This window comes from Variovorax sp. GW458-11-26-14-LB1 (assembly GCF_059423965.1).
The window spans coordinates 57,672-113,582 of the sequence record NZ_JBWKYW010000002.1; the positions used below are offsets into that span (position 1 = coordinate 57,672).

A 55,911-nucleotide genomic window follows, 5' to 3' on the forward strand; every position below is an offset into this window, starting at 1 on the left:
CACGTACTTGATGGGCAGCGGCGTGACTTCGCGGATGCGGCGGATCACGTCCTGCGCCATCGCGGGCGTGGCCTGGGTGTCGACCACCATCACGGCCTCGTCGCCGATGAAGACGCCGGTGTTGGGGTCGCCCTCGGCGGTGTAGGCGTAGGCGTTCTCCGAGAGGCGGGTGAACGAGACCTTCTTTTCTTCGAGGTCGGCCTGGCTAGCGAATTTCTTGGTGGTCATGGGTGGTCCTTTGAAGTGGGAGGGAAAGTCAGTGCGTGCCGAGATAGGCGGACTTCACCTTGGGGTTGTCGAGCAGCTCGCGGCCGGAGCCTTCGAGCGTGATGCAGCCGGTTTCGAGCACGTAGGCGCGGTCGGCCACGCCCAGCGCCTGCTTGGCCATCTGCTCCACCAACAGGATCGTGAGACCCGAGCTGCGCAGCTGGCGGATGGCGTCGAAGATGTCCTTGATGATGAGCGGCGCCAGGCCCAGCGAGGGCTCGTCGAGCAGCAGCAGGCGCGGCTCGCTCATGAGCGCGCGGGCAATCGCGAGCATCTGCTGCTCGCCGCCCGACAGCGTGCCGGACAGTTGATGCGCGCGTTCTTTCAATCGCGGGAAGCGCGCGAACTCGCGTTCGATGGCGCGCTCCACAAAGGCCTTGTCGTTGCGGCGCGAGTAGGCGCCCAGCATCAGGTTCTCGCGCACGGTCTGGTCGGGGAACACGCCGCGCCCTTCGGGCGACAGCGCCACGCCCAGGCCCACGCGCTGGTGCGCGGGCACGTGCGTGCAGTCCTTGCCGTCGATGAGCACGCGGCCTTCGGCCACGGGCTCCAGCCCGACGATGCTCTTGAGCAGCGTGCTCTTGCCGGCGCCGTTGGCGCCGATGATGGTGACGACCTCGCCCGCGCGCACTTCCAGGCTCACGCCCTTGACGGCCTCGATGGCACCGTACGAGACCTTCACCGATTCGATTTTCAACATGATGGTTTCGGTCCTCTGGCTCAGGCGGGCACTGCTTCGGGTTCTTCGTCGTCCACGCCCAGGTAGGCCTCGACCACGCGCGGGTTCGACTGCACCTCGGCCGGCTTGCCTTCGGCGATCTTCACGCCGTAGTCGAGCACGATCACGTGGTCGGAGATCGACATCACCAGGTCCATGTGGTGCTCCACCATCAGGATGGACACGCCGCACTTGCCGATGCGCACCAGCAGTTCGCCGAGCTCGGCGGTCTCCTGCGGGTTGAGGCCGGCGGCGGGCTCGTCGAGCAGCAACAGCTGCGGCTCGGTGGCCAGCGCGCGTGCCAGTTCCACACGGCGCTGCAGGCCGTAGGGCAGGCTGCCGGCGGGCCAGTGCGCCAGGTGGCCCAGGCCCACGAGGTCGAGCAGCTGCAGCGCGCGCTCGCGCGTGGCGCGCTCCTGCTTGCCGGCCGTGGGCCAGGCCACGAGCGACGACAGGAAGCCGTTGCTCATCCGGCTGTGCCGCCCGAGCATCACGTTGTCGAGCACCGAGAGGTCGGCGAACAGGCGCAGGTTCTGGAAGGTGCGGCCCATGCCCAGGCAGCAGATGGTGTGCGCCGGCTGACCCACGATGTTGTGGCCCAGGAAGCGGATCACGCCCGCGTCGGGTTCGACCACGCCGGTGAGCATGTTGATCATGGTGCTCTTGCCGGCGCCGTTCGGGCCGATGAGCGCATGGATATGGCCGCGCTGCAGGCGGAACGACACGTCCTGCGCCGGCTTCACGCCGCCGTACGACTTGGTCACGCCCTGCACCACCAGCAGCTCGCCTTCGCCGCCGGGACCGATCTGGCCCGGCACGCCGTTGCCGGCCGCCCCTTCGCCGCGGTGGCGCGACTTCAGGAACCACTTGTTGAACAGGCCCACCACGCCGCCCGGCATCACGTACAGCGCGAACAGCAGCAGGAAGCCGTACAGGAAGTGCTGCGCCGAGGGCCAGCGCGCGAGCAGCGCGTCGGTCGCCGTGAGCAGCACCGCGCCCACGATGGGTCCGTACATCGAGCCCGCGCCGCCGAACAGCACCAGGAGCAGGATGAAGATCGACAGGTGGAAGGTGATGAAGTCGGAGTTGATGTACTGGTTCTGCTGCGCCACGAGCGCGCCCGCGATGCCGCAGGTGACGGCCGCGACCACGAAGGCCATGACCTTGGCGCGGTACACGCGCACGCCCACCGACGACGAGGCGATCTCGTCCGCCTGCAGCGACAGCAGCGCACGGCCGAAGCGGCCCTGCAGCAGGTTGCGCAGCAACAGGTGCAGCGCGGCGCTGAGCACGATGCCCAGGATCACCCATTGCACGCTGCTCAGCGGCTGGCCGTTCCATGTCAGCGGGCGGATGCCGTAGATGCCTTGCGCGCCGCCGAACACGTCGGTCCATTCGCCCACGAGCTTCTCGACCACGATGCCGAAGGCCAGCGTGACCATCGCGAGGTAGGGGCCCTTCACGCGCAGCGAAGGCAGCGCGATGAGCACACCGCACACGCCGGAGACAACCGCCGCGATCACCAGCGCGAGCCACGGGCTCAGCTCGGTGCGCGAGGTGATGAGCGCGACCGCATACGCGCCGGCCGCGAACAGGCCGGCCTGGCCCAGCGATTTCTGGCCTGCGTAGCCGACCAGCACGTTCATGCCGGCGGCGCACAGGTAGTAGACGCACATCATGAAAGCGATGCGCAGGTAGTAGTCGTTGCCGGACAGCGAGACGAGGCCGCACAGCACGGCCGCCACCAGCACCACGGCGGCGGGATGGGCGAGGCGCTTCATACCTTCTCCACCGTCGAGCGGCCGAACAGGCCCGTGGGCCGGAAGGCCAGCACCAGGATCACGAGCGCGAACACCGCGACCTCGCGCCACTGCGCCTGCCACAGGTTCACCATCGACTCGAGCACGCCCAGCAGGAAGCCGCCGATGACGCAGCCGCGCGGGTTGCTCAGGCCGCCGATCATGGCGCCCGAAAAACCCTTGAGCCCCACGGTCAGCCCCATGAAGAGCGAGGCCTGCGCGATGGGCGCGAGCAGAAAGCCCGACAGCCCCGCCAGCGCCGAGCTGACGACGAAGGCGCCGATCATCATGGCGTTGGTGTTGATGCCCATGAGGCTGGCCACGTTGCCGTTCTGCGCCACGGCGCGCATGGCCTTGCCGATCATGGTGCGGTTCATCACGCGGTCGAAGCCGATCATCACGACCACGGCCACGCCCAGCGTCAGCAGTTCCTGCGGGCGCACGCCCACGCCGAACATGCGGATCACGGTGTCGCCCACGGGCGCAGGCACCACCACGGGCTTCGGGCCCCAGATGGCCAGGCCCACGCTCTGCAGGATGACGCCGAAGCCCAGCGTGCTCATGACCCAGGCCATGCCCGGGCGGCCGGCGAACGGGCGCACGCCGAGCACGTAGAGCAGCCAGCCCAACAGGCCCATCACGCCGAGCGCAGCGACCAGCGCGAACAGCTGCGCGCCCGCGCCGGGCACGGCGTCGCCGAAGGTGGTGGAACTGAGCGGCTTGCCCAGCACGAGGAACAGCGCGCTCATGCCGATGAACGCGCCGGCCGAGACGAACTCGCCGTGCGAGAAGTTCAGCGTCTTGGTCGTCGTGAACGTGATGCTGAATCCCAGCGCCACCAGCGCATAGGCACCGCCGACGGCGAGCCCGCTGATGAGCGCCTGCAGGAGCGCTTCAACCATGGTGTGTATCTCCGTTGCGGAACGGGGCGGCGCCCCGTTCCTTTTGTGTCTCAGACGTTTATTGCTTGAAGTCGGCCGGCTTGAGCGCACCGATCAGCGCGTCGCTGTAGGGCAGCAGCTTGCCGTCCTTCCAGCGGATCCAGACCAGGTCCTTGGCCGTCAGGGCTTCGTGGTTGGTCTTGCTGAAGGGCTTCTCGTAGGTCTTGAGCACGCCCTGCACCGGCGTCTTCAGGTCTTCGAGCGCGGCGCGCACGGCGGCGCCGTCGGTGCTGTTGGCCTGCTTCATGGCCTGGGCCAGCAGCAGCACCGAGTCATAGCCATGCAGCGCGAACGAGAACGAGCCCGGTGCCTTCAGCTTGCTGCCGATGCGGTCGAACAGCTTCTGCTGCACGGGCGTGCGCGTCTCGCTCACGGTGCGCATGAAGATCGGCTTCTCGGCCAGCGCCTTGCCGGCCGCGTCATAGAAGGTGATGTTGTCGGCCGCCCACGAGGTGAGCGTCAGCGGGAAGTAGTTGATCTTCTCCATGCTGCGCACCAGCTGCGCGATGGGCGTGCCCTGCGCCCACACCACCACGGTGTCGACGTTGGCGGCCTTCATCTTGGACAGCTGCGAGGTCATGTCGGTGTCGCCGACGCCGAAGCGCTCGGTGGCCGCGATCTTGATGTCCTGCAGCTTGGCGATTTCTTCCATGTCCTTCAGGCCGCCCTGGCCATAGCCGGTGGTCTCTGCCATGAGGCCCACGACCTTGGAGCCGGCCGTGTTGCGCTTCACGTAGGCCATGAGCGCGGCGACCTGCTCGCGGTCGACCATCGAGACGCGGAACATGTAGTTGTCGGCGCCGGCGCTCATCGGCTTGGTGATGTCGGTGCCCGAGCCCACGTTGCCCAGCACCGGAATCTTCTTCTGGTTGGCGATGTGCTTCCAGGCCATGGCGTTGCCCGAGTTGGTGGGGCCGAACACGGCGACGACCTTCTCGTTGTCGACCAGGTCGCTCATGTTCTGGATCGACTTCGGCGGCGCCGAGACGTCGTCGCGCGTGACCAGCGTGAACTTCCGTCCGAGCGCGCCGCCGGCGGCGTTCAGGTCGGCAATGGCTGCTTCCATGCCCAGCACCGCGGCCTGGCCGCTCTGCGCCGAAGGCGAGGCCGAGAGGTCGCCGTTGTAGCCGAGCTTGATGTCTTGCGCGTAGGCGCCTGCCGAGAACGCAGCGAAGGCGGCGGTCGCGAGCAGGGTCTTGTACAGACGGATCGTTTTCATTCTTTGTCTCCTAAGGGTTGACGGACGGGGAACGGGAAATCGAAAAGGAAGGGGCGTGGCTCAGACGGCGAGGAAGCCGCCGTCCACCGGCAGCGTGATGCCGGTGACGTAGCGCGACATGTCGCTGGCCAGGAAGATCACCGGGCCCACCAGGTCTTCGGTCTGGCCGACGCGGCCCAGCGGGATGCGCGTCATGAACGACTCGAGGCGCTGCGGGTTCTCGCGCGTGGCGGCGGTCATGGGCGTCTCGATCACGCCGGGGGCCAGTGCGTTCACGCGCACGCCGGCCGGCGCGAGCTCCTGCGCCAGCGACTGCGTGAGCATCTTGATGGCGCCCTTCGAGGGCGAGTAGCCCAGGCTCGCGGCCTGCCCCGCGTAGGCGGCGATGGAGGCGATGTTGATGATCGAGCCCTTCGTCTGCTTGAGCACGGGGATGAAGGCCAGCGTGGTGTTGAAGGTGCCGTGCACGTTCACGTCGATGGTCTTCTTCCAGTTGGCCGCGGCGTTCGGGCTGCTGGTGGTCTCGCGGATGATGATGCCGGCGTTGTTCACCAGCAGGTCGACGTGGCCGACCTCTTGCGCCACGCGCGCGGCCAGCGCCTGGCAGGCCTCGGGCGCGGTGACGTCGAGCACGAACGACCAGGCCTCGCCGCCTTCGTTGCGCACCAGCTGCGCGGTCTCGGCCACGGTGGCTTCGTTCATGTCGGTGACGACGACGCGCGCGCCCGCCTGGGCCAGGCCGAGCGCGAGCGCACGGCCGTTGCCCTGGCCGGCACCGGTGATCAGCGCGAGGCGGCCTTCGAGCAGGCGCGGTGCGACGTGAGGAGGAAAGGGCATGGTCGGCTCCTTGGGTTGACTATCGGAACGGGGTCAGGCGCCGCGCGGCACGGCCACGGCTTCGCGCTGTTCGACGTGCAGGGGCGCGGCGGCTTCGGCCTGCGCGACCTGCAGGCCCGCGACATAGCCGAAGGTGAGCGCCGGGCCGAGCGTGATGCCCGCGCCGGGGTAGTTGCCGCCCATCACGCTGGCCGCGTCGTTGCCGACGGCGTACAGGCCCTTGATCGGCTGGCGGTCGGCGTCGAGCACGCGCGTCTTCTCGTCGGTGACGAGGCCGGCGAAGGTGCCGATGTCGCCGATGACCAGCTTGATGGCGTAGTACGGGCCGTGCTCCAGCGGCGCGACGCAGGGGTTGGGCGTGACGTTGGCGTCGCCCTGGTAGCGGTTGTAGGCCTTGCTGCCCTTGCCGAAGGCGGGGTCGTCGCCGGTGCGCGCGCCCTGGTTGAACTCCTGCACGGTGGCTTCCAGCACGGCGGGGGCGATGCCGATTTCTTTCGCCAGCTCGCCGATGCTCGCGCCGCGCTTGAGGTAGCCGGTCTTCAGGTGGCGACCGATGGGCAGCGGCGCAGGCGCGACGCAGCCCAGGCCGTAGTCGCGCAGCGCCTTGTGGTCGCACAGCAGCCAGGCCGTGACCTCGGGCTCGCCTTCGCAGGCCTTGACCATCGCCTGCACGAAGTCGTGGTACGAGTTGCCTTCGTTGGCGAAGCGCTTGCCCTTGGGCGTGACCGCGATCACGCCGGGCTTGGCGCGGTCGATGAAGTGCGGCATGACACCCTTGCTGCCGTCGGGCCGCGTGGTGACCGAGGCCGGCACCCAGGCCGCGGCGTGCGGAATGGTGCCGTCGACGCGGCCGCCCACCGCTTCAGCCAGGCGCAGGCCGTCGCCGGTGTTCGTGGAAGGCGACGGCGAGTAGTGTTCCTTGCCGGTGGGTGCGTGCGGGAACAGCTGCTTGCGGCGCTCCACGTCGTAGGGGAAACCGCCGCAGGCCAGCACCACGCCGCGCTTGGCGGTGATGCGCACCGTCTTGCCTTCGTGCTGCACCACGGCGCCCGAGACGCCGTCGTACTCGACCACGAGTTTCTTCACGGGCGACGAGAGCCACACGGGAATGTCCAGGTCCATCGCGGCCTTGGCCAGGCGGCCGGCCAGCGCGTTGCCGTTGGTCAGCGTCATGCCGCGGCCGTGGCGCACCACGTCCAGGAAGTGGCGGGTCAGGCGCTTGGTCACGTACCAGAACGAGGTCGGCGACTTGAAGGCCCGCATGAAGTGTTTGATCTCGGGGCCCGAGCCCAACATCATCCCGAACACCGTGAGCTCGGGCAGCGGCGGCGCCAGGTGCTTGATGCGCGCACCGAGCTCGCGGCCGTCGAACGGGCGCGTGACCATCGAACGCCCGCCGGGCTGGCCGCCGGGCGCTTCGGCGTGGTAGTCGGGGAAGACGGCCGGCATGTCGAACTGCACGCAGGTCTGGCGCGTGAAGAAGTCGATGGCCTTCGGGCCCATGTCGAGGAAGGCGCCCACGCGCGCCGCGTCAAAGTGCGTCGTGGTCTCGTGCTTCATGTAGTCGAGCGCCGCGCCGGGCGGCTCATGGATGCCCTGCTCCGTGGCCAGGCGCGTGCCCGGAATCCACAGCCAGCCGCCCGAGCGCGCGGTGGTGCCGCCGAAGCGCGGCTCTTTCTCGACCACCAGCACCTTCAAACCCTGCGACGCCGCCGTGACGGCGGTGGCCATGCCCGATGCGCCGCTGCCGACGACGAGGACATCGCATTCCCACGTGTTCTGTTCCATCTCTGCCTCTGTTCGCTCTCGTGTTGTGTGTACGACTTAAGTTGCGGCGGAGTGTAGGCAGCGATGTTGATATGGTCAAGTCGTTTAGTTACTATCAGATGATCAGTCATCGTCGATTGAACACGACAATATCAGTAGAAACCCTGATGGCTATACTCGCTCCCACTCTCAACCCCCACGCCGGGCGCCCCATGGAAAAGCCAAGACGTGGCATTCAATCCGTCGAAATCGGAACGCAATTGCTGGTCGCGCTCGGCCGGCACGTGGCGCCCATGGCGCTGCGCGATCTCGGCAAGGCCGCCGGCGTGCCGGTCGGCAAGGCGCACCCCTACCTGGTGAGTTTTCTGAAGGTCGGCTTCGTGGTGCAGGACGGCACCGGCCGCTACGAGCTGGGCCCGCTGGCCTTGCAGCTGGGCCTGGCCAAGCTGCAGCGGCTCGACCCGATCAAGGAAGCCTCGCCCCTCATCGAAGCGCTCGCGTCGGAGACCGAACAGAGCATCGCGGTCGCGGTCTGGGGCAACTTCGGGCCGACCGTGGTGCGGCTGGAAGAACCGATCCACCCGCTGCACGTGAACCTGCGCACCGGCACCGTGATGTCGCTGGCCTACACGGCCACGGGCCGGCTGTTCGCGGCCTACCTGCCGCCGAAGGTGGTGGAAAAGATGATGCTCGAAGACCTGGCGCGCACGCGCCCGGCCGACGGGCGCGGCGCCAGCGAAGAGCTGTCGAAGTCGCAGATCGAGGCGCTGCTGGTCGAGACGCGGTTGCACGGCATCTCGCGCACGCTGGGCCAGCCGATTCCGGGCATCGACGCCTTCTGCGCGCCGGTGTTCGACTCGACCAACAACCTGGTGCTGGGCATCACGGCCATGGGCCCCGAGGCCACCTTCGACAGCGACTGGAACGGCCGCGTGGCCGTGCCGCTGAAGGCCTGCGCACTCGAAATCTCGCGCCGCCTGGGCTTCGTGCCCACCGACGAAGCGGGCTGAACCGCCGGCCCGTGCCGTGTAGGCAGGCGCTCACGCGCTTGGTTTGCCTTATCCCGCACGCGCGGGCCGCAGACGCGGCCACCGTAGAGGCCTACCTACCTCACGGAGACCGGTCATGAAAAGCATCATCCTTTGGCTCTGCGGCGTCCCGCTGATCGTGATCATCGGGCTGAAGGTGTTCGGCATTCTCTGACCGGCCACGCGCCACGGCGAACGATCCCGCTTCCTCCTCACGGCGCTTCTTGCGTCGTTACAGCGCCCCTCCCGGGGCGCTTTTTTTGCGGATAGATCCGGTCAGTGCCGCTCAGTGGGTATCGCGGCGCAGCTGCTGCACGTCTTCATGCAGCGAATGCGCCCAGCTGCGGCGTTCGCGGCTGTACGAAGGCTGCGGCTCGCCGAAGCGCACGATGGCCAGCAGCGGCGGCGCGCGCAGCGTGTTCCACACCGAAGCCAGCAGGCTGTCATCGTCGATGTAGCGCGGCGCCTGGCTGGTCTCGCCGGTGGCGGCGTCGGCAAAGCGCAGCGCGGCCGGAATCACCGGCGCACCCGAGGAAATCGCGGCCTGCAACAGGTTGGCGTGGAACGGCAGCAGCCCGCGCCCGTCGCTCGTGGTGCCTTCGGGGAACACGCCGATCAGGTCGCCGCCGCGCAGCGCCTCGGTCATGTGGTGCACCACGCGCATGGCGTCGCGCCGGCGTTCGCGCTCGATGTAGAGCGTGCCCGAGCCGGTGGAGAGCGTGCCGATCACCGGCCACTGCTTGACGTCCGACTTCGACACGAAGCGCACATGGCGCGCCGCATGGATGGCGGTGATGTCGAGCCACGAGAGGTGGTTGCAGATGAGCAGCGCCGGCCCGTGCGCAGGCGGCTCGCCCTGCACGCGCAGCGTGACGCCCATGATCTGCAGCATGCGCGCCGACCAGGCCTGCACGCGCGCGTTGCGCTCGTCCTGCGGCAGGCGGGGGAAGGTGAAGCGGATCGTCCACCAGCCCGACAGCGCATGCGAGGCCGCATGCAGCAGGCGCCAGCCGGCCTTCAACGAGTGCAGCATCTGGACGCGGGCCCTCTTCTTCTTTTTGACGGCGTGCGGTGTGGCGGGCGACTGTCGCTCAGCCGTGCACGACGCGACCGGCCACCAGCGTGTGGCGCGCGCGCCCTTGCATCGGGTAGCTGGAGAACGGCGTGTGCTTGCCCTGGCTGCGCAGCGCCTCGGGCACCACCTGCCATTCGAGCGACGGATCGGCGATGCACAGGTCGGCCACGCCGCCCTCGGCGATGCGGCCGATGCCGCTGGCCGCGTCGGCCGCGTTCAGCAGGCGCGCCGGCGCCGAGGTGACCACCTCGATGGCGCGCGCCAGGCCCGCGCCGCTGCGCTCGCCCCACTGCAGCGCGAGCGGCAGCAGCAGTTCGAGGCCGGTGGCGCCGGGTTCGGCTTCGGCAAAAGGCAGGGTCTTGGCGTCTGCCTCGACCGGCGTGTGGTCGGACACCAGCGCGTCGATGGTGCCGTCGGCCAGCGCGGCCGAGAGCGCGTCGCGGTCGCCCTGCTGGCGCAGCGGCGGGTTCAGGCGCGCGCGGCTGTCGAAGAAGCCGATGTCGGTGTCGGCCAGGTGCAGCGAGTTGATGCTGACGTCGCAGGTGATCGGCAGGCCCTGCGCCTTGGCCTCGCGCACCAGCGCCACGCCGCGGGCGCTGGAGATGCGGCACAGGTGCACGCGCGCGCCGGTGCTCTTCATGAGCTCGATGATGGTGAAGATGGCGATCGTCTCGGCCGCCACCGGCACGCCGCCCAGGCCCAGGCGCGTGGCGAGCGCGCCGCTGGCGGCCACGCCCTTGCCGAGGTCGCGGTCCTGCGGACGCAGCCACACGGTGTAGCCGAAGGTGCTGGCGTACGACAGCGCGCGCTGCAGCACCTGCGTGTCGGCCAGCGGCACGTCGGCCTGGCCGAAGCCGATGCAGCCGGCCTCGGTGAGCTCGGCCATCTCGGTGAGCACGCCGCCGGCCAGGTTGCGCGTGAGCGCACCGAGCGGGAACAGGCGCGCGCACTGCAGCTTTTCGGCGCGGAACTTGAGCATCTCGACCAGGCCGGGCTCGTCGAGCACGGGGTCGGTGTCGGGCGGGCACACGAGGCTGGTCACGCCACCCGCGATGGCCGCGGCCATTTCGCTTTCGAGCATGCCTTCGTGCTCGTAGCCCGGCTCGCGCAGGCGCGCGGCGAGGTCGACGAGGCCGGGGGTGACGATGCAGCCCGTGGCGTCGAGGGTGCGCTCGGGCTTGAAGCCCGCCGGCGCGCGCCCGATGCCGGCGATCTTGCCGTCGGCGATGGCGATGTCGGTGGGCTTGTCGGTGCCCGAGGCGGGGTCGACCACGCGGCCGTTGGTGATGAGGATGTTCATGCTTCGTTACCTGCCACGATGCTCATCACGGCCATGCGGACCGCGATGCCGAAAGTGACCTGCGGAAGGATCACGCTCTGCTTGCCATCGACCACGGCGGAGTCGATCTCCACGCCGCGGTTGATCGGGCCCGGGTGCATCACGATGGCGTCGGGCTTGGCCAGCTGCAGCTTCTCCTGCGTGAGGCCGAAGGTCTTGAAGAACTCCTGCGACGAGGGCAGCAGCGCGCCGCTCATGCGCTCGTTCTGCAGGCGCAGCATGATGACGACGTCGCAGTCCTTGATGCCTTCTTCGAGCGTGTGGCACACGCGCACGCCCATGCCGGCCATGTCGGCGGGCACCAGCGTCTTCGGGCCGACCACGCGCACTTCGGCGCAGCCGAGCGTGGTGAGCGCGTGGATGTCGGAGCGCGCCACGCGCGAGTGCAGCACGTCGCCGACGATCGCGACCGTGAGGTTCGAGAAGTCTTTCTTGTAGTGGCGGATCGTGTACATGTCGAGCAGCCCCTGCGTCGGGTGCGCGTGGCGGCCGTCGCCGGCGTTCACCACGTGCACGTGCGGCGCGACGTGCTGCGCGATCAGGTACGGCGCGCCCGACTCGCTGTGGCGCACCACGAACAGGTCGGCGGCCATGGCGCTCAGGTTGGCGATGGTGTCCAGCAGCGACTCGCCCTTGGTGGCCGAGGAACGCGCGATGTCCAGGTTGATGACGTCGGCACTCAGGCGCTTGGCCGCGATCTCGAAGGTGGTGCGCGTGCGCGTGCTGTTTTCGAAGAACAGGTTGAACACGCTCTTGCCGCGCAGCAGCGGCACCTTCTTCACCTCACGGTCGCTCACGCTGGTGAAGTTGGCGGCCGTGTCGAGGATGTGCGTGACGATGTCCTTGGGCAGGCCCTCGATCGACAGCAGGTGGATCAGCTCGCCATTCTTGTTGAGCTGCGGGTTTCGCTTGTAGAGCATTACTTGTTGTCCTCCACCTTGAGGCTGAAGGCGCCGTCGTCGGCGCGTGCGAGAGCGAGCAGTTGGGTGTCGGGCAGCTTGAGCGTCGTTGCCGCGAAGTCGGCGGCCACGGGCAGTTCGCGACCGCCGCGGTCGACCAGCACGGCGAGGCGCACGCAGGCGGGACGGCCGAAGTCGAACAGCTCGTTGAGCACGGCGCGGATGGTGCGGCCCGTGTAGAGCACGTCGTCGAGCAGCAGCACGTCGGCGCCGTTCACGTCGAAGGGCAGCGCGGTCTGCGCGCTGGCCGAGAGGCCGCGGCGCGCGAAGTCGTCGCGGTGCATGGCCGACGAGATGACGCCGGGGGCGCCGGCCAGGCCCAGGTCTTTTTGCAGGCGCTCGACCAGCCAGGCGCCGCCGGAGGTGATGCCCACCAGTTTCGTCTCGGGGCGCATCAGCGCCTTCACGCCGGACAGCAGCGTCGTGTAGAGCGCTTCGGCATCGGGGATTGAACTCACGGGAGACTCCTCAAAAACTGTTCCAGGATGATGCAGGCCGACGCTGCGTCGGCATCGCGGGCGCCGGAGGCCAGCGCCTCGGTGGTGCTGTAGCGCTCGTCGACCTCGAACACCTGGAGATTGAAACGGCCGCGCAGCTGGCGCGCGAACTTCTGCGCGCGGCGGGTGTTCTCGTGCGGGGCGCCGTCGGGGTGGTAGGGCACGCCGACCACCAGCGCGTCGGGCTGCCATTCCTTGATGCGCGCCTCGACCTGGGCAAAGCGGGCGTCGGCGCCCTCGGCCTTGATGGTGGCCTGCGGGGTCGCCGTGCGCAGCAGCCGGTTGCCGCTGGCCACCCCGGTGCGCTTGGCGCCGAAGTCGAAGGCCAGGAAGCTCTGGAAATGCGCGGGAATAGCGGCGGGGACGGGAGCAGGAGCGGATGCGGGCGCGTCGGACATGACGTCGCTCATTGGTAAACCTGCGTGCTTCGCACTGCGGTGCGAGCTTGCTTGGGGCGGCCCGGCGCGGCGCTCATGCGTGGCCCGCGTCGGGAGACAAGGTCCAAGCCTCGAGCCCCAGCAGCATCAACGCCTTGTCGTAGCGTTTTTCCACCGGCGTGTCGAAGATCACCGCCGGGTCGGCCAGCACCGTGAGCCAGCTGTTCTCGGCCAGTTCGGACTCCAGCTGGCCCTCGCCCCAGGCCGAATAGCCCAGCGAGACCAGCACCTTGCGCGGGCCGGCGCCGGTGGCCAGGGCCTCCAGCACGTCCTTGGAGGTGGTCATTTCGAGCCCGCCGGGGATGGTCATGGTCGAGGCGTAGACCGATTCCTCGGGCTTCTCGGCCTGGGTGAACACCGGCTCGTGCAGCACGAAGCCGCGCTCGGTCTGCACCGGGCCGCCCTGAAAAACGGGGGCGTCGCCCAGCTCGGGGCGGGCCAGGTGCAGCTCGATCTTCTCGAACAGCACCTTGAGGTTGATGTCGCTGGGTTTGTTGATCACCAGCCCGAGCGCACCGCGCTCGCTGTGTTCGCAGAGGTAAACGACGCTGCGGTTGAAAGTTTTGTCTTCCATCCCCGGCATCGCGATCAGAAAGTGATGCGTCAGGTTCATCGGGGCAGAATCGGCAGCCATATGCCCCCGATTTTACTGGCCGTCGACAAGACCTATCCCAAAGGGCTCATGTGGTTTCGCCGGGACCTGCGGGTGGACGACAACGCGGCGCTGTACCGGGCGCTGCGGGCCTGCCGGCAGGTGGTCTGCGTTTTCGTGTTCGACCGGACGATCCTGGACGCCCTGCCCCACGCGGACCGGCGGGTCGAATTCATCCGCGAATCGCTGGTGGAGCTCGAAGCCGAGCTGCGCGGCCTGGGCAGCGGGCTCATCGTGCGGCACGCGGTGGCCGCCGAGGAGATCCCGGCGCTGGCCCATACGCTCGACGTGCAGGCGGTGTTCGCCAACCGCGACGACGAGCCCGACGCCCTGGCGCGCGACGCCCGCGTGCTCGGCGCGCTGGCCAACACGGGCATCAGCTTCCACACCTTCAAGGACAGCACGGTCTTCGACCGCGACGAGGTCATGACCAAGGCCGGCCTGCCCTACACGGTGTTCACGCCGTACAAGCGGGCCTGGCTGGCGAAGGTGGATTCGTTCTTCCTGAAGCCGTACCCGGTGCGCAGCCACGCCGACGCGCTCGCCCCGCCACCCCCGGCCCTGGACGGGCCGGTGCCCACGCTGGGCGAGATCGGCTTCGAGAGCACCAACCTCCAGACGCTGGAGATTCCCACCGGCACGCGCGGCGCGGGCGCGCTGTTCGAGGACTTCTTCGAGCGCATCGACCGCTACGACGAGGCGCGCAACTTCCCCGCCGTGCGCGGGCCCAGCTACATGGGCGTGCACCTGCGCTTCGGCACGGTGTCGATCCGCCAGCTGGCCAGCGTGGCGCACCAGCTGGCGCTGCAGGGCAACACCGGGGCCGCGACCTGGCTCAGCGAGCTGGTCTGGCGCGATTTCTACTTCCAGATCCTGGCGCACTTTCCGCACGTGCACGCCAACGGCGAGTCGAAGAGCTTCCGCCCCGAGTACGACAAGATCGCCTGGCACCACGGCAAGCACGCCGACCAGCTGTTCGACGCCTGGTGCGAGGGCCGCACCGGCTATCCGCTGGTCGATGCGGCGATGCTGCAGATCCGCCAAAGCGGCTACATGCACAACCGGCTGCGCATGGTGGTGGCGAGCTTCCTGTGCAAGGACCTGGGGCTGGACTGGCGGCGCGGCGAGCGTTACTTCGCGCTGCACCTGAACGACTTCGAACTGGCCTCGAACAACGGCGGCTGGCAGTGGGCCAGTTCGACCGGCTGCGACGCCCAGCCCTACTTCCGCATCTTCAACCCGGTGACGCAGAGCGAACGCTTCGACCCCGAAGGCAAGTTCATCCGCCGCTACCTGCCGCAGCTCGCGGGGCTGTCGAACGTGGCGATCCATGCGCCATGGATGGCCTCGCCGGTCGAGCTGGAGGCAGCGGGCGTCAGGCTGGGCGAGAACTACCCGAAGCCGGTGGTGGACCACGCGGAGGCGCGGGAGAAGACGATGCAGCGCTATGCGGCGGCGCGGGCCAAGGCCCTGCAAAAGCCGTAAGCCAAGAAAAAAGGGCCCCAAGGGCCCTTTTCTTTTGCGCGCCGATTGCCGGCGCCGCCGAGGCCGATCAGGCCACCGCCAACGCGGCCGGCTCGCTCGTGTACGCACGCACCAGGCGCAGCAGTTCCTCTTCCGAGTACGGCTTGCCCAGGTAGTGGTTCACGCCCAGGTCGCGGGCGTACTCGCGGTGCTTCTCGGCGATGCGCGAGGTGATCATGATGATCGGCAGCTCGGCCAGGGCCACGTCGGCGCGGATGTTGCGGGCCAGGTCGAAGCCGTCCATGCGCGGCATCTCGATGTCCGACAGCACCACGGCCGGGCGCTCCTGCTGCAGCCGCTCCAGCGCCTGCAGGCCGTCGGCCGCAAGCGACACGCGATAGCCTTCGCGCTGCAGCAGGCGCTGCGTGACGCGGCGCACGGTGATGGAGTCGTCCACCACCAGCACGAGCGGGATCTGCGGCACCACCGGGGCAAAGGCGGCCGGCGTCTGCGGCGCGCCGGTGTCCACCGAAGCGGCATGCGTCGGCGCGGCCAGCGCGGCGGTCTGGCGCGCACGCGCCTGGTCGCCGTGCACCGCGGCCAGCGCCACCGGGTTGTAGATGAGTGCCACCGCGCCCGAAGCCAGCACCGAGATGCCGGCCAGGCCGGGCAGCCGCGCGAGCTGCGGGCCGAGGTTCTTCACCACGACTTCCTGGTTGCCCAGCACTTCGTCCACGTGCAGGGCGACGCGCTGCGCCGCGCTTCGCACGATCACCAGCGTGTTGTTCTTGGTGGCGGCGTGCTCGCTGCGGATGGAATGCTGCAGCAGCGCGCCGGCCCAGTAGAACGGCACCTGCTCGCTGCCGAAGGCAAAGCTGTGGTTCAGGTAGGCGGCCTCGAGGTCGGCACCGCTCACGCGCTGCACGAGTTCCACGAGGTTCGACGGCACGCCGATCGACACCTCGCCCGCACGCAGCATCACCACGTGCGTCACGGCGGTGGTCAGCGGCAGCACCAGCTTGAAGGTCGTGCCCTGGCCCGGCGTGCTGTGCGTTTCGATGCGGCCGCCGAGCGCGGCGATCTGCGCGCGCACCACGTCCATGCCGATGCCGCGGCCGGCCAGTTCGGACACCTGCCCTGCCGTCGAGAAGCCGGGCTTGAAGATCAGCTCGGTGGCTTCTTCGGGCGACAGGTCCTGGTCGGGGCCGAGCAGGCCGAGGGCGCGAGCGCGTTCGGCGATGCGCTTCTGGTCGAGGCCGGCGCCGTCGTCGCGGAAGCTCACCGACACGTCGTTGCCTTCGTGGTGCAGGTCGATGACGATGAGGCCGCTGGCGTCCTTGCCGGCCTTCTCGCGCGCCGCCACGTCCTCGATGCCGTGCGCCACGCAGTTGCGCAGCAGGTGCTCGAAGGCGGGCGTCATGCGGTCGAGCACGCCGCGGTCCATTTCGATGGAGCCGCCGACGATGTCCAGGCGCACCTGCTTGCCGGTGTCCTTCGAGGCCTGGCGCACCACGCGGTACAGGCGGTCGGAGATGCCTTCGAACTCCACCATGCGCGTGCGCAGCAGGCCGCGCTGCAGTTCGCGCGTCTGGCGTGCCTGCACGCTCAGGTCGTCTTCCGTGGCCTGCACGGTCTTTTGCAAGGTGCGCTGCACGGTGGCCACGTCGTTCACCGACTCGGCCATCATGCGCGTGAGTTCCTGCACGCGGGTGAAGCGGTCGAACTCGAGCGGGTCGAAGCTCTGCTGCGAGTCCTTGGCCTGTGCCAGGCGCGACTGCATCTGGCTTTCGGCCTGCACCTCGATGTCGCGCAGCTGCTGGCGCAGGCGGTCGAGGTTGCCCGTGAGGTCGGCGAGCGAGCCGCGCAGCTGGCCGAGTTCGGCCTCGAGGCGCGAACGCGTGATGATGACCTCGCCGGTCTGCGCGACCAGGCGGTCGAGCAGCTGGGTGCGGATGCGCACCGCCTGGCCCGACGCTGCACGCAGCGGCGCGAGCAGGGCCGGCGCGGGGCGCGGCAGCAGGGACGACGGGGCTTCCACGGCGGATTCGGCGGAAGCCGCTTCGGCCTGGTCGTCGTTCGCCGACTCGCGCACCTCGGGCGCCGCCTGCACGCGCTGGATGGCGGGTGCGGTCGGGCTGGCGGTGGCGATCAGTTGGGCCACTTCGACCTGGGCGGCGTCGTCGGCCGCGCGCAGGGCGTCGAAGGTGTGTTGCAGCGTGTCCAGGCGCGTGAGCAGCTTCTCGATGTCGGCCCGCTCCGCCCCCTGGGAGCCCAGCAGTTCGATCTCGGACTCCATGCGGTGCGCGCGCTCGCCCAGGCGCATGGCGCCGGCCAGCCGGGCACTGCCCTTGAGCGTGTGCAGCGTGCGCAGCACCGAGGCGCGCGGCGCGCTGTCGTCGGGGTGGTGCGACCACTGGCGCAGCGCCTCGCCCAGCTGGGGCATCAGTTCGGCGGCCTCTTCCTCGAAGATCGGGAACAGGTCGACGTCCACCGCATCGGCCAGGTCGATGGCGTCTTCGTTGTCGTCCAGTACCACGTCGGCAAAGGCGTCGTTGGCGACGACCTGCTTGGGCAGCAGCGTCTCGAAGCGGGCCGCGGCGATTTCGGGCGGCATCGGTGCGGCGGCGATCTCGCGCAGCGCCTGCAGCGTGGCTTCGGACGGATCACGCAGGAAGCCGACGGCGAACTGGTGCAGCAGGCGACGCAGCTCGTCGGCCGCGGCGACCAGCACGACGCCCTGTTCGCGCGTGCCGCTGCCCTGCATCTGCAGGTGCTGCAACGCCGATTCGAGCAGGCGGGCCATGCCCGAGAGGCTGTGGAAGCCGACGGTGGCCGAGCTGCCGGCCAGCGAGTGGGCCAGCGCGATGGTCGAGTCGGGCAGGCGCTCGTGGGTTTCGAGCGCCCATTCGCCGACATCGGTCGCCAGCTGGCGGGACCATTCGTCGGCTTCGTTGAGGTAGACGTTGTACAGCGCGATGCCGATGCGCAGCGGGCCGATCACCTTGACCTGGTCTTCGGCGCTCGGGGCGATGGAAGACTCGGGTTCAGGAATGGCCTCGGCCAGCACGGGCTCAGGCTCCGACACGGGTTCCGGCTCGGCCACGACGGCGGCAGGCAGCTCTTCGACGACAGCAGGGACCTCGGGGGCGGCTTCGACGGCCGCCGACACAGGTTCCGGCTCCGGCTGCAGTTCGACCGGCACTTCCAGCGCCGGCAGTTCTTCGGCCGCTTCGATGACCTCGACAGGTGCAACCGTCTCGGCGACAGGCTCAGCAGCAGCCAGCGGCAGCGGCTCGGGCGCCCATTCGAGATCGGGCAGGCCCGACGCGGTCGGCACCGTCGCTTCGATTTCCGGGGCGGGCTCGGGTTCGGCGTGCGACACGGCGGGCTCGGCCGGTGCATGCGTCTTCGGGGGCGCGAGGAAATCGAAATCGTCGCCGCTGGGCAGCACGTCGAGCGGCGCGGGCGCGGTGCTCTGCTTGCCTTCGAAGTCGAGGAAGTCGGTGGAGGCGAAATCGTCGTCGGGCTCGGGTGTGACAGGCTTGGTTGGTGCGTGTGGCGCTTCTTGCGCCTGCTGCCAGTCGGAGAAGTCCAACGTGGCGTCAGGGGCTGCGACATCTTGCGGCGTCAGCGACAGGTCGGGGAGCTCAGGCAGCTCCGGCAATGCGAGCGGCGCCGGCTCCGCAGCGATGTGGCGCGCGGCCACCGCGAGCGCTTCGGCGTCGGCCACGCGCACCGGTGCGGGCACGGGCTCGCCGGCCAGCAGCGCATTGGCCACGCGGCTGAACGGTGCCGAGTGCCAGGTGCCTGCATCGCCGGCAGCGATGGCTTCGACCCACTGGCTGAAATCGCGCAGCATGCGCTCGGTGCTCGACAGCAGCTCGGGCGTGGCATCGCGCTGATCGGCCAGCCAGGTGTTGAGCACCTGTTCGAGCGACCAGGCGGCGTCGCCGAAGTCGGTGAGGCCGACCATGCGCGAGCTGCCCTTGAGCGTGTGGAACGCACGGCGCAGGATGGTGAGTTCTTCGGTGTCGCCGGGACGGTTGCCGAGCGCGGCGATGGCGGCCAGGCCGTTGCCCACCACTTCGCGGGCTTCGTCCAGGAAGATGTTCTGCAGGTCGTCTTCTTCGAGCTCGGTGACCTCGGTGTCGGGCAGCGCCGACGGGCCCGTGATCTTGGTGGTCCAGCTCTCGGCCTTGCGGCTGAATTCCTCCAGCGGCGACGGCTTGGTCTTGCGGTTGGGCGTGGCCAGCGCGGCGAGCTTGGAGGCGATCTGCGCGTCGACTTCCTCGATGCTGAGCACGGGCTCGGCGGCCGGCGCGGCAGCGCCTTCGGCCGGGGCCGCGGCATCGATGGCCTGGCGGCCCATCAGCGGCTTGAGTTCGCCGGCTTCGGCGTCGAACACGAACAGGCGCTTGGCCAGTGCGGGCTGGTAGCCCAGCATGTCGATGAGGAAACCGAGCGCGCCCAGGTTGTTGCCGAGCGCGTCGAAGGTGGCCATTTCCTCGACGGGCGAGCGGTTGACCTGCAGCATCTGCTCGACGTCGTCGCGCATGCGTTGCACGGTGTGCGCGGCCTGCTCGAGCCCCAGCACCGAGAACACGCCGCGCATCTGCATGAGCTGGGTGGGCACGGTGCGCAGCAGCGGCTTTTCGGCCGGGCGGCGGAAATACTGGTCGAGCGACTTCTCGAGTTCGCTCAGGTGGCTGCGCAGTTCGTCGACCACGGTGCCCATGGTCTGGCGGTCGCTGACGCGGCGGTACAGGTCCTCCATCCACGGCTCGAGCGGCTCGGAACGGCCGCCGTCGCGCACGCGTTCGATGCGGCCGGCCAGCTGCAGCGTGCGGGCCGTGAGCTGCGGGTCGCTGGGATCGAGGTCTTCGAGCGCGGCTTCGAGGTAAAGCACCGAGGTGGCGACTTCCATCGCCAGTTCGGTGTCGGGCGGCTGGCCGGAACGCACCGAGGCGTCCACGGCGTGCGTCAGCGCCTGCACCATCGGCTGGCTCGGCGGATGCAGCTTCAGCAGCGATTCGCCGAGCTGCGCGAAGGTGTCGGCCACCTGCCGCGTGCGCGTGATGTCGCCGCCCGAGAGCGCCGACCACATTTCCTTGGCGGTCTCGATGCGCTTGCGCGCCTGCGAGAGCACCAGCGGGTCGAAGCGGCCGAACTGCACGACGGTGTAGTCGACGCGCGGCTCCTGCGTCACGCCCCAGGCGCTGCGCACGGTGCGCAGCGTGGCGGCGTCGTCCTGCGCGCCGGGCACGGCCTGGGCGCAGAAGAAGAGCAGGTCCTGGCCGAGGCGGTCGGACACCACGCTGTCGCCGCGCGCCAGCGTGGCGTACTGCAGCAGCACGCGCGAGGCGGCGCGCTTGACGTAGGTGTCGGCGGGAATCAGGCCCAGCGCGAGGGCTTCGAAGAAGCCGGCGGCCAGCGTCCAGAAGCTCGCCACGCGCGGCAGCAGCGCGCCGCGCCCGAGCCCCAGGCACAGCGCATGCAGCCGTCGCGCGGCCTGCGCGTCGCCGCTCTTGACCAGTTGCAGCACCTCGCGGTCGAGCCGCGAACGCACGGCCGGATCATAGGCCAGTGCGGCCTGCGTGAGGGCAGGCTTGACCTCGACCCAGCGCCATGCCGTGCTCCACAGGTCCGCCGGGTGGACGCGCTCATTGCCGCCCAGCTCCAGCACGTCGCGGTACTGCGGGAACAGCGCCACCGACGACACGGCCTTGCCGGCCAGCAGTGCGCTGAGGAAATCGGTGACGGCAAAGCCGGCACGCTCGATCTTGTGCACGGCACTCTCGGTGCAGCGCTGCGGTTCGGCAATGAAGCCCTGCACCGCGAATTCGATGGTGCCCAGCACCAGTGCGGGCGAGCTGTGGCCGACCATCTGCAGCGCGCCGACGGCCTGGTGCAGTTGCTGGCGGGCCATCTGCAGCGGACCGCTCTCGGGCTCCGTGGCACTGCCCACGTCGCGCACGAAACGCCGCAGCGACTTGCCGACACCGTCGAGGGACTTCTGGATTTCTCCCAGCACCCAGGCCAGCGGCCCGAGGTCTTCGGTGGCCGGCATGTTGCCGGCGAGGGGGGCCGTGGCAGGGGTTTGAATCGACACGTGGTTGCTCGCCGTTCTTATCTATCTGTTGTCACGCGATCTTGAAACGGGCCACCGAGCGACGCAGTTCTTCGGCCATCTGCGAGAGCTCGCGCACCTGCTGGGCCGTGGTCCGCGTGCCTTCTCCGGTCTGTTCCGTCACCGCAAAAATGTGCTGGATGTTGGCGGCCACCACGTTGGCCGAATCGGCTTCGCGGGAGGCGGACTGCGAAATCTGCTCGATGAGGTCAGCGAGTCGGCGCGACACGCGGTCGATCTCGGACAGCGCGGTACCCGCGTTGTCGGACAGCTTCGCCCCTTCGACCACACCCTGCGTGGAACGCTCCATGGCGCCCACCGCATCCTGCGTGTCGGTCTGAATCGCCTTCACCAGCGCCGAGATCTGGCGCGTGGCGTCTGCGGAGCGTTCGGCCAGTCGCTGAACTTCTTCCGCCACCACCGAGAAGCCTCGGCCGGCTTCACCGGCGGATGCCGCCTGAATGGCGGCGTTCAGGGCCAGCACGTTGGTCTGTTCGGTAATGTCCGAGATCAGCTCGGTGATTTCGCCAATCTCCTGCGACGATTCGCCCAGGCGCTTGATCCGCTTGGAGGTTTCCTGGATCTGGTCGCGGATGGAGTTCATACCGCCGATGGCGTTCTGCACGGCCTGCAGGCCCGACGATGCGGCTTGCAGCGACTGGCGCGCCACCGTGGCGGACTCTTGCGCTTGCGAGGACACGCCGTTGATTCGCTCGGCCATGGTCAGCACCGACTGGCCGGTTTCGCGAATTTCGCGCAGCTGTTCGGTCGAGGCGGCGAGCAGTTCGGTCGAGGTGTTTTCCACCTGCGACGTCGTCTGCGCCACGCGGGTTGCCGTGTTCTGCACGTTGCCCACCAGCAAACGCAGTTCTTCCACCGTGTAGTTCACCGAGTCGGCGATGGCGCCGGTGATGTCCTCGGTCACGGTCGCTTCCTGCGTCAGGTCGCCTTCGGCCACCGTTTGCAGTTCGTTCATCAGGCGAAGAATGGCGGCCTGGTTGGCGTTGTTCACGCGGCCGGCTTCTTCCGATGCCTGCTCGGCAGCCAGACGCTCGCGTTCGGCGACGGCGGCACGTTCGCGGCCTTCGCGCACCTGCACGAAACCGATGGCGCCGGCGAGCGCCAGGGCGGCCAGCGACAGCACGAACAGCAGCACGATGGTACCGGCGCCCAGGCCGGTACGGGCCGAGAGCTTCTCTTGCAGTTCGCCCAGCGACTTACGCAGCGGCTCGCTGTCGGTCAGGATGGACGCCTGCGCTTCGCGCGCGGCCACCAGGCCTTGCAGGTTGCCCAGAATGGCGGAAGCCTGCGTGCGCATCTGCTCGTAGGTCTTCAGAATGGCTTCGAGCTGCTGGCGCGTTTGCGGGTCTTTCGAGCCGGGGAAGCGCTGCTGCGCGTTGCCGTCGAGCAGGCCGCGGGTGGTTTCCTGGAAGGTGTTCAGGTCCTTGCCCAGCAGGAACACGGCGTCGGGGTTCACACCCTCGACCGTGAAGAACTCGTTGGTCGACTTGCCGATGCGCTGCGTCAGCATCACGAGCTGGCCGGCGGCCGAGATCTCGGGCAGCGTGGCGTTCTGCTGCATCTTCAGCGACGCGACGGTTTCCGTCATTTCGAGCAGCGTGGACGACTGCTGGTTGATGTCGCGCAGAGCGGCACCCACCTGCGTCAGGATCTGGCGCTGGGCCAGCACGGCCTTGGCGCTGGTGTCGGCGCGGGCGACCAGCGGGTTGATCTTGTTCATCTCCTCGTCGTACTGGTTGCCGACGGCTTCCAGGCGCAAGGCGTCGTCGCCGTTGGTCAGGCCCTGCACGCGGCGCGAGAGGTCGTCGGCGCTGTCCTTCACTTCGACGAACGCCGAGGCGCTGCCGACGAGGGCCTGCGAGATCGACTTGGCCAGGCGCTGCGACTGCATCAGCGACTGGCCGGTGGCCGCCACCTGCTGCGCCAGGCGTTCCGCGCGAAGGATGGCGGAGCCGGCCACCAGCAACAGCGCCAGCACCACGATGGCCAGCATGATCGCCAGCACGCGCTGCTGCTTGGCGGGGTTGGCGCCCATGCCGCCGCCCGCGGCGGGGGCCAGCGGAACCGCTTCGAGCGTGGCCGCGTTGGCGGCCTCGACGGACGCCGGATCGCCCAGCGCGTCGATGCCGCCGAAGCCGGTGTCGGCTGTGGCGGCGGATGCCCCCTCGCCCTTCTTGGCGAGGCGGATCGTTTTTTCGTCCGGAACCTGAACCGTGTCGACATCGTCGAGCGATATCGAACCGGAGCCGTCGACGCGGGCCTTGTCGTTCCCGTTGGTCGCGGGGAGTAATTTCTTGAACTTGTCGGCGATCGAGCTCACGGTCGGTCCTTCAGGTGGTTGCCAGTGCCATGTGCCGAAGCACTACGCACCAATACTCAAAAACTGGGGTTGCTGCGAAAGCGCCTGCAGGTTGACTTCCTGCCAGCGCTCTCCTGCTGCGTCGGTGTACAGATGCCCGTGCCAGGCCGGGGCCTCTGCGCCCGGAGCGTCGGCGGCCGTGAAGGCCTCGGCACCCCGCAACCCCGCCAGTCGATCGACCAGCAAAGCGCAGTTGACTTCGAGCAGCTCGTTGAATGCCACGAGCCGCGATTGGATGCGTGCCGCCTCGGTGGCGGCGGGGGCGCCCGGCGCACCGGACGCAAACGCCGACAGCTGCACGACGCCGTACAGGCCGCCGCGCAGGTTGGCGACGCCGAGGAACCAGGGCTCCGTGTAGGGCACGGGCTGGGGCGGCGTCCAGGGAAAGATTTCGCCGGCGTGCGCCAGCGGAAAGAGGTACTTGCCCTCACCCGCCTCGACCGCCAGCCAGCTCGCGGCCACGCCCGTGGTGCGCGCGGCCTGGAGGCGGCTCGCAAGCCGGGACTGGAAGGCGCGCAGCGCGTCGCGATTCGCCATGGAGTGCGCAGGTTCCCGCTCAGGCGAGCGCGCTGATCTTGGACATCAGATCGGCCGCGTTGACCGGCTTCACGATGTAGTCGCGCGCGCCCTGGCGCATGCCCCAGACACGATCGGTTTCCTGGTTCTTGCTGGTGCACAGGATGATCGGGATGGCGGCGTACTTCGGGTCGCGAGCGATGGCGCGCGTGAGCTGGAAGCCGTTCTGGCCGGGCATGACCACGTCCATGAGGATCAGGTCGGGGTGGTCTTCCTCGAGGCGGCGCATCGCGTCGTCGGCGTTTTCGGCCGTCTTCACGGAGAAACCGTTCTTCTGGAGGAGGTCGGTCAGGAACACCAGTTCCGTCTTGGAGTCGTCGACGACGAGGATTTTTCGAATGGGCATTACTGCACTTCCTGTTGAACAATGCCAAACTGCTGCACGGCCTGCAGCAGCTGGTCTTTGGTGAATGGCTTGGTGAGATAGTCCTGGGACCCGACCATGCGGCCGCGGGCCTTGTCGAATACGCCATCTTTCGAAGACAGCATGACGACCGGGACATTGGAGAAATGCGCGTTGCGCTTGATGATGGCGCAGGTCTGATAGCCGTCGAGGCGAGGCATCAGGATGTCGCAGAAAATCAGGTGAGGCTTGTGGTCGTTAACCTTGGAGAGCGCGTCGAAGCCGTCTTCCGCGAGAAGAACCTCGTGCCCACCCTGCTTCAGAAAAATCTCGGCACTGCGCCGGATGGTGTTGCTGTCATCGATGACCAGCACCTTGTAACCAGATCCATTCGGGCCCATTGCAAACGCTCCTGCTCATGAGACTTGGATGCCCGCCGCGCCGAACATCGACGCAGATCGCGTAGCCCTATGCCATGCTTGTCAGATCTCAACCATTTCGAAGTCTTCCTTGCGCGCACCGCACTCAGGACAGGTCCAGTTCATCGGCACATCGGCCCAGGCCGTGCCTGCCGCGATGCCGTCTTCCGGTACACCAACCGCTTCGTCATAGATCCACCCACAAATCAGGCACATCCAAGTTTTCGTGTTCATCGGAGCTTAAAGTCCTTGTTCATTAAATGCAACGAGTGTATCTATGCGTATCTCACTGGCAGACCGTAAACGTCGCGCCTATGCCACCATCCAGGGGATTTCGCTAGGCGTATGACCATCTACTTACATCCAGACGAGAACGCCCGCAAACCGGGCAATCTTAACGACCCCTCGCAGGACGATGAGGCGCTGAGCGAACGCGACCTGAATCCCCCCTGCGTGCTGGTGTTCAATGCCAGCGATCCGAGCGGCGCGGGCGGCCTGGGCGCCGACGCCCTGGCCATGGGATCGGTGGGCGCTCACATCCTGCCGGTGGTGACGGGCGCCTACGCCCGCGACACGGCCGAGATCTTCGACCACTTCGCCTTCGAGGAAGAGGCCGTGGCCGAGCAGGCGCGCGCCATCCTGGAAGACGTCGAGGTCCAGCTGATCAAGGTGGGCTTTGCCGGCACCCCCGAGGCGCTGAGCACCATCGCCGAGACCGCCGCCGACTACCCGGACGTGCCCGTGGTGGCCTACATGCCCAACCTGTCGTGGTGGGACGAGAACCTCATCGAGGCCTATCTCGACGCTTTTCGCGACCTCGTGCTGCCCCAGACCACGGTGTTGGTTGGAAACCACAGCACCCTGTGGCGCTGGCTGCTGCCCGACTGGAGCGGCGAGCGCCCGCCCGGCGCGCGCGACATCGCCAAGGCCGCCGGCGAGTTCGGCGTGCCCTACACCCTGGTCACCGGCATGGTGCTGCCCGACCAGTTCATCGACAACGTGCTGGCCTCGCCGCAGTCGGTGCTGGCCAGCGAGAAGTACGAACGGCTCGAAGCCGTCTTCGCCGGCGCCGGCGACACGCTCTCGGCCGCGCTCGCCGCCCTGCTGGCCAGCGGCACCGACCTCGTCGCCGCCACGACCGAAGCGCTCGCTTACATGGACCGCTGCCTCGACGCGGGCTTTCGCCCCGGCATGGGCCACGTGCTGCCCGACCGCCTGTTCTGGGCCGAGCCCGAGGACGACGAAGACGATGACGACGCGCCCGACACCCCTCCCGATTTCGCTTTACCCCCGCACGACACGCGACACTGATGACTGACCAGAACGACCTTCTTTTCGAGCGCGCCCGCGCCGTGATCCCCGGCGGCGTGAACTCGCCCGTGCGCGCCTTCAAGGCCGTCGGCGGCACGCCCCGTTTCATCCAGCGCGCGCACGGCGCCTATTTCTGGGACGCCAACGACAAGCGCTACATCGACTACATCGGCTCCTGGGGTCCGATGATCCTGGGCCATGGCCACCCCGCGGTGGTCGAGGCGGTGCAGAAGGCCGTGCTCGAAGGCTTCTCGTACGGCGCGCCGACCGAGCGCGAGATCGAACTGGCCGAAGCCATCCTGGCCCTGGTGCCATCGATGGAGATGGTGCGCCTCGTGAGCTCTGGCACCGAAGCCGCCATGAGCGCGCTGCGCCTGGCGCGCGGCGCCACCGGCCGCAAGACCATCGTCAAGTTCGAAGGCTGCTACCACGGCCACGCCGATGCGCTGCTCGTGAAGGCCGGCTCGGGCCTGGCCACCTTCGGCAACCCGACTTCAGCCGGCGTGCCACCCGAGGTGGTGCAGCACACGCTGGTGCTCGAGTACAACAACCTGCAGCAACTCGAAGAAGCCTTCGCGCTGCACGGCAAGGACATCGCCTGCCTGATGATCGAGGCGATCGCCGGCAACATGAACTTCGTGCGCGCCACGCCGGCCTTCGCGAAGCGCTGCCGCGAGCTGTGCACGCAGCACGGCGCGCTGCTGATCTTCGACGAGGTGATGACGGGCTTCCGCGTTGGCCTGCATGGCGCGCAAGGCGTGCTGGGCATCACGCCCGACCTCACGGTGCTCGGCAAGGTGATCGGCGGCGGCATGCCGCTGGCGGCCTTCGGCGGCCCGCGCGCCATCATGGAACAGCTCGCGCCACTGGGCCCGGTCTACCAGGCCGGCACGCTGTCGGGCAACCCGGTGGCCACCGCCTGCGGCCTGGCCACGCTGAAGGAAATCTCGAAGCCCGGCTTCTACGAAGCGCTGGCCAAGAAGACCCGTACGCTGGTCGACGGCCTGAAGGCCGCCGCGGCCGCCGAGGGCCAGCCCTTCAACGCTGACAGCGAAGGCGGCATGTTCGGCTTCTTCCTCATGAACGAACTGCCGCAAAACTACGCGACGGTGATGACCACCGACAACGCACAGTTCAATGCGCTGTTCCACGGCCTGCTCGACCGCGGCGTGTACATCGCGCCGGCGCTCTATGAAGCAGGCTTCGTGAGCGCCGCGCACAGCGAGGACGACATCGCGGCCACCATCGCCGCGGCGCGCGACATCTTCAGTAAGCGCTGACGCGCACCCTCCCCGCTCAGGCGGGGTCGACCGCCGCCACCGGCCCGGCCTCGGCTTCGAGCACCTCGGCCGCGGCCAGGCACAGGTCTTCCCGGAAGCGGTCGCTCACGAGCTGCACGCCCGTGGGCAGCCCGTGGCGCATGCCCATCGGCACCGACAGCCCCGGCAAGCCCAGGATCGCGGTGGACAGCAGCGGGCTCTGCGCATCCAGGATCTCCCGCATCGCGGCACTGCCGCGCTGGTCGGCATCGACCGGGAACGGATGGCGCCACGACACGGGCATCAGCAGCAGCGGATGTCGTTGAAGGAACAGCGCCCATTCACGCATCAGGCCCGTGCGCGCAGCCAGGGCGCGCATATAGCTTGCTGTGTCGAACTGCGGCGCGTGCGCATCCATGGCGCGGTAGGCCTGGCGGATGGTGTCGTCGCCATCGCGCATCAGCGCCTCTTCCACCAGCAGCCGGCTGTCAGCCATCGTCAATGACAACCAGAGGTCGGCCGTCTCGCGCAGACGCGGCGGCTGCGCGGGCTCGACGCGGTAGCCGGCGCGCTCCAGGCGGCGCGCGGCGCGCTGCAAGGCATCGGCCACCTCGGGGTCGCAGGCGTAGCCGGGCAGCTCGGTGCACAGCGCCACGCTGACGGGACTGCCCGACGTGGCCGATTCCAGCGGCGCGGGCGCCCACCACGGGTCGCGCACATCGCGCTGCGCCATCGCGGCAAAGGCCAGCCGCAGGTCGCGCACGTTGCGCGCCAGCGGCCCTTGCACCGACGTGAGCTGGACCACCATCGGCCGCTCGCCCGCACCCGAAGGGTTGAAGGCCGGCACGCGCCCGAAGCTCGGGCGCAGGCCGTACACGCCGCAGGCATAGGCCGGGTAGCGGATCGATCCGCCCTGGTCGTTGCCGTGCGCGATGGCGCCGATGCCGACCGCGACCGCCGCCGCCGCGCCGCCGCTTGAACCACCCGGCGTGACATCGGCGTTGTACGGATTCAGCGTGCGTCCGTGTGCTGCGTTGTCGGTGAACCAGCGCATCGAGAACGCGGGCGTGTTGGTGCGGCCGACCACGATCGCGCCGGCGCGCTGCAGGTTCGCGACCACGGGGCTGTCGTCCTTCGCCACGACGCTGCGGTAAGCCTCCACCCCGTTGGTGGTGGCATGCCCGCGCTGGTCGACGTTGACCTTGATGGTGACCGGCACGCCATGCAGCGGCCCGGTCGCCTCGCCCTGCGCGAGCACGGCATCGGCCTGCGCCGCCGCGCCGAGGGCCTCATCCGCGCAGCCGTCGACCACCGCGTTCACCCGCGGGTTGACGGCCTCCAGGCGCGCCAGGCTGCTGCGCACCGCCTCGACGCACGAGACCTCGCGCGCCTTGATGCGCTGCGCCAGGTCGGCGGCTTCCAGTTGCCAGAGTTGCATGCGTTGTCTCCTTGGGAAAAATGAAATCGATCGATCGGACGTGCGTCAGTCGCCCTTGACGCCCGCGCGCCGCACGGCGTCGGCCCAGCGCGGCTTCTCGCGCTTCATCAGCGCGCTGAGTTCCTCGGGGCTCGAAGGCAGCGCCTCGATCGACAGCGCGGCGTTGGCGCGCACCACGGCCGGGTCGGCCAGCGCGGCGCGCAACGCGGTGTTGAGCCGGTCGACCGTCTTGCGCGGCGTGCCCGCCGGCGCCATCAGCGCGCCCCAGGCCACCACCTCGAAACCGGGCACGCCGCTCTCGGCCACCGTCGCCACCTCGGGCAGCACGCCGGCGCGCTTCGCGCTGGTGACGGCGATCGCCTTGACCCGGCCCTGCTGGATGAACGGCAGCACCGCCGAGATGTTCTCGATCGTCACGTCGAGCTGGCCGTTGACCATGTCGCCGACCGCCTGGGTGCCGGTCTTGTAGGGCACCTGCACCATCGTCAGTCCGGTCTCGGCCTTGAGCAGTTCGCCGGTCAGATGGCCTGCGCTGCCGATGCCGGGCGAGCCGGCCGAGAGCTTGCCCGGGTGCTCGCGGCCATAGGCGACCAGTTCCTGCAGGTTGCGCACCGGCAGGTCCTTGCGCACGATCAGCACGTAGGCGTTGCTCGAGATCAGGCCGACCGGCACCAGGTCTTTCTCGGGCGCGTAGGGCAGCTTCGAGAAGAAGGCGGGGTTGATGCTCAGCGTGACGAGGTTGCCGTAACCGACCGTGTAGCCGTCCGGCGCGGAGGTGGCCAGCGCCTGCGTGCCGACGATGCCGCCGGCGCTGGGGCGGTTGTCCACCGCCAGGGCCTGGCCCAGCTCGCGGCCCATCGCATCGGCCACGGGCCGCACCGCCACGTCCACGCCCGACCCGGCGGCGTAGGGCACGATGAATTTCAACGGGCGCTCGGGAAACTGGGCCGAGGCGCCCAGGGCAACAGCGGCCAGTCCGGCCAGGACAGTGCGGCGGGTCCACGCGAATGACAGTGCAGGCACGAAGGTATCTCCTGTGAGAGTCCCGCCGCTCACCATGAGACGACCGGTGCGCAAAGTCTAGAAATCGGCCGCGCGCCGGAAAAGACAATCGCTTGTCGCGATGACAACCTGCGTTTGTCTGGGGATCACCCGGTGGCGCCGGGCGGCAGAATGCGCCGCATGAAGGACCACCAGCTCAAGGCCTGGCTGCGGCTGGCCGACACCGGCAGCATCCGCGCCGCCGCGCGCAGCCTGCACCTGAGCCAGGCGGCCGTGACCAAGGCGATCCGCGAACTCGAGGCCGAGGTCGACGCCCAGCTGGTGCTGCGCAGCTCGCGCGGCATCGAGTTCACCGAGTGCGGCCGCCAGCTCACCGTGCGCGCGCGGCTGGCGCACCAGCAGCTCGAACTCGCGCGCCAGGACATCCGCATCCTCCAGGGCAGCCAGCACGGGCGCGTGGCCGTCGCCGTGACGCCGATGGTGTTCCTGGGCGTGCTGCCCGAGGTGGTGCGCGCCTTCCGCAAGGCGATGCCGCATGCGCAGCTCAAGCTCTTCGACGGCCTGATTCCCCAGGTGCTGCCGCTGCTGCGCGAAGGCACGATCGACTTCGCGGTGGCGGGCCCGGTCGCCGCGGCACTCGACGCCGACTTCGCCTTCGAGCGGCTCGACATGATCGAGATGGCGGTGCTCTGCCGGCGCGGCCATCCGCTGAACCGCGCCACCCGCTGGGAAGAAGTGGCGGGCGCCGAATGGCTGATGCACCTGGCGCCGGGCAGCCAGCACACCTTTTTGCTCGAACAGTACGCCGCGCAGGGCCTGCCGCTGCCCGAGCACCGCATCGAGGTGGCGTCGTTTGGCGTGAGCTGGGGCCTGCTCACGCGCAGCGACGCGCTGATGGTCGGGCCGGCCGGCATGCTCACCATGCCGCCGTATGCCGATCTGGTGGAGCGCGTGCCGCTCGCGATGCCGGTGCCGGTGCCGCCGCTGGAGCTGGGCATCGTCTCGCCGCGCGGCAAGCCGCTGTCGCTGGCGGCGCTGCGGCTGGCCGAGCTGTTTCGCAAGTACCTGGCGCGGCCCGCCTGAGCGATGTCATCGTTTTCGTGATCGCCGCGTGTATATTGCGCCGGCGTTCGCGGGGCCATGCCCCCGCGCGCAGACCCAAGGGAAGCCGTCATCGCAGCCACCATCGAAGCCGCGAGACAGACCAATTTCAGGATGCCCCGCCCATGACCCCCTTGCGCATGCTGCCACTGCTGAGTGCCCTTCTTTTGCCGGGCCTCGCGCTGGCGCAGTCCTTCGAGCCGAAGAACATCTGGGTCAACCCCGGCTTCTACTCGGCCCACTTCGACAGCGGCAAGGGCCTGGAAAACGCCAACCCGGGCCTGGGCTTCGAGTACCCGCTGAACGACACCTACCGCGTCACGGCCGGCACCTTCCACAACAGCAACCGGCGCCAGTCGCACTATGTCGGCCTGTACATCCTGCCCTTCGAGTTCTACGGCGTGAAGTTCGGCGCGGTGGTGGGCGGCTTCGACGGCTACCCCGACTACCGCAACGGCAACTGGTTCCCCGCCATCATTCCGACCGCCGCCATCGAGGGCAAGAACTGGGGCCTGAACATCGCCTACGTGCCGACGATCAGGAACCGGCTGTACGGCGCGATCAGCTTCCAGCTCAAGTACCGCTTCGGCACGCACGAGTAGCAGCCACAAAAAAGCCAGGGCCGCGCGAGCGACCCTGGCCTTGTTCTGTTCGGGCAGGCCCCGCAGGGCCGCAGGCTCAGTGGCGGAAGTGGCGCACGCCCGAGAACACCATCACCACGCCGCGCTCGTCGGCCGCGTCGATCACTTCCTGGTCGCGCATCGAGCCGCCCGGCTGGATGACGCAGCCCGCGCCCGCATCCACCACCACGTCCAGGCCGTCGCGGAACGGGAAGAAGGCGTCGCTCGCCACCGCCGTGTCCTTGAGCGACAGGCCCGCATGCTCGGCCTTGATGCTGGCGATGCGCGCCGAATCGAGGCGGCTCATCTGGCCGGCGCCCACGCCCATCGTCATGCCGTCGGCGCAGAACACGATCGCGTTGCTCTTGACGTACTTCGCGACCTTCCAGGCGAACAGCAGGTCTTGCAGCTGCTGCGGCGTGGGCTGCTTCTTGCTGACCACCTTGAGGTCGGCCAGGGCCAGCTCATGGTTGTCGGCGGTCTGGATCAGGAGGCCCGAGCCGACGCGCTTGACGTCCATCGCGTTGCGGCCGTTGTCCCAGTCGGTGGCGCCGCCCTTGGGCAGCGCGATCTCAAGCACGCGCACGTTGAGCTTGGCCTTGGTGGCCTGGAACACTTCCAGCGCCTCGGGCGTGTAGCCCGGTGCCATCAGCACTTCGACGAACTGCTTGTTGACGGCCTGCGCGGTGGCCAGGTCGACCGGACGGTTGAAGGCGATGATGCCGCCGAAGGCCGAGGTCGGGTCGGTCTTGAAGGCCTTGCTGTAGGCCTCGAGCGCATCGGCGCCCACGGCCACGCCGCAGGGGTTGGCGTGCTTCACGATCACGCAGGCCGGCACGTCGAAGCTCTTCACGCATTCCCACGCCGCATCGGCGTCGGCGATGTTGTTGTAGCTCAGCTCCTTGCCCTGCAGCTGCCTGGCCGACACGAGCGAACCGGGCGCCGGGTACAGGTCGCGGTAGAACGCGGCCTGCTGGTGCGGGTTCTCGCCGTAGCGCAGGTCCTGCACCTTCACGAAGCGGCCGTTGCTCTGCGCGGGGAACAGCGAGCGCGTGGGCGCGGGCTGGCCGATGCTGGCGTCGAAATCGATGGCCGAGAGGTAGTCGCTGATCGCGCCGTCGTAGTCGGCGATGCGGTTGAACGCGGCCACCGAGAACGCGAACTTGGTCTTGTCGCTGAGCTTGCCGTCGGCCTTGAGTTCGGCCAGCGCCACGGCGTACTGCGAGGCGTCGGTGAGCACGCCCACGTCCTTCCAGTTCTTGGCGGCGCTGCGCACCATGGCGGGGCCGCCGATGTCGATGTTCTCGATGGCGTCTTCCAGCGTGCAGCCGGGCTTGGCCACTGTGGCTTCGAACGGATACAGGTTGACCACCAGCAGGTCGATGGTGTCGATGCCGTGCTCCTTGATCGCAGCGACGTGCGCGGGCAGGTCGCGGCGCGCCAGCAGGCCGCCGTGGATCTTCGGGTGCAGCGTCTTCACGCGGCCGTCGAGCATTTCGGGAAAGCCGGTGTGGTCGGCGACCTCGGTCACCGGCAGGCCGGCGTCGGCCAGCAGCTTGGCGGTGCCGCCGGTGGACAGCAGCTTGACGCCCAGGCCATGCAGGGCCTGCGCGAATTCAAGGATGCCGGTCTTGTCGGAAACGGAAAGGAGTGCGGTCTGAGCCATGGGATATGCCGTGGAGTTATTTCAAAAGTTTGTGCTCGACCAATTTCTTGCGGAGCGTGTTGCGGTTCAGGCCCAGCCATTGGGCGGCCCGGGACTGGTTGCCTTCGGCGCGCGTCATGACGACGTCGAGCAGGGGTTTCTCGACCACGCGCACGAGCATCTCGTACATGCCGTCGGGTTCGGTGCCCCGCAGATCGCGAAAGTAGCTGTCCAGACTGCTGCGAACGCAGTCCTCGATGTGTTTCTTGCTCATTGCTTCTTCTCTTTTTGTCTTCGCTCAATCGACGGCGCAGGCCGTCTCCTCTTCTCCCGCCGGCTCCTCGTCTGCCGTCGGGGCGGGCATGCGGTCCATGCGGTCCGCAAGCCCCTGGAAATAGTCGTCGACCGCGCGCAGCTGGCCGGCGCAGTCTTCGATGGCGTTCATCCGTGCGCGGAACGCCTCGCCGTCAGGCAGCGCACGCACATACCAGCCGATGTGCTTGCGCGCCGTGCGCACGCCGCTGAACTCGCCGTACAGCGCGTAGTGCTCCACCAGGTGGTCGAGCAGCAGCCGGCGCACCTCCGCCACCAGCGGCGGCGCCAGGTGGGTGCCGGTGTCCAGGAAATGCGCGATCTCCCGGAAGATCCACGGCCGGCCCTGCGCGGCGCGGCCGATCATCACGGCGTCGGCGCCCGTGGCCGCGAGCACGTCGCGCGCCTTCTCGGGTGAGCGGATGTCGCCGTTGGCCACCACCGGCACGCGCACCGCGGCCTTCACGGCGGCGATGGTGTCGTACTCGGCGTGGCCCTTGTAGCCCTGCTCACGCGTGCGCCCGTGCACCGTGAGCATCTGCACGCCGGCCGATTCGAAGTCGCGTGCGAGCTTCACCGCGTTGCGGTGGTCTTCGCTCCAGCCGGTGCGCATCTTGAGCGTGACCGGCACGTTGAATGGTTGCGCCGCGTCGACCACGGCCTGCACGATTTCGAGGGCCAGCGGCTCGTCGCGCATCAGCGCCGAGCCGGCCCACTTGTTGCAGACCTTCTTGGCCGGGCAGCCCATGTTGATGTCGATGATCTGCGCGCCGCGCTCGATGTTGTAGACCGCGGCCTCGGCCATCATGGCCGCGTCGGTGCCGGCAATCTGCACCGCAATGGGGCCCGGCTCGCCGTCGTGGTTGGCGCGCCGCGAGGTCTTCAGCGTGTTCCAGAGTTCCTTGCGCGAGGTGACCATCTCGCTGACCGCATAGCCCGCGCCGAGTTCGCGGCACAGCATGCGGAAGGGCCGGTCCGTCACGCCGGCCATGGGCGCGACGAACAGCCGGTTTTCCAGCGTGTGGGTGCCGATCTGCAAGGTCATGGGAAGGAGTGCTGTGCGGGTCGGCTGCTGAAAAATGAGGCACGATTGTAGCCACGTGGCATTTCAGCGACTGAAACGATTTACGCCTTTTTGCGCTTGCGACACAGGCGTAAACACCAGTATTTCGCGGGGCCTTCTCCCACGCGCTTGCGACGTGAGCGCTGCCTATACTTCGCCGACCTTATGCAAGCCTGGCTCGACGCACTCCTGGCGCTCCTCGCGCTCCCCCAGTACGGACTTTCGACGCTGTTCATCGCGGCCTTCGTGTCGGCCACGCTGCTGCCGGTGGGCTCCGAACCGATTTTGTTCGGCCTGCTGAAACTCAACCCCGAGATGTTCTGGCAGGCCATTGCCGTGGCCACCATCGGCAACACGCTGGGCGGCGCGGTCGACTGGTGGATGGGCTACGGCGCGCACAAGGTGGCCGACAAGTACTCGCACTCGAAACACCACCTGCGCGTGCTCGGCTGGCTCGAGCGGCTGGGCCCGAAGGCCTGCCTGCTGAGCTGGCTGCCGATCGTGGGCGACCCGCTGTGCGCGGTCGCCGGCTGGCTCAAGCTGCCGTTCTGGCCCTGCGTGGGCTACATGGCGATCGGCAAGTTCCTGCGCTACGTGACGATGACCTACGCGCTCCTTTACGTCTTCCCGTCATGAAGCGCGCGGTCGAAAAAACTCAGCTCAGCAGTTCGTAGGGGCCACCGCGCTCCAGCGCGCGCTTGTAGGCCGGGCGCGCATGGATGCGCTCCAGGTAGGCCATGAGCTTGGGGCGCCGCGCATCGAGCCCGCCGCGCGCCTGCGAGGCTTCGACCACGAAACTCATCTGGATGTCGGCGCCCGTGAATTCATTGCCCGCAAACCACTCGCTGCGGCCGAGTTCGGCCTCCATGAAATTCAGATGGCCCGTGATGTTCGGATGAATGAAGGCCGACTTCGCCTTCGCCGCGATGGCCTTGGCGATCGGCTTGGCGAAGAAGGGCATCTTGCTCGTCTCGATGCGGTCGAACACCAGCTTGAGCAGCAGCGGCGACATCGCCGTGCCTTCGGCGAAGTGCAGCCAGTAGCGGTAGCGCAAGGCCTCGGGCGAGCCCGGCGCGGGCGCGAGCCGACCCTGGCCGTAGCGTTCGATGAGCGACTCGATGATCGCGCCCGATTCCGCCAGCGTCGCGCCGTCGTCGGTCGTCACCACGGGCGACTTGCCCAGCGGATGCACGGCCTTCAGCGAAGCGGGCGCCAACATGGTCTTGGGGTCGCGCTGGTAATGGACGATCTCGTAGGGCAGCTCGAGCTCTTCGAGCAGCCAGAGCACACGTTGCGAGCGCGAGTTGTTCAGGTGATGGACAGTGAGCATGGCGAATGAAGGCCTTCCGGCAGAGGATGCAGCGGGCGCGCAGTCTAACCACAACACGTGCGGGCTTCAGGCGCCCGCTGCGACAGCGTCATCGCCTACGGCAAACCGTAGGGCCGCTTCCTACACTGACCCGGATGGCCCTTCACTCCACGCGGCGCCGCCGCACCTCGCTGTTCATCACCGGACTCTGGCTCGGCCTTGCGGCCTGCCAAGCCTGGGCACTCACGCCCGAGGAGGTGTTCCGCAAGGTCGCGCCCGCCGTCTGGACCGTGAAAGGCGAACGCGGCAACAACCAGACCGCCATCGGCAGCGCGGTGGCTGTGACCCCGGGCGCGCTGGCCACGGCCTGCCATGTGGTCGACGGCGCCGTCGCCGTCACCGTGGAGCAGGGCCCGACCACGCTGCGCATCGCCCGCATCGTGCGCGACCCCGACCCGTCGCGCGACCTGTGCGTGCTCACGAGCGAAACGCCGCTGCAGCTGCCCGCCGTGCAGATCGTGCCCGCCGCCGAGTTGCGCGTCGGCCAGCGCGTGTTCGCGGTCGGCAGCCCGCACGGCCTCGAACGCACGCTGAGCGAGGGCCTGATCTCGGCGCTGCGTCCGCGCGCGCCCGGGCAACTGCCGATCGTGCAAACGTCTGCGCCCGTGTCTTCAGGCTCCAGCGGCGGCGGGTTGTTCGACACCGAGGGCCGGCTGGTCGGCGTGACCGACAGCGTGGCGCCCGGCGGCGCGAACCTCGGCTTTGCCTATCCGGCGCAATGGGTGATGGAACTGCCTCAGCGCGTGACCACGGAGCTGGCGACATGGCGCGATCTGCTGAAGACCACCGGCGTGGTGTTCGGCCCCAACGGGGAACCCGCGCCGTCCGGCCACGCCGAGCTGTCGGACCTGCAGGCCCTGCCCTCCATCGGCGCCGACCCGACCCCGGTGCGCAATGCGTACCGCCAGTTCCTGCTGCAGGCCCGGCCCCGGATCTTCCTGATCACCGGCGATCAGAAGTTCGGCACTGCCACCAGCTCGGCCGCGCTGACCGAGCATCTGAAAGGCTGCACTGAACGCAAGGTGACGTGCGCCGCCTATGCGGTGGACGACACCGTGGTGTGGGGCAAGCAGAAGACCGAATGATCGAAGCGGCTCGCCGTCAGGCGGCTCCTTCGTGAAACACCGAGGAACCGGCTTCGCCGGGCCTCAGGTGTTGCCCCCGGTGGGGCGCGCGAAATCAGGAACTGAACAGGAAATTCATCACGTCGCCATCCTTCACGACGTATTCCTTGCCTTCCGACCGCATCTTCCCCGCGTCCTTCGCGCCCTGCTCGCCCTTGAAGGCGATGTAGTCGTCGAACGCGATGGTCTGGGCGCGGATGTAGCCCTTCTCGAAGTCGCCGTGGATCACGCCGGCAGCTTGGGGGCCGGTGTCGCCGATGTGGATGGTCCAGGCGCGCACTTCCTTCACGCCGGCGGTGAAGTAGGTCTGCAGGCCCAGCAGCTTGAAGGCGGCGCGGATCAGGCGGTTCAGGCCCGGCTCTTCCTGGCCGATTTCGGCGAGGAACATCTTCTTGTCTTCGTCGTCCATCTCGGCCAGGTCGGCTTCGATCTTGGCGCAGATGGCGACCACGGGCGCGCCCTGCTTGGCGGCGTACTCGCGCAGGCGATCGAGGTACGGGTTGTTCTCGAAGCCGTCTTCCGACACGTTGCCCACGAACATCGCGGGCTTGGCGGTGATGAGCGTGAAGCTCTTCACCAGCGGCAGCTCTTCCTTCGTGAACTCGAGCGCGCGCACGGGCGTGTTCTCGTTCAGCGCAGCCTGGCAGCGTTCGAGCAGGCCGACGAGCTTCTGCGCGTCCTTGTCGCCCGAGCGAGCGACCTTGGTGTGACGGTGCAGCGCCTTCTCGACCGTGGCCAGGTCGGCCAGGCACAACTCGGTCTGGATCACTTCGATGTCGGAGATCGGGTCGACCTTGCCGGCCACGTGGATCACGTTCTCGTCGTCGAAGCAGCGCACCACGTTCACGGTGGCGTCGGTCTCGCGGATGTGCGCCAGGAACTTGTTGCCCAGGCCTTCACCGGTGCTGGCACCGGCCACCAGGCCGGCGATGTCGACGAACTCGACGATGGCGGGCACCACGCGCTCGGGCTTGACGATCTCGCTCAGCTGGTCGAGCCGCGGATCGGGCACTTCCACCACGCCCACGTTGGGCTCGATGGTGCAGAACGGATAGTTTTCCGCTGCGATGCCGGCCTTGGTCAACGCATTGAAAAGGGTGGATTTACCGACGTTGGGCAGGCCGACGATGCCGCATTGCAAACTCATGGGAGGTCCTCTTGGGTAACCCCCGATTTTAGGCTGACCGGGTTCTCCCCCGGGTCGGGCGCCCTTCCCGCCACGCCGGCGCGTCCTTTTCCAAGGCGCTCGACTCCGCACGAAAGCCCTCTGGCAGCGGCTTCGAGGCCCGAAAGGCTCAGGGTTTGACCCGACTGGCAAACGTTTGCGCAAACGTTTCCCTCGATTAACATCGGGGCCCCCGGCACAGACCGGCGTTCCGCTCTGACCCCTCATTTCAGGAGACATCCACCATGAAGTTCACCCGCCGTACCCTGCAAAGCGCTGCCGCACTGACCTTGCTGGGCGCCATCGCCGGAACGCCCGCCTTCGCGCAGGACAAGCCGAAGGTCGCGCTGGTCATGAAGTCGCTGGCCAACGAGTTCTTCCGCACCATGGAAGACGGCGCCAAGGCGCACCAGAAGGCCAACGCCGCGCAGTACACGCTGGTGGCCAACGGCATCAAGGACGAGACCGACACCGCCGCCCAGATCAAGATGGTCGAGCAGATGGTGGCGCAGAAGATCAACGCGCTGGTCATCGCACCCGCCGATTCGAAGGCGCTGGTGCCGGTAATCAAGGCAGCCATCGACAAGGGCATCCTGGTCGTGAACATCGACAACCGGCTGGACGCCGACGCCCTGAAGGAAAAGGGCATCCAGGTGCCCTTCGTCGGCCCCGACAACCGTGCCGGCGCCAAGCTGGTGGGCGATGCGCTGGCCAAGGAGCTGAAGTCGGGCGACAAGGTCGGCATCATCGAAGGCGTGTCGACCACCTTCAATGCGCAGCAGCGCACGCTGGGCTACCAGGACGCCATGAAGGCCGGCGGCATGACCGTGGTCGGCGTGCAGTCGGGCCAGTGGGAAATCGACAAGGGCAACACCGTGGCCGCCGGCATGATGCGCGAGCACCCCGACCTGAAGGCCCTGCTGGCCGGCAACGACAGCATGGCGCTGGGCGCCGTGGCCGCCGTCAAGGCCGCGGGCAAGACCGGCAAGGTGCTGGTGGTGGGCTACGACAACATCGGCGCCATCAAGCCGATGCTGAAGGACGGCCGCGTGCTCGCCACCGCCGACCAGTTCGCCGCCAAGCAGGCCGTGTTCGGCATCGAGACCGCGCTGAAGGCCATCGCCGACAAGAAGAAGGAATCGGAAATGCCGGCTGAAGTGAAGACCGACGTGGTGCTCGTCACCAAGTCGTCGAAGTAAGCCATTCCGCTCCCCTCTAAAAAGAAGAAGACCTCGTTTTGACCGCCGCACCCGACGCCGCCATGAATCCGCCCTTACCCACCGCCGTGCTCGCCCTGAGCACGGTCGGCAAGGACTACGCGGCGCCGGTGCTCGACGGGGTTTCTCTTGAACTGCGCGCCGGCGAGGTGCTGGCGCTCACGGGCGAGAACGGCGCGGGCAAGAGCACGCTGTCGAAGATCGTCTGCGGGCTGGTGCAGCCCACGCGCGGCGGCATGCTGCTGGACGGCCAGCCCTTCGCGCCGGCCTCGCGCCGCGATGCCGAGCGCCTGGGTGTGCGCATGGTCATGCAGGAACTCGGCCTCGTCACCACGCTGTCGGTGGCCGAGAACCTGCTGCTCGACCGCCTGCCGCACAAGAGCGGCTGGATCCGCCGCGCCACGCTGCACGAACTGGCCGAGCGCCAGCTCGCCAAGATCGGCCTGGACGGCATTGACCCGGCCACGCCGGTGGCGCGGCTGGGCATCGGCCAGCAGCAGATGGTGGAGATTGCGCGCAACCTGCAGGACGACACGCGCGTGCTGGTGCTCGACGAGCCCACCGCCATGCTCACGCCGCGCGAAACCGCGCACCTGTTCGAGCAGATCGAACTGCTGAAGCTGCGCGGCGTGGCGATCGTCTACGTGTCGCACCGCCTCGAAGAACTGCAGCGCATCGCCGACCGCGTGGCGGTGCTGCGCGACGGCAAGCTGGTCGACGTGCGCGCCATGGCCGGCGTGCGCGAATCCGAACTGGTGCAGCGCATGGTCGGGCGCGCGGTGCACGAGCACGAAGGCCGCGCGCGCCGCGTGGCGGGCCCGGTGCTGCTGAGCGCGCGCGGCATCGGCCGGGCGCAGGTGGTGCGCGACGTCGATCTCGAACTGCGCGCGGGCGAAGTCATGGGGCTGGCCGGCCTGGTCGGCTCGGGCCGCACCGAGCTCGTGCGGCTGCTGTTCGGCGCCGACCGCGCCGACCGCGGCGAGGTCGTGCTGCACGACGGCACGCCGGCCGCGCAGCCCATTCGGCATGCGCGCAAGGGCTGGCGCTCGCCGATGCAGGCCATTCGCGCGGGCATCGGCCTCGTGACCGAAGACCGCAAGTCGCAGGGCCTGCTGCTCACGCAGCCGATCCGCGTCAACGCCACGCTGAGCGATCTCGGCGCGATCTCGCACGCCGGCTGGCTGCGCCGCGCCAAGGAGCGCCAGATTGCGCGCCGGCTGGTCGAGCTGCTGCGCATCCGCTCGCGCAGCATCGAACAACCCGTATCGACGCTCAGCGGCGGCAACCAGCAGAAGGTGGTGTTCGCACGCTGGCTGCACCGCGAATGCAAGGTGCTGCTGCTGGACGAACCCACGCGCGGCGTGGACGTGGGCGCGCGCGCCGACCTGTACGCCGAACTCGACCGCATGACCGACGCCGGCAAGGCGCTCCTGATGGTGTCCAGCGACCTGCGCGAGCTGATGGCCATGTGCGACCGCATCGGCGTGATGAGCGCCGGCCGGCTGGTCGCGGTGTTCGAACGCGGCGAGTGGAGCGAACAGTCGCTGCTCGCCGCCGCCTTCAGCGACGCCACGGGCCGCGTGCCCGGTTCCCCGGCGGATTCCGCCCCTTCTTCCGCAGCCTCCGCCCCGACTTCCGCCGACGCCTGACGACCATGAACGCAGCCTCTCCCTCTTCTCCTGCTTCCGCCGCCGCCGGCAAGCCGCCGTCCGCGCTCAAGGGCCAGCTCGGCACCTACCTGGGCCTGACCGTCGTGCTGCTGGGCATGATTGCGCTCTTCGGCTCGATGAGCGAATACTTCCTCACGCGCGAGACCTTCATCTCCATCGCCAACGAAATCCCGGCGCTGGCCGTGATGGCGGTGGGCATGACCTTCGTGCTGATCATCGCGGGCATCGACCTGTCGGTGGGCTCGGTGCTCGCGCTGAGCGCGGCCGTCACGGCCGCCGCCATCCTCGAATGGAAGCTCTCGGTGCCGCTGGCCGCCCTGCTCGGGCTGGCCACCGGCCTCATCTGCGGCACGGTGACGGGCGCGGTGTCGGTCGCCTGGCGGCTGCCGAGCTTCATCGTCTCGCTGGGCATGCTCGAAGCGGTGCGCGGCGGCGCCTACCTGGTCACCGACTCGCGCACGCAGTACGTGGGCGACGCCATCTCGGGCCTGGCCGCGCCGTGGATCGGCGGCATCTCGGCCGCCTTCGTGCTCGCCGTGGTACTGGTGGCCGTGGGGCAGCTGGTGCTCACGCGCTCCGTGTTCGGCCGCCATGTCGTGGGCATCGGCACCAACGAGGAAGCCATGCGCCTGGCGGGCATCGACCCGCGACCGATCCGCATCATCGTGTTCGCCGTGACCGGCCTCTTGGCCGGGCTCGCGGGCCTGATGCAGTCGGCCCGCCTCGAAGCGGCCGACCCGAACGCGGGCGTGGGCATCGAGCTGCAGGTGATCGCGGCCGTGGTCATCGGCGGCACCAGCCTCATGGGCGGGCGCGGCTCGGTGGTCAACACCTTCTTCGGCGTGCTGATCATCGCGGTGCTCGAGGCCGGCCTGGCGCAGGTGGGCGCGAGCGAACCGAGCAAGCGCATCATCACGGGCGCGGTGATCGTGGTGGCCGTCATCATCGACACCCTGCGCCAGCGCCGGGCCGATCGTCGACTGGCCTGAGCTTCCACAGGAACAAAGACAACCATGGCCACCATCAAGGACGTCGCCCTCCAGGCGGGCGTTTCCGTCACCACCGTGTCGCACGTCGTCAACGACACGCGCCACGTGAGCGCCAAGGTGCGCGAGCGCGTCGAGCTGGCGATCCGCGAGCTGGGCTACGTGCCCAACGCAATGGCGCGCAGCCTCAAGAGCAACACCACCTCGACGCTGGGCATGCTGATTCCCAACAGCTCGAACCCCTACTTCGCCGAGATCGTGCGCATCGTGGAAGACCGCTGCTTCGGCGCCGGCTACACGCTGGTGCTGTGCAATACCGACGACGAGCCCCGGCGCCAGAGCGTGTACCTGCAGGTGCTGGCCGAGCGCCGCATCGACGGGCTCATCGTGGTGTCGACCGGCGCCGACGAGGACGACTCGCTCGCCACCCAGCTGCGCGGCCTGCGCATTCCCACCGTGCTGGTCGACCGCGAGATCGCCGACCCGGCCTGCGACCTGGTGGAAACCGCCCACATGCAGGGCGGCCTGCTCGCCGTGCGGCACCTGCTGTCGCTGGGCCACAAGCGCATCGCCTGCATCGGCGGGCCGCTGGGCGTGACCTCGAGCGAGCAGCGCATCGAAGGCTGGCGCATGGCGCTGGCGGAGACTGGCTCGACACCGAACGCCGACGCGCTGCTGTGGCGCGGCGGCTTCACCAGCCAAGGCGGCTACGAGGCGATGCACGCCATCCTGCGCACCGAGCAGAAGCCCTCGGCCGTGTTCGTGTGCAACGACCTGATGGCCATCGGCGCGCTGCGCGCCGCGCATGAAAGCGGCGTGCGCGTGCCCGACGAACTGTCCATCGTGGGCTTCGACGACATCGAACTGTCGGCCTACACCAGCCCGCCGCTCACCACCGTGGCTCAGCCCAAGGAGCGCATCGGCGCGCTGGCGGTCGACATGCTGCTGGAGCGCATGGGCGGCAAGCGCCGCGACGCCCGCAAGGTCGTGCTGCAGCCCGAGCTGCGCGTGCGCGCCTCGACCGCGCGCCACGCGGGCTTTCGCGAAGCCGGCGTGACGCCCGCTCCTTCCACCACCGCCACACCTTCCAAGTCCCGCACCTCGTGAGCCTTCAGCCTCTTTCTTCCTCCAAGCCGCCGCGCATCGTGGTGCTCGGCAGCCTGAACATGGACATCGTGCTGCGCGTGCCGCACGCGCCGGCCGCGGGCGAAACCCTGCTGGGCCGCTCCATCGACGCCATCCCCGGCGGCAAGGGCGCCAACCAGGCCGTGAGCTGCGCACGCGAAGGCGCGCAGGTGCAGATGATCGGCTGCGTGGGCGACGACGCGCATGGCGCGGCCCTGCGCGATGCGCTCGCGCGCGACGGCATCGACACCGCCGCGCTGCGCACCGTGGCGGGAGAGCCGACCGGCACGGCGCTGATCCTCGTGGAAGACAGCGGCCAGAACCGCATCGTGATGATCCCCGGCGCCAACGCGCGCGTCGCCATCGACGAGGCCTCGCTGACGCAGCAGGTGCAGGGCGCGGCCTTCCTCGTCGCGCAGTTCGAGACCCCGATGGACCAGGTCGCGCGCGCCATCGCGCTCGCGCACGGCGCGAGCTGCAAGGTGCTGCTCAACCCCTCGCCGGTGCAGCCGATCGCCGAGGCGCTGTGGCCGCAGATCGACACGCTGGTCGTCAACGAGATCGAGGCGCAGACGCTGTGCGGCCAGTCCGCCGACAGCCCGCAGGACGCCGCCCGGGCCGGCCAGGCGCTGCGCGCCAAGGGCATCGCCCGCGTGGTCGTGACACTGGGTTCGCGCGGCGCCGTGGCGGTCGACGCCGACGGCGCGCGCCACCATCCCGCGCCGAAGGTGCAGGCGGTCGACACCACCGCCGCCGGCGACACCTTCCTGGGCGCGCTCGCCGTGGCGCTGGGCGAAGGCCAATCCTTCGACGAGGCCGTGCGCCTGGGCGTCCGCGCCGCCGCGCTGTGCATCCAGCAGCCCGGCGCCCAACCCTCCATTCCGCTGCGCGACGCCGTGCTGCGCAGCCCCCTGCCCCCCGACTGGATCACGCTGTGAAACGCTCTCCCCTGCTGCACGCCGAACTCTCCCACGTGATCGCCTCGATGGGCCACGGCGACATGCTGGTGATCGGCGACGCCGGCCTGCCCATTCCCGACGGCCCGCGCCGCATCGACCTGGCCGTGGCACGCGGCGTGCCGGGGATCACCGATGTGCTGAAAGCGGTGCTGTCCGAGATGCAGGTCGAGGCCATCGTCGTGGCCGACGAAGCGCTGCAAGGCGATGCGAAGGCGCTGCCGGGCTGGTACCCGCAGACGCTGGGCATCGCGCCGCAGACGGTGTCGCATGAAGAATTCAAGCGCCGCAGCGCGAAGGCCCGCGCCATCGTGCGCACGGGCGAATGCACGCCCTACGCGAACATCATCCTGATCGCCGGCGTGAAGTTCTGAGACTCTGAGCGACTGCCCCCGGTCTGTCTGGGGTCAGATCGGGCATTGTTCGGGGCGCGCTCCCGCCGACGGGGCACCTTGCTCCGCGAATGTCCTCCGGCCTTCGGCCTCCCCCTTGATTTCGCTGCGCAAGGCACCCCATCAGCGTGAGCGTCGTTCGCAGCAATCGTTGATCGCCCGCAAACGCAGAGCGTGCCCTCGTGCGCAGGGCATCGGGTGCTCCCCGCAGCGAAATCAAGGAGGAGCCGAAGGCGGGGGACATTCGCGGAGGGGAATACCCGGTGTCCTGTGCACGCACCCCGAGTTGACCGCACGCCGCTCAGGCGCGCGCCATGCCCTTCACTCGAAGCGGTAGTTCGCGCCGACGGACTGCCCCACCTTGAGCATGTGCTCCACGCCCTGCACCACGATGCAGTTCATGCCGAAGGTGATGCCGCCGTCCACGCGCGCGTCGGCGCGGTAGGTGCGCAGCATGTCGCCGACCTCGGGGCTGCTGAGCGCGGTGGCCGGGTCGATGTCGGGAATGGGGCAGCGCGTGCAGGGCTTGACCGGGCGCAGCTCGGCTTCGCCCTCGCCGGTGGTGACGTGCAGCGCGTCGACCCGGTCTTCGTCGTGCGACTCGATGCCGGCCAGCACGATGTTCGGGCGGAAGCGCTCGATGCCGACCGGGCCGTGGCCGGCCGCCGCCAGGCGCTCGTTGAGTTCGGCGATCGAGCCTTCGCTGGCCACCAGCAGCGGGAAGCCGTCGGCGAACTGGTTCAGCGCCTCGACGCCGTCGGTCCACTTCAGGCTCGACAGGCGCTGGTGCTCGGGGTCGAAGCGCACCAGGCGCAGCGTCTGCGGCTTGCCGGGCTCCGAAAGAAAGTCGCTGAACCACTGGGCCGCGATGTCACCCATGTCGTAGGCCGCCACCTCGTCCTTCCACACGCGCACGCGCACCGGCTGCTCGACGCGGTCGAAGGCCAGGTGCAGCGCCAGCATGCCGGGCGCGCGCAGCACGACCTCGGTGTGCTTCATCTGCGGCTGGATGAGCGCCATGCGCGGCAGCTGCCGCTGGGTGACGAACTCGCCCTGCGCGTCGACCACCATCCAGGCGCGGTCGAACTCCAGGCCGGTTTCGGTGAGCAGCATCTCGTCGAGCTCGACGCCGGCGCACGACTTGACGGGGTACACGAACAGGCGGGCGATGGTGGCCTGGAGATCGAAAGCGGGCGGCTGCGACACGGTGGGGGTTCCTTTGAAATCGCTGGCCATTCTCCCGCATGAACGGGTATCGGCGCCCGCGCGCGAGGCAACTCCTACAATCATCTGATGGCCCTTTCCCCCGAAGTTTGTATCCGCGGCGCCGGCATCGTCGGCCGCACGCTGGCGCTGCTGCTGGCGCGCGAACGCGTGCGTGTCGCGCTCGTGGTGCCGCCGGCCCCTGCGGGCAAGGAAGACATCCGGGCGTACGCGCTCAACGCGGCGTCCCGCACCATGCTCGAATCGCTGCGCGCCTGGCCCGACACGGCCCATGCCACGCCGGTGCACGAGATGCAGGTGCACGGCGACGACGGCGGCCGCGTGCAGTTCAGCGCCGCGCGCCAGAAGGTCGAGGCGCTGGCCTGGATCGTCGACGTGCCCGCGCTCGAGCAGCAACTGGCCGACGCGGTGCGCTTCCAGCCCCTGATCGACGTGGTGACCGAGCCCGTGGCCGCGCCGCTCACGGTGGTGTGCGAAGGCAAGGCCAGCGCCTCGCGCGCGGCGCTGGGCGTGAGCTACGAGGTCACGCGCTACCCGCAACACGCCATGGCCGCGCGGCTCGAGGCCGCGCACACGCACGACGGCATCGCACGCCAGTGGTTCAACGACCGCGGCGAGGTGTTCGCCCTGCTGCCGCTGGGCGGCGTGCACGGCAAGACGCTGGCGCTGGTGTGGTCGGTCGACCAGCTGCGCGTGCCCGAGCTGGTCGCGCAAGGCGTCGACGAATTCAGCGCCGCCGTGAGCGAAGCCAGCCACGGCGAGCTGGGCTCGCTGCGGCTCACGAGCGAACGCGCCGTGTGGCCGCTGTCGCGCGCCATCGCCGACCGCTGGTCCGGCACGATGCCCGGCCAGCCCACCCAGTCCTGGGTGCTCGCGGGCGACGCCGCCCACACGGTGCATCCGCTGGCGGGCCAGGGCCTGAACCTCGGCCTGGCCGACGCGGCCGCGCTGGCCGACGTGATCCGCACCCGCGACTACTGGCGCAGCGTGGGCGACGCCCGCCTGCTGCGCCGCTATGAACGCGCCCGCCGCGCCGACGTGCTGCAGATGAGCCTGGCCACCGACGGATTGCAGCAACTTTTCTCGCACAACCTGGGTCCACTCCCTGCATTGCGCAACTGGGGCATGCGCGGTTTCGACCGCACGCGCTTCGTGAAGCACTGGATCACCGCACAAGCCATGGGCCTGAAGGCCTGACGCCCCGCGCCCTCCAGCCCTCCACCTTTTTCCCGAAACCTTCCCGATGACCTTCGTCCGCCACCTTCTCGTCGCCGCCTGCGCGCTGCTCACGCTCTCCACCGCCGGCGCGGGCGAGGCCGAGATCCGCAAGAACCTGCCGACGCACATCCCGCAACTGCCGCCCATCGAGGAAGTCACCAAGACGCCCGTGCCGGGCCTGTACGAAGTGCGCGTGGGCGGCAGCCAGCTGCTCTACACCGACGAGCAGGGCAACTACCTGCTGCAGGGCAGCCTGATCGACGCCAAGACCCGCCGCAACCTCACCGAAGAGCGCGTCGAGAAGCTCACCGCCGTCGCCTTCGACAAGCTGCCGCTGAAGGACGCGATCAAGATCGTGCGCGGCAACGGCAAGCGCAAGGTCGCGGTCTTCGAAGACCCGAACTGCGGCTACTGCAAGCGCTTCGAAAAAGACATGAAGAAGGTCGACAACGTGACCGTCTACATGTTCCTGTACCCCGTGCTCGGCCCCGATTCGACCGCCAAGTCGCGCGACATCTGGTGCAGCAAGGACCCGGGCAAGGCCTGGGCCGACTGGATGGAAGGCAACGTCAAGCCCGCCGCCGCCGCCACCAGCTGCAACGTGACGGCGCTGGAGCGCAACGTGGAGTTCGGCCGCAAGTACAACATCACCGGCACGCCCACGCTGATCTTCACCGACGGCAGCCGCGTCCCGGGCGCCATTCCCGCCGAGCAGGTCGAGAAGCAGCTCGCCGCCGCCAACTGATCCGATGGCGACGACCTCCGCTTCCCGGCGCGCAGCCGCGGCTGCAACCGCCACGCCCGCTGTGCATTGCCGCGTCGAGTGCGCCGACCTGCATGCGCGCCTGTTCGCCGTCACGCTGACCATCGCCGCGCCCGCCGCGCAGCAGCGCGTGGCGCTGCCGGTGTGGATTCCCGGCAGCTACCTCGTGCGCGAGTTCGCCAAGAACCTGCAGGGCCTGCGCGCCACGCAGGGCCGCCGCAAGCCGGTGCTGACGCAGCTCGACAAGTGCAGCTGGCAGATCGACTGCGTGCCGGGCCAGCCGCTGGTGCTGCACTACCAGGTGTGCGCCTATGACAACTCGGTGCGCACCGCCTGGCTCGATGCCACGCGCGGCTTCTTCAACGGCACCAGCGTCTGCCTGCGTGTCGAGGGCCAGACCGAGGCGCCGCACGCGCTGGAAATCGTGCCGCCCGCGCTGGCGGCCGACGCCGCGCGCTGGTCGTGCGCCACCGCGCTCGTGCCGACGAAGACCGACAAGCACGGCTTCGGCAGCTACCGCGCCGCCGGCTACGACGAACTGGCCGACAGCCCGGTCGAGATGGGCGCCTTCTGGAGCGCCGAGTTCGACGCCTGCGGCGTGCCGCACCGCTTCGTGATCGCGGGCGCCGCGGCCTCGTTCGACGGCGAGCGCCTCATTGCCGACACCAAGGCCATCTGCGAAGCCGAGATCCGTTTCTGGCACGGCGACAAGGCCGGCAAGCGGGGCGGCCCGAAGCTGCCGATCGACCGCTACGTGTTCATGCTCAATGCGGTGGACGACGGCTACGGCGGGCTCGAGCACCGCCATTCCACCGCGCTCATCTGCAACCGCCGCGACTTGCCGCTGCGCGGCGAAAAGAAGAAGCAGCCCGAGGGCTACACCACGCTGCTGGGCCTCATCAGCCACGAGTACTTCCACACCTGGAACGTCAAGCGCATGCGCCCGGCGGAGTTCGCCAGCTACGACTACAGCCGCGAGAACTACACGCAGCTGCTGTGGTTCTTCGAGGGCTTCACGAGCTACTACGACGACCTGCTGCTGCGCCGCGCCGGCCGCATCGACGACGCCGCGTACCTGCGCCTGCTCAACAAGACCATCAACCAGGTGCTGCAGACGCCCGGCCGGCTGGTGCAGCCGGTGGCCGACGCGAGCTTCGACGCCTGGGTCAAGTACTACCGCCAGGACGAGCAGACGCCCAACAGCACCGTCAGCTACTACACCAAGGGTGCGCTGGTGGCGCTGTGCTTCGACCTCACGCTGCGCCAGGAAGGCAAGGGCACGCTCGACGACGTGATGCGCCACCTCTGGACGCACAGCAACGGCGGCCCGATCAGCGAGGCCGACATCGCAACCGCGCTCGAAGCCGTGGGCGGACGCTCGTACGCCCCCGAACTCGCGCGCTGGGTGCATTCGACCGACGAACTCCCGCTGGCCGACCTGCTGCGCGCGCACGGCGTGGCCACGCTCGACGACCCGTCGCAACCCGCGCAGGCGCTCGGCCTGCGCGTGGCCGAAGCCGGCGGCAGCGTGCAGATCAAGGTGGTGCTGCGCGGCGGCGCCGCCGAGAAGGCCGGCTTCTCGGCCAACGACGAATGGATCGGCATCGAGCTGCCGGCCGTCGGTGGTCGCGGCAAGGGCGCGACGCAACCCGCGCAGGCCTGGCGCCTCACGAAGCTCGACGACCTGGCGCTGTACCTCGGCGATGCCACCAAGTGCACTGCCCTCGTCGCGCGCGACCGCCGGCTGCTGCGCCTGCCGCTCACGCTGCCGACGGGCTCGACCACGTGGCGGCTGTTCTCGCACGACGCGGCCAAGATCTCGGCCTGGCTCGCAGCCAAGCCGTAATTTCCTTTCAGGCCGGGTGATCGACGGCCGCCGCCAGCGGCGGCCGCACGAACAGCATCGGCTGCGGCTCGCCCACCAGCACGCAGGGCTTGCCGGTGCGGCGGCAGTGGTCCTGCACGCGCCAGTAGGCGCCGTGGCTCACGCAGCCGGTCTGGCAGATCACGAGATCGGCGGCGCGCAGGCCCGCCTCGAGCGCCGCGGGGTCGTCGGCCTCGTCGCCGCCGTCGTGGTGCAGGTAACGGCCGCCGGCAATCTCCACGAGCTGGCGCGCCAGCGAAGGCGCCTCGGGCGTCGCTTCCGAACGGCCCACGCACAGCACCGACTTGGCCCGCAGGTCGGCCGGCACCTGCGGCCCCGGCGGCAAGGCATGGTGACGCCGGCCGCCCGGCGCCAGCAGCGCATGCAGGCGCTGGGGCAAGGCGGTGCCCACGGCCGCGCGCGCCGCCAGCTCTTCGCGCACGATGGCAATCGCCGAGCCGCGCGCCACCAGCGCACCGCGCAGCCGCACGATCTGCGCCTCGAGCCGCTCGACCCGGGCGGCCTGCTCCACCAGCAGGCGCGAGCAACGCTCCTGCACCCGGGCATAGGCCCGCAGCAACACGGCATGTTCTTGCATCGGGAAGTCCATGGCGGCCATTCTAGATGAGAACAATTCTCAAATGAAACACCCGCGCGTCAGCGGGCCCGAAGCCTGGCTGGGTATAGTGGGACGCGTTTTTTTCCCCACCTCCCCCGGAGACAGCGACACCATGAGCTACGAAAACATCGACGTGCGGACCGAAGCAGGCAAGGTCGGCATCATCACCCTCAACCGCCCCAAGGCCCTCAATGCGCTGAACGACGCGCTGATGACCGAGCTGGGCCAGGCGCTCAAGGCCTTCGACGCCGACGACGCCATCGGCTGCATCATCCTCACGGGCAGCGAGCGCGCCTTCGCGGCCGGCGCCGACATCGCGGCGATGGCCAAGTACAGCTTCATCGACACCTACAAGGGCGACTACATCACGCGCAACTGGGAAACCATCCGCTCGATCCGCAAGCCGGTGATCGCGGCCGTGAGCGGCTTCGCACTGGGCGGCGGCTGCGAACTCGCGATGATGTGCGACTTCATCATCGCGGCCGACAACGCCAAGTTCGGCCAGCCCGAGATCAAGATCGGCGTGATCCCCGGCGCCGGCGGCACGCAACGCCTGCCGCGCGCAGTGGGCAAGAGCAAGGCCATGGACATGGCGCTCACGGCCCGCATGATGGACGCCGCCGAAGCCGAGCGCGCGGGCCTTGTGAGCCGCGTGGTGCCGTTCGAGAAACTGGCCGACGAGGCCCTGGGCGCCGCGCTGATCATTGCGGGCTTCTCGCAGATCGCCGTGATGGCGGCCAAGGAATCGGTCAACCGCGCCTTCGAGAGCGGCCTGAGCGACGGCGTGATGTTCGAACGCCGCCTGTTCCACGCGCTGTTCGCCACGCAGGACCAGAAGGAAGGCATGGACGCCTTTCTGGCCAAGCGCCAGCCGGATTTCAAGAACGCCTGATCCGCTGATACGCGGGCCCGGGGACCGCAGCGGCGGTCGCCGTCAGCGGGCTCGCGACAGCGCCGTGCGCAGCGCCTCGAGCGCCTGCGCCGGCGGCGTGCCGAGGAAGGCGGGGCCGCCCGGCTGCGGCGTCCACCGCACCTGATCGCCCGCGATTTCGAGCAAGGCCAGCAACGCGCCGTCGCGCCGCAGTTCGATGCGCGCCTCGACCGGCGCACCCAACTCCCCGCCCGACACGGTGGCCGCACGCGCCACGGTGTTCACCAGCGCCGCGAGGCCTTCGGTGTCGCCGCGCGCCTGGCGCGTGGTGGCGCCCGCGCGCGTGATGTCGAGGGTGGTCCAGCGGTCCAGTGCCGTGAAGCCCCCGGCCGCGACGGCCTTGGCGGCGGCCGACGCAGGGGCCGGCGCGGCTTGCACCGGTGCGGCGCGACGCTGCATGCCGGCGACATTCGCGCTGGCACCGCCTTGCGCGGCAAGCGATGGCGCCGTGTCTGCGGACTCGCGCTGCATCGGCGCTGGCGCTGCAGGCGCTGCAGGTGCTACGGCCGGCGCCGGCGGTGCAGCTGCGTAAGGCATCGGACTCTGACCGACATCGGCCATGGGCGGTGCAGCCGGCATGGGCGCAGATGCGATGGCCGGTGCGACAGGCGCAGGCACGGGCGCCGGGGCTTGCACCACCGGGGCCGCGGGCGCCGCCTTTTCCATCGCCCGTGCTTCGTCCTTCTGGACCGACGCCGCCGCCGCAGGGGCTTCGCGCCGCCGCGACGCTTCACGCGTTTCCTGCGTCTCGCGCTGCTTCAGGGTTTCTTTCGCATCGCGCGCCGCTTCGCTGCGCTGCGCAGCGGGCGGTGTCATGTCCGCCGTTACGGCCGGTTCAGCGGCTGGCGCAGGTGCTGCGGCCACTGCCGGTGCTTCGGCCGATTGCGCAGGCGCAGGCGGTGCCGACGCCGGCGCGGGCGCCCCGGCCACTTGCGCCTCGCCATCGAGCCGCGCGTCGGGCACCGGCTCGCGATGCCACAGCACGGTGACGAAGGTCGCCACGAGCACGGTCGCGAAGGCCGCGTTCCACGGCATGCGCGAGCGGGGGCTGCCGCCGCCGAACAGGCGTCGCCACCACGGCGCAGCCTGCACCGCAGGGCCGGCCGCCGGCGCGGAGACCGCAGCGAGGTTGTGCGCCATCTTCAGGATCGCCTCGCGCGTGTGGGCCGCGGGCACGGCGTCGCGGTCGGGCGCGTGATCCAGCGCGCGACGCAGCCGCGCGTCGTGCAGGTCGTGGTCGTCCATGCCGGTGCTCATGCGCGCTGCTCCAGCACCGACAGGTAGCGTTCCATGCAGCCGCGCAGCTTCTGCAGCCCGTAACGCAGGCGGCTGCGCACGGTCTCAAAGCCGATCTCCAGCCGGGCCGCTAGCGCGTCGACGGTGAGGCCGTCTTCATGGTGCAAGAGAAAAGCCGCGCGTTGCTCGGCCGGCAGTTCGTCCAGGCAGGCCAGCAACCGGCGCCCGGCAGCGCGCCAGAACGCCAGCTCTTCGGCCGACGGATGCGCCGACAGGTCGGTGGCCCCGTGCACGCCACGGTCGAGCGCGGGCACGGCGTCGCCGTCGTCGTCGGTCGCGTGGCCATCGAGCGTCACCTCGCGCCCGCTCACGCGCAGGCGGTCCATCGCGAGGTTGTGCGCGATGGTGAAGGCCCAGGTGCGCCAGGTGGCGCCCTGCGGCGAGAAGCTGTCGCGCGCCGAGATGATCCGCACCCAGGTGTCCTGGAACACCTCGTCGGCCTGCGCGGCCAGCCGCGCGCCGAGCAGGCGCTTGACGAAGCGGAACAGGCCGCCTTCGTGGCGCGCATAGAGCACGTCGAAGGCGGCGGCGTCGCCGTGGGCGTAGGCCAGCATCAACTGATCGTCGGGCATGGCGTCGCGCTCGGTGGCGGTGCGGGCAGCAGCAGAAGGGGCGCGTGGCAGCGCAGACATCGCAGGATTGTCACCCGAGCTTGTACGGCTCACGGAGGCGATCGGGGTTAGGTCGAAACGCGATCCGACGCATTCGATCGCAGAAAAATCGACCTGAAAACACCGGGAGTTGAACTGGGCCCAAAGCCTGGGCTATAATTTTGGGCTCGGTGCTGAATTGCACTGACGGCTCTTTAGCTCAGTCGGTTAGAGCGATGGAATCATAATCCACAGGTCCGCGGTTCGAGTCCGTGAAGAGCCACCAACACAGCCTCCCCGCCCCGGCGGAATGGCTCAAAAAGCCCTAAGTTTTCAACGACTTAGGGCTTTTTTCGTTCAGGCGCCCGACGCCGTTTCGCCGACCGGCACCCGGTCCAGCCGGAACGCCTCGGGCTCGCAGTGCACCAGACGCCAGCCGTGCGCGCCGTGCAACTGCAGTTCGTCCACCACGTCCGTCAGCGTGCCGATGAGTTCGTTGCCCCAGAACCTGCGCGCGCCGCGCACGGGGTTGAGCATCTGCCGCAGCCGCGGAATCGACAGCACGCGCTCCGCGTTGAAGAAGAACTCCAGCGCCAGATCGAAGGTGACCGGGTCGACGCGCTGCGTGCGGCCCGGGAAGCTCACGCTGCGGTCCATCGGCTGGAAGCTGTAGGCGCCCCACACGAGCGGCGTTGGCATCGCGCATGCCAGGCCGCGCGTCCGCAGCGACAGCAGGATGGAACGGTAGAAATCGTCGAACGCCGGTGCCGCCGCGGGCGGGCGCCCCCGCAGGTGCCGCGTGGGCGCGGGCGCCTCCTGCGCCAGTGGAACGATCTTCGTCCCCATCAACGACAGCACGTCCGGCGCCTCCTCGCTCGCTGCCTCGGGCACGTCGGCCAGGAACAGCAGGTTCAGGCGGTCGCCCAGCGTCGCCAGTTCGTCGATGCTGGTGAAGACCAGCGGCGCCACGCCCAGCGCGCGCAGCACGCGCCGCGCGTACTCGCGCTCGCGCAGCGCATGGCCGAGCACGCCGATGCGGCGGGCGGGGCGCGCCAGGGGCTCCGAGGGTGCGGCGAAGAAGCGGCTCATGCGGGAGCCCCTTCACAGTCCGCTGCGGCAACAACATGCCCGAGGCAGTGCTTTCGGGGGCTCGGGCCGCGGTTCGCGACCCCGGTGATCAGGACCGGCATGGGTGCTCGAAATTCTCAAAAGAATGAATGAAGCCGCGTCCGCTGCGCCCGCGCTTCATGCCGCATGCGATGCGGCACAAGGCAGCGGGCCCACTGAGGCAACCCGGCGCTCACCCATCCTAGGAAGGCCCGCACGGCCCGTACATAGGACTGTTCCGAAAAGCCGCGCCTTTCGCGCCCCTCAGAGCACCTTTGCGCCGCGCAGCCAGTCCAGCAGCATGGCCGAGTCGGCGCGCATGCGCAGGTCGGCCGCTTCGGCGTCGAAGCGCGTCGTCACCTGGGCCGACTGGTTGTTGTAGTGGTCGCTCTCGGCGGTCAACACGTCCAGCAGCGTGCGCTTGCCCAGGTGGTACCACTGCTCGTAGAAGATCTTGCGCACGCGGTCGGTTTCCTGGATCAGCTCGGTGTATTCGCCGGCACGGCTGGCCGCCGCGTCGCGCTGCTCGGCAGACGTGCGCAGCCGGTAGGCCAGGTCGCGCGCCGAGGCCTCGGCCTTTTCCTCGCCGGCCGCCGCGCGCTCGAAGGCCGCGCGTTCCGACGCACGCCCCGAGCCGCCCTGGAACGCGTTCCACTGCAGCGACAGGCCCGTGGACCACGGCTGCTTGTTGCCCGCCGAATCTTCCTGCGTGCTCTTGCCGACCACCCAGTTCAGCTGCGGCAGGCGCCCCGCCTTCACCGACTCCGCATACAGGCCCGCGGCCTTCGCCTCGGCCCGCGCCTGCTGCATCGCCGGATGCTCGGCGCCCGCAATCAGGGCGTCCTGCAGCGCGACCGGGCGGATCTCCCAGGCCAGGTCGGCCGGCCACTGCACCTCTTCGCCGACCAGCTTCACGAGGTTGACCTGTACCTCGCGCAGCTTGGCCACGATGGCGTCGCGGCCGGTCACGGCCTGCAGGCGGCGTGCGCGCGCCTGCGTGAGTTCGCTGGCGCGGCCGCGGTCGCTCTGCACGATCTGGCTCAGCATGTCGACCAGCTCTTCCATGCGCTTCACATAGCCCTGGCTGGCCTCGAGCGCCGCCTGGTGGCGCCGCTGTTCGAGCAGCGCCGACACGGTGTCGTACGCGATCTTCTGGCGCACCTGCTGCGCCGCCTGGTAAGCCGCCTTCGAGGTCTCGGTGCGGCTGTCGATGGTGGCGCTCAGGCGCCCCCAGTCGTACACCGGCGTGGTGATCGCAAGGTTGCCCGACGCGCTGCGCGTGCCGCTGTTGTTGGCGCCGCCGCCGAAGGTCGCGGATGGCGACGACACGCCCACCTGCACCTGCGGCCAACGCTGGCCCTTGGCCTGGTCGATGTCGTACTCGGCCGCCTTCCAGTTGGCCTGCGCCTCGCGCGCCTCGGCGCTGAGCTCGAGCGCCTTGCGCACGTTCTCGTCGAGGTAGGCGCGCAGGCGCTCGCCCGCGTCGCCGCTGAGGCCCATCGACGAGGCGGAGGCCACCACCTTGCGCATCTGGAACGGCGGCGGCGAGGCCGCCACGAACGGCGCAGGCATGGCCACAGGCGCCACGGCAACCGCCACGGCCGGCGCTGCAGCCAACCGCCGCGCCACCTTCAGCGCGGGCGCCTCGTCCTGCAACGCATGCGCCACCGACGCACCGGCGCCGAACAGCATCGACACCG

The 55,911-nt window shown here is 69.0% G+C and carries 50 protein-coding genes and 1 tRNA gene (2 of these 51 running past the window's edge); 19 read left to right on the forward strand and 32 right to left on the reverse strand.

From position 1 onward, the window contains the following. The 7 genes in view from AC07YS_RS01685 to AC07YS_RS01715 are tightly spaced (at most 60 nt apart) and all read right to left on the reverse strand, a layout consistent with a single transcriptional unit that may run on beyond the window. Positions 1–228: the 5' portion of an MBL fold metallo-hydrolase gene (locus tag AC07YS_RS01685; protein ID WP_307637995.1), read on the reverse strand. The gene continues 741 nt to the left of window position 1, outside the view; 228 of the gene's 969 nt are visible here — the first part of the coding sequence; the start codon lies at positions 226–228; its stop codon lies beyond the left edge, outside the window. 28 nt (positions 229–256) lie between these two features. Then, entirely contained in the window at positions 257–967 is a 711-nt protein-coding gene (locus AC07YS_RS01690; RefSeq protein ID WP_095746774.1) for an ABC transporter ATP-binding protein, read from the reverse strand. A 20-nt stretch (positions 968–987) separates the two neighbouring features. Beyond that, complete coding sequence (locus tag AC07YS_RS01695; protein WP_495267076.1) at positions 988–2,766, reverse strand: branched-chain amino acid ABC transporter ATP-binding protein/permease; 1,779 nt, start codon at positions 2,764–2,766, stop codon at positions 988–990. Continuing rightward, the gene (locus AC07YS_RS01700) at positions 2,763–3,686 is read right to left on the reverse strand and encodes a branched-chain amino acid ABC transporter permease (RefSeq protein ID WP_062469725.1); all 924 of its coding nucleotides are present in this window, start codon (positions 3,684–3,686) and stop codon (positions 2,763–2,765) included. The genes AC07YS_RS01695 and AC07YS_RS01700 overlap by 4 nt, the downstream gene beginning before the upstream one ends. A 58-nt stretch (positions 3,687–3,744) precedes the next feature. Then, on the reverse strand, positions 3,745–4,944 hold the full coding sequence (locus AC07YS_RS01705) for an ABC transporter substrate-binding protein (RefSeq protein ID WP_062469728.1): 1,200 nt from the start codon (positions 4,942–4,944) through the stop codon (positions 3,745–3,747). 60 nt (positions 4,945–5,004) lie between these two features. Beyond that, positions 5,005–5,781 carry an SDR family NAD(P)-dependent oxidoreductase gene (locus AC07YS_RS01710; protein WP_139704791.1) on the reverse strand — a complete coding sequence of 259 codons (777 nt, stop codon included), beginning with the start codon at positions 5,779–5,781 and terminating at the stop codon, positions 5,005–5,007. A gap of 33 nt (positions 5,782–5,814) precedes the next feature. Continuing rightward, a complete protein-coding gene (locus tag AC07YS_RS01715) occupies positions 5,815–7,569 on the reverse strand; it encodes an FAD-dependent oxidoreductase (protein WP_487849646.1) in 1,755 nt (584 codons plus the stop codon). A gap of 191 nt (positions 7,570–7,760) precedes the next feature. Between AC07YS_RS01715 and AC07YS_RS01720 the strand changes: the two genes are divergently transcribed. Further along, positions 7,761–8,558 carry an IclR family transcriptional regulator gene (locus tag AC07YS_RS01720; RefSeq protein WP_070062752.1) on the forward strand — a complete coding sequence of 266 codons (798 nt, stop codon included), beginning with the start codon at positions 7,761–7,763 and terminating at the stop codon, positions 8,556–8,558. Positions 8,559–8,862: 304 nt separating this feature from the next. On the opposite strand, the gene AC07YS_RS01725 is transcribed toward AC07YS_RS01720, so the two are convergent. From AC07YS_RS01725 to AC07YS_RS01750, 6 genes are all read right to left on the reverse strand, one after another. Then, positions 8,863–9,609 carry a lysophospholipid acyltransferase family protein gene (locus tag AC07YS_RS01725; protein WP_493195740.1) on the reverse strand — a complete coding sequence of 249 codons (747 nt, stop codon included), beginning with the start codon at positions 9,607–9,609 and terminating at the stop codon, positions 8,863–8,865. 58 nt (positions 9,610–9,667) lie between these two features. Beyond that, complete coding sequence (locus AC07YS_RS01730) at positions 9,668–10,951, reverse strand: dihydroorotase (RefSeq protein WP_095746780.1); 1,284 nt, start codon at positions 10,949–10,951, stop codon at positions 9,668–9,670. Continuing rightward, positions 10,948–11,910 carry an aspartate carbamoyltransferase catalytic subunit gene (locus tag AC07YS_RS01735; protein WP_056577783.1) on the reverse strand — a complete coding sequence of 321 codons (963 nt, stop codon included), beginning with the start codon at positions 11,908–11,910 and terminating at the stop codon, positions 10,948–10,950. The genes AC07YS_RS01730 and AC07YS_RS01735 overlap by 4 nt, the downstream gene beginning before the upstream one ends. Next, positions 11,910–12,407, reverse strand: coding sequence for a bifunctional pyr operon transcriptional regulator/uracil phosphoribosyltransferase PyrR (gene pyrR / locus AC07YS_RS01740; protein WP_056577781.1), 498 nt, complete (start codon positions 12,405–12,407; stop codon positions 11,910–11,912). The genes AC07YS_RS01735 and pyrR overlap by 1 nt, the downstream gene beginning before the upstream one ends. Next, entirely contained in the window at positions 12,404–12,856 is a 453-nt protein-coding gene (gene ruvX, locus AC07YS_RS01745; protein ID WP_495267075.1) for a Holliday junction resolvase RuvX, read from the reverse strand. The genes pyrR and ruvX overlap by 4 nt, the downstream gene beginning before the upstream one ends. A gap of 61 nt (positions 12,857–12,917) precedes the next feature. Next, positions 12,918–13,517: a YqgE/AlgH family protein gene (locus tag AC07YS_RS01750; RefSeq protein ID WP_095948042.1), complete on the reverse strand. Its 600-nt coding sequence runs from the start codon at positions 13,515–13,517 to the stop codon at positions 12,918–12,920. Between AC07YS_RS01750 and AC07YS_RS01755 the strand changes: the two genes are divergently transcribed. Further along, on the forward strand, positions 13,518–15,020 hold the full coding sequence (locus tag AC07YS_RS01755) for a cryptochrome/photolyase family protein (RefSeq protein WP_495267074.1): 1,503 nt from the start codon (positions 13,518–13,520) through the stop codon (positions 15,018–15,020). A gap of 67 nt (positions 15,021–15,087) precedes the next feature. Here AC07YS_RS01755 and AC07YS_RS01760 read toward each other — a convergent pair whose 3' ends face one another. The 6 genes from AC07YS_RS01760 to AC07YS_RS01785 all read right to left on the reverse strand — a co-directional run bounded on the left by AC07YS_RS01760 (position 15,088) and on the right by AC07YS_RS01785 (position 25,078). Next, positions 15,088–21,108 carry a hybrid sensor histidine kinase/response regulator gene (locus AC07YS_RS01760; protein WP_495267073.1) on the reverse strand — a complete coding sequence of 2,007 codons (6,021 nt, stop codon included), beginning with the start codon at positions 21,106–21,108 and terminating at the stop codon, positions 15,088–15,090. A 31-nt stretch (positions 21,109–21,139) separates the two neighbouring features. Further along, complete coding sequence (locus AC07YS_RS01765; RefSeq protein WP_095948039.1) at positions 21,140–23,467, reverse strand: methyl-accepting chemotaxis protein; 2,328 nt, start codon at positions 23,465–23,467, stop codon at positions 21,140–21,142. A gap of 42 nt (positions 23,468–23,509) precedes the next feature. Continuing rightward, positions 23,510–24,043, reverse strand: a complete 534-nt coding sequence (locus AC07YS_RS01770) for a chemotaxis protein CheW (protein ID WP_062479111.1) — start codon at positions 24,041–24,043, stop codon at positions 23,510–23,512. A 19-nt stretch (positions 24,044–24,062) separates the two neighbouring features. Beyond that, positions 24,063–24,428, reverse strand: a complete 366-nt coding sequence (locus AC07YS_RS01775) for a response regulator (protein WP_062479114.1) — start codon at positions 24,426–24,428, stop codon at positions 24,063–24,065. After that, positions 24,428–24,826 carry a response regulator gene (locus AC07YS_RS01780; RefSeq protein WP_021012487.1) on the reverse strand — a complete coding sequence of 133 codons (399 nt, stop codon included), beginning with the start codon at positions 24,824–24,826 and terminating at the stop codon, positions 24,428–24,430. The genes AC07YS_RS01775 and AC07YS_RS01780 overlap by 1 nt, the downstream gene beginning before the upstream one ends. 81 nt (positions 24,827–24,907) lie before the next feature. Then, on the reverse strand, positions 24,908–25,078 hold the full coding sequence (locus AC07YS_RS01785) for a rubredoxin (protein WP_007838397.1): 171 nt from the start codon (positions 25,076–25,078) through the stop codon (positions 24,908–24,910). A 111-nt stretch (positions 25,079–25,189) separates the two neighbouring features. Between AC07YS_RS01785 and thiD the strand changes: the two genes are divergently transcribed. Beyond that, the gene (gene thiD / locus AC07YS_RS01790; protein ID WP_062479115.1) at positions 25,190–26,155 is read left to right on the forward strand and encodes a bifunctional hydroxymethylpyrimidine kinase/phosphomethylpyrimidine kinase; all 966 of its coding nucleotides are present in this window, start codon (positions 25,190–25,192) and stop codon (positions 26,153–26,155) included. Next, positions 26,155–27,435 carry a glutamate-1-semialdehyde 2,1-aminomutase gene (gene hemL, locus AC07YS_RS01795; protein WP_495267072.1) on the forward strand — a complete coding sequence of 427 codons (1,281 nt, stop codon included), beginning with the start codon at positions 26,155–26,157 and terminating at the stop codon, positions 27,433–27,435. Before thiD ends, hemL begins: the two co-directional genes overlap by 1 nt. Positions 27,436–27,451: 16 nt before the next feature. On the opposite strand, the gene AC07YS_RS01800 is transcribed toward hemL, so the two are convergent. Both AC07YS_RS01800 and AC07YS_RS01805 read right to left on the reverse strand, forming a co-directional pair. Further along, positions 27,452–28,852 (reverse strand): amidase family protein, encoded by a 1,401-nt coding sequence (locus AC07YS_RS01800; protein ID WP_495267071.1) that lies wholly within the window; start codon positions 28,850–28,852, stop codon positions 27,452–27,454. A 45-nt stretch (positions 28,853–28,897) separates the two neighbouring features. Continuing rightward, positions 28,898–29,875: a Bug family tripartite tricarboxylate transporter substrate binding protein gene (locus AC07YS_RS01805; RefSeq protein ID WP_495267070.1), complete on the reverse strand. Its 978-nt coding sequence runs from the start codon at positions 29,873–29,875 to the stop codon at positions 28,898–28,900. Between the two features lie 159 nt (positions 29,876–30,034). Between AC07YS_RS01805 and AC07YS_RS01810 the strand changes: the two genes are divergently transcribed. Together AC07YS_RS01810 and AC07YS_RS01815 are read left to right on the forward strand one after the other, a co-directional pair. Then, positions 30,035–30,937, forward strand: coding sequence for a LysR substrate-binding domain-containing protein (locus AC07YS_RS01810; protein WP_495267069.1), 903 nt, complete (start codon positions 30,035–30,037; stop codon positions 30,935–30,937). Positions 30,938–31,080: 143 nt separating this feature from the next. Further along, on the forward strand, positions 31,081–31,557 hold the full coding sequence (locus AC07YS_RS01815) for a hypothetical protein (RefSeq protein WP_062479124.1): 477 nt from the start codon (positions 31,081–31,083) through the stop codon (positions 31,555–31,557). Between the two features lie 76 nt (positions 31,558–31,633). On the opposite strand, the gene purH is transcribed toward AC07YS_RS01815, so the two are convergent. From purH to dusB, 3 genes are read right to left on the reverse strand one after another with little or no spacing between them, the layout of a single operon-like run. Further along, positions 31,634–33,241, reverse strand: coding sequence for a bifunctional phosphoribosylaminoimidazolecarboxamide formyltransferase/IMP cyclohydrolase (gene purH / locus AC07YS_RS01820; RefSeq protein WP_495267068.1), 1,608 nt, complete (start codon positions 33,239–33,241; stop codon positions 31,634–31,636). A gap of 16 nt (positions 33,242–33,257) precedes the next feature. Further along, positions 33,258–33,494 (reverse strand): Fis family transcriptional regulator, encoded by a 237-nt coding sequence (locus tag AC07YS_RS01825; protein WP_056577757.1) that lies wholly within the window; start codon positions 33,492–33,494, stop codon positions 33,258–33,260. Positions 33,495–33,518: 24 nt separating this feature from the next. Continuing rightward, complete coding sequence (gene dusB / locus AC07YS_RS01830) at positions 33,519–34,577, reverse strand: tRNA dihydrouridine synthase DusB (protein ID WP_070062764.1); 1,059 nt, start codon at positions 34,575–34,577, stop codon at positions 33,519–33,521. 183 nt (positions 34,578–34,760) lie between these two features. Here dusB and AC07YS_RS01835 point away from each other — a divergent pair, with 183 nt between their 5' ends. Beyond that, entirely contained in the window at positions 34,761–35,231 is a 471-nt protein-coding gene (locus tag AC07YS_RS01835) for a YqaA family protein (RefSeq protein ID WP_056577751.1), read from the forward strand. A 19-nt stretch (positions 35,232–35,250) separates the two neighbouring features. On the opposite strand, the gene AC07YS_RS01840 is transcribed toward AC07YS_RS01835, so the two are convergent. Next, the gene (locus AC07YS_RS01840) at positions 35,251–35,925 is read right to left on the reverse strand and encodes a glutathione S-transferase (protein WP_070062765.1); all 675 of its coding nucleotides are present in this window, start codon (positions 35,923–35,925) and stop codon (positions 35,251–35,253) included. Between the two features lie 134 nt (positions 35,926–36,059). Between AC07YS_RS01840 and AC07YS_RS01845 the strand changes: the two genes are divergently transcribed. Beyond that, a complete protein-coding gene (locus AC07YS_RS01845; RefSeq protein ID WP_493195730.1) occupies positions 36,060–37,049 on the forward strand; it encodes a trypsin-like peptidase domain-containing protein in 990 nt (329 codons plus the stop codon). A 94-nt stretch (positions 37,050–37,143) separates the two neighbouring features. Here the strand turns inward: AC07YS_RS01845 and ychF are convergent, their stop codons facing one another. Next, positions 37,144–38,235 carry a redox-regulated ATPase YchF gene (gene ychF / locus AC07YS_RS01850; protein WP_062479140.1) on the reverse strand — a complete coding sequence of 364 codons (1,092 nt, stop codon included), beginning with the start codon at positions 38,233–38,235 and terminating at the stop codon, positions 37,144–37,146. Between the two features lie 263 nt (positions 38,236–38,498). Here ychF and AC07YS_RS01855 point away from each other — a divergent pair, with 263 nt between their 5' ends. The 6 genes from AC07YS_RS01855 (at position 38,499) to rbsD (ending at position 44,581) form a co-directional block, all read left to right on the forward strand. Then, positions 38,499–39,452: a sugar ABC transporter substrate-binding protein gene (locus tag AC07YS_RS01855; protein ID WP_495267067.1), complete on the forward strand. Its 954-nt coding sequence runs from the start codon at positions 38,499–38,501 to the stop codon at positions 39,450–39,452. Between the two features lie 62 nt (positions 39,453–39,514). After that, on the forward strand, positions 39,515–41,119 hold the full coding sequence (locus tag AC07YS_RS01860; protein WP_495267066.1) for a sugar ABC transporter ATP-binding protein: 1,605 nt from the start codon (positions 39,515–39,517) through the stop codon (positions 41,117–41,119). Positions 41,120–41,124: 5 nt separating this feature from the next. Beyond that, positions 41,125–42,129 (forward strand): ABC transporter permease, encoded by a 1,005-nt coding sequence (locus AC07YS_RS01865; RefSeq protein ID WP_062482008.1) that lies wholly within the window; start codon positions 41,125–41,127, stop codon positions 42,127–42,129. 24 nt (positions 42,130–42,153) lie between these two features. After that, complete coding sequence (locus tag AC07YS_RS01870; protein WP_095948030.1) at positions 42,154–43,233, forward strand: LacI family DNA-binding transcriptional regulator; 1,080 nt, start codon at positions 42,154–42,156, stop codon at positions 43,231–43,233. Continuing rightward, positions 43,230–44,189, forward strand: coding sequence for a ribokinase (gene rbsK / locus AC07YS_RS01875; RefSeq protein WP_495267065.1), 960 nt, complete (start codon positions 43,230–43,232; stop codon positions 44,187–44,189). The genes AC07YS_RS01870 and rbsK overlap by 4 nt, the downstream gene beginning before the upstream one ends. After that, positions 44,186–44,581, forward strand: a complete 396-nt coding sequence (rbsD, locus tag AC07YS_RS01880) for a D-ribose pyranase (RefSeq protein WP_390348579.1) — start codon at positions 44,186–44,188, stop codon at positions 44,579–44,581. The genes rbsK and rbsD overlap by 4 nt, the downstream gene beginning before the upstream one ends. A gap of 339 nt (positions 44,582–44,920) precedes the next feature. Here rbsD and AC07YS_RS01885 read toward each other — a convergent pair whose 3' ends face one another. Further along, positions 44,921–45,835: an MOSC domain-containing protein gene (locus tag AC07YS_RS01885; RefSeq protein ID WP_492742630.1), complete on the reverse strand. Its 915-nt coding sequence runs from the start codon at positions 45,833–45,835 to the stop codon at positions 44,921–44,923. 57 nt (positions 45,836–45,892) lie between these two features. On the opposite strand from AC07YS_RS01885, the gene AC07YS_RS01890 reads away from it, so the two are divergent. From AC07YS_RS01890 to AC07YS_RS01900, 3 genes are read left to right on the forward strand one after another with little or no spacing between them, the layout of a single operon-like run. Continuing rightward, a complete protein-coding gene (locus tag AC07YS_RS01890) occupies positions 45,893–47,020 on the forward strand; it encodes an FAD-dependent monooxygenase (protein ID WP_495267064.1) in 1,128 nt (375 codons plus the stop codon). A 46-nt stretch (positions 47,021–47,066) separates the two neighbouring features. Then, positions 47,067–47,786: a DsbC family protein gene (locus tag AC07YS_RS01895; RefSeq protein WP_095746794.1), complete on the forward strand. Its 720-nt coding sequence runs from the start codon at positions 47,067–47,069 to the stop codon at positions 47,784–47,786. 4 nt (positions 47,787–47,790) lie between these two features. Beyond that, complete coding sequence (locus AC07YS_RS01900; protein WP_495267063.1) at positions 47,791–49,650, forward strand: M61 family metallopeptidase; 1,860 nt, start codon at positions 47,791–47,793, stop codon at positions 49,648–49,650. A 7-nt stretch (positions 49,651–49,657) separates the two neighbouring features. Here the strand turns inward: AC07YS_RS01900 and AC07YS_RS01905 are convergent, their stop codons facing one another. After that, a complete protein-coding gene (locus tag AC07YS_RS01905) occupies positions 49,658–50,266 on the reverse strand; it encodes a DUF2325 domain-containing protein (RefSeq protein WP_495267062.1) in 609 nt (202 codons plus the stop codon). A 133-nt stretch (positions 50,267–50,399) separates the two neighbouring features. Between AC07YS_RS01905 and AC07YS_RS01910 the strand changes: the two genes are divergently transcribed. Further along, positions 50,400–51,179 (forward strand): enoyl-CoA hydratase, encoded by a 780-nt coding sequence (locus tag AC07YS_RS01910; protein WP_062481985.1) that lies wholly within the window; start codon positions 50,400–50,402, stop codon positions 51,177–51,179. A 42-nt stretch (positions 51,180–51,221) separates the two neighbouring features. Here AC07YS_RS01910 and AC07YS_RS01915 read toward each other — a convergent pair whose 3' ends face one another. Beyond that, complete coding sequence (locus AC07YS_RS01915; protein WP_495267061.1) at positions 51,222–52,475, reverse strand: hypothetical protein; 1,254 nt, start codon at positions 52,473–52,475, stop codon at positions 51,222–51,224. Further along, on the reverse strand, positions 52,472–53,146 hold the full coding sequence (locus tag AC07YS_RS01920) for a sigma-70 family RNA polymerase sigma factor (RefSeq protein WP_062475124.1): 675 nt from the start codon (positions 53,144–53,146) through the stop codon (positions 52,472–52,474). Before AC07YS_RS01920 ends, AC07YS_RS01915 begins: the two co-directional genes overlap by 4 nt. A 167-nt stretch (positions 53,147–53,313) precedes the next feature. Here AC07YS_RS01920 and AC07YS_RS01925 point away from each other — a divergent pair. Continuing rightward, a tRNA-Met gene (locus AC07YS_RS01925) sits at positions 53,314–53,390 on the forward strand. Positions 53,391–53,461: 71 nt separating this feature from the next. Here AC07YS_RS01925 and AC07YS_RS01930 read toward each other — a convergent pair. Continuing rightward, positions 53,462–54,193, reverse strand: a complete 732-nt coding sequence (locus AC07YS_RS01930) for a hypothetical protein (protein ID WP_495267060.1) — start codon at positions 54,191–54,193, stop codon at positions 53,462–53,464. A gap of 282 nt (positions 54,194–54,475) precedes the next feature. Continuing rightward, positions 54,476–55,911: the 3' portion of a TolC family protein gene (locus tag AC07YS_RS01935; RefSeq protein WP_495267059.1), read on the reverse strand. Its footprint extends 52 nt past the window's final position; the window shows 1,436 of its 1,488 coding nt (coding positions 53–1,488); the start codon falls outside the window, past its right edge; it ends in the stop codon at positions 54,476–54,478.

What these genes read in the sequence shown, in the direction of transcription:
- AC07YS_RS01705 (WP_062469728.1), bottom strand. Translation starts at nt 4,944, where the DNA reads ATGAAAACGATCCGTCTGTACAAGACCCTGCTCGCGACCGCCGCCTTC.
- AC07YS_RS01910 (WP_062481985.1), top strand. Translation starts at nt 50,400, where the DNA reads ATGAGCTACGAAAACATCGACGTGCGGACCGAAGCAGGCAAGGTCGGC.
- AC07YS_RS01840 (WP_070062765.1), bottom strand. Translation starts at nt 35,925, where the DNA reads ATGCTCACTGTCCATCACCTGAACAACTCGCGCTCGCAACGTGTGCTC.
- AC07YS_RS01860 (WP_495267066.1), top strand. Translation starts at nt 39,515, where the DNA reads ATGAATCCGCCCTTACCCACCGCCGTGCTCGCCCTGAGCACGGTCGGC.
- AC07YS_RS01720 (WP_070062752.1), top strand. Translation starts at nt 7,761, where the DNA reads ATGGAAAAGCCAAGACGTGGCATTCAATCCGTCGAAATCGGAACGCAA.
- AC07YS_RS01785 (WP_007838397.1), bottom strand. Translation starts at nt 25,078, where the DNA reads ATGAACACGAAAACTTGGATGTGCCTGATTTGTGGGTGGATCTATGAC.
- AC07YS_RS01870 (WP_095948030.1), top strand. Translation starts at nt 42,154, where the DNA reads ATGGCCACCATCAAGGACGTCGCCCTCCAGGCGGGCGTTTCCGTCACC.
- AC07YS_RS01700 (WP_062469725.1), bottom strand. Translation starts at nt 3,686, where the DNA reads ATGGTTGAAGCGCTCCTGCAGGCGCTCATCAGCGGGCTCGCCGTCGGC.
- AC07YS_RS01930 (WP_495267060.1), bottom strand. Translation starts at nt 54,193, where the DNA reads ATGAGCCGCTTCTTCGCCGCACCCTCGGAGCCCCTGGCGCGCCCCGCC.
- AC07YS_RS01890 (WP_495267064.1), top strand. Translation starts at nt 45,893, where the DNA reads ATGGCCCTTTCCCCCGAAGTTTGTATCCGCGGCGCCGGCATCGTCGGC.
- AC07YS_RS01885 (WP_492742630.1), bottom strand. Translation starts at nt 45,835, where the DNA reads ATGGCCAGCGATTTCAAAGGAACCCCCACCGTGTCGCAGCCGCCCGCT.
- AC07YS_RS01855 (WP_495267067.1), top strand. Translation starts at nt 38,499, where the DNA reads ATGAAGTTCACCCGCCGTACCCTGCAAAGCGCTGCCGCACTGACCTTG.
- AC07YS_RS01915 (WP_495267061.1), bottom strand. Translation starts at nt 52,475, where the DNA reads ATGAGCACCGGCATGGACGACCACGACCTGCACGACGCGCGGCTGCGT.
- AC07YS_RS01715 (WP_487849646.1), bottom strand. Translation starts at nt 7,569, where the DNA reads ATGGAACAGAACACGTGGGAATGCGATGTCCTCGTCGTCGGCAGCGGC.
- purH (WP_495267068.1), bottom strand. Translation starts at nt 33,241, where the DNA reads ATGGCTCAGACCGCACTCCTTTCCGTTTCCGACAAGACCGGCATCCTT.
- AC07YS_RS01800 (WP_495267071.1), bottom strand. Translation starts at nt 28,852, where the DNA reads ATGCAACTCTGGCAACTGGAAGCCGCCGACCTGGCGCAGCGCATCAAG.
- AC07YS_RS01780 (WP_021012487.1), bottom strand. Translation starts at nt 24,826, where the DNA reads ATGGGCCCGAATGGATCTGGTTACAAGGTGCTGGTCATCGATGACAGC.
- AC07YS_RS01920 (WP_062475124.1), bottom strand. Translation starts at nt 53,146, where the DNA reads ATGTCTGCGCTGCCACGCGCCCCTTCTGCTGCTGCCCGCACCGCCACC.
- AC07YS_RS01725 (WP_493195740.1), bottom strand. Translation starts at nt 9,609, where the DNA reads ATGCTGCACTCGTTGAAGGCCGGCTGGCGCCTGCTGCATGCGGCCTCG.
- AC07YS_RS01865 (WP_062482008.1), top strand. Translation starts at nt 41,125, where the DNA reads ATGAACGCAGCCTCTCCCTCTTCTCCTGCTTCCGCCGCCGCCGGCAAG.
- AC07YS_RS01735 (WP_056577783.1), bottom strand. Translation starts at nt 11,910, where the DNA reads ATGCTCTACAAGCGAAACCCGCAGCTCAACAAGAATGGCGAGCTGATC.
- AC07YS_RS01690 (WP_095746774.1), bottom strand. Translation starts at nt 967, where the DNA reads ATGTTGAAAATCGAATCGGTGAAGGTCTCGTACGGTGCCATCGAGGCC.
- AC07YS_RS01895 (WP_095746794.1), top strand. Translation starts at nt 47,067, where the DNA reads ATGACCTTCGTCCGCCACCTTCTCGTCGCCGCCTGCGCGCTGCTCACG.
- ychF (WP_062479140.1), bottom strand. Translation starts at nt 38,235, where the DNA reads ATGAGTTTGCAATGCGGCATCGTCGGCCTGCCCAACGTCGGTAAATCC.
- AC07YS_RS01730 (WP_095746780.1), bottom strand. Translation starts at nt 10,951, where the DNA reads ATGAACATCCTCATCACCAACGGCCGCGTGGTCGACCCCGCCTCGGGC.
- dusB (WP_070062764.1), bottom strand. Translation starts at nt 34,577, where the DNA reads ATGACCTTGCAGATCGGCACCCACACGCTGGAAAACCGGCTGTTCGTC.
- AC07YS_RS01825 (WP_056577757.1), bottom strand. Translation starts at nt 33,494, where the DNA reads ATGAGCAAGAAACACATCGAGGACTGCGTTCGCAGCAGTCTGGACAGC.
- AC07YS_RS01810 (WP_495267069.1), top strand. Translation starts at nt 30,035, where the DNA reads ATGAAGGACCACCAGCTCAAGGCCTGGCTGCGGCTGGCCGACACCGGC.
- hemL (WP_495267072.1), top strand. Translation starts at nt 26,155, where the DNA reads ATGACTGACCAGAACGACCTTCTTTTCGAGCGCGCCCGCGCCGTGATC.
- AC07YS_RS01815 (WP_062479124.1), top strand. Translation starts at nt 31,081, where the DNA reads ATGACCCCCTTGCGCATGCTGCCACTGCTGAGTGCCCTTCTTTTGCCG.
- AC07YS_RS01835 (WP_056577751.1), top strand. Translation starts at nt 34,761, where the DNA reads ATGCAAGCCTGGCTCGACGCACTCCTGGCGCTCCTCGCGCTCCCCCAG.
- AC07YS_RS01845 (WP_493195730.1), top strand. Translation starts at nt 36,060, where the DNA reads ATGGCCCTTCACTCCACGCGGCGCCGCCGCACCTCGCTGTTCATCACC.
- AC07YS_RS01775 (WP_062479114.1), bottom strand. Translation starts at nt 24,428, where the DNA reads ATGCCCATTCGAAAAATCCTCGTCGTCGACGACTCCAAGACGGAACTG.
- AC07YS_RS01695 (WP_495267076.1), bottom strand. Translation starts at nt 2,766, where the DNA reads ATGAAGCGCCTCGCCCATCCCGCCGCCGTGGTGCTGGTGGCGGCCGTG.
- thiD (WP_062479115.1), top strand. Translation starts at nt 25,190, where the DNA reads ATGACCATCTACTTACATCCAGACGAGAACGCCCGCAAACCGGGCAAT.
- AC07YS_RS01755 (WP_495267074.1), top strand. Translation starts at nt 13,518, where the DNA reads ATGCCCCCGATTTTACTGGCCGTCGACAAGACCTATCCCAAAGGGCTC.
- AC07YS_RS01710 (WP_139704791.1), bottom strand. Translation starts at nt 5,781, where the DNA reads ATGCCCTTTCCTCCTCACGTCGCACCGCGCCTGCTCGAAGGCCGCCTC.
- AC07YS_RS01900 (WP_495267063.1), top strand. Translation starts at nt 47,791, where the DNA reads ATGGCGACGACCTCCGCTTCCCGGCGCGCAGCCGCGGCTGCAACCGCC.
- AC07YS_RS01770 (WP_062479111.1), bottom strand. Translation starts at nt 24,043, where the DNA reads ATGGCGAATCGCGACGCGCTGCGCGCCTTCCAGTCCCGGCTTGCGAGC.
- ruvX (WP_495267075.1), bottom strand. Translation starts at nt 12,856, where the DNA reads ATGAGCGACGTCATGTCCGACGCGCCCGCATCCGCTCCTGCTCCCGTC.
- AC07YS_RS01750 (WP_095948042.1), bottom strand. Translation starts at nt 13,517, where the DNA reads ATGGCTGCCGATTCTGCCCCGATGAACCTGACGCATCACTTTCTGATC.
- AC07YS_RS01905 (WP_495267062.1), bottom strand. Translation starts at nt 50,266, where the DNA reads ATGCAAGAACATGCCGTGTTGCTGCGGGCCTATGCCCGGGTGCAGGAG.